This window comes from Halovulum sp. GXIMD14794 (assembly GCF_054457455.1).
Genome location: NZ_JBTLNF010000005.1, coordinates 280699 through 335783, shown reverse-complemented (window position 1 = coordinate 335783; position 55085 = coordinate 280699). Strand labels below are relative to the sequence as shown.

The following is a 55085-nucleotide window of genomic DNA, read 5'->3' as shown; positions in this document are numbered from 1 at the left end:
CAGGAAAACTGCGGCTGACCGGGCGATGCGTATTGATGAATATGCAGTCAGGCTCCTGACCGCCGGGGAACTCGCTGTAATGTTCGCGTATCAAGGTGCCGATTCTCAGCTTGTCGTCGATCGACAGCGCCTGCCAGCTTTCGGCCCATACCCTTGCCTTGACTGCTTTGCGCCCCTCGTCGGTGTAGACGAAATCCCAATACCACACGGGCGGTGCATTGATGACTTCGTCATCGCCTACACCATCGTCGTCCTCGGGTGCGGTCATACTGAATGCTTCACCTTCGCCGGAACCGCGGAAAGCAGAAACGCGAGCGCGAGGAGGGAGCGGAGAAATCGAAATCGCATGGGTCTATGGCTTGCCTGAAACATCCAGTCTGAAACGCTGCAAGCATAGGGCGAGCAAGCCTTCCGGTCATCCCCTTTGATGGGGCCGGAAAAGCCGTTAACACTCTATATAGAAACTGTTTCCCATTTAAATCATGGGCTTAAAGGGGGGTTTCACGATGAAATCCCCCTTTTTCATGCTGAAATCCGGTGTCCGAAGCGGCCTTTACAGCCGCACCAGCGCGTGGCGCTTCTTGCCTGCCGACAGTTTCACCGTGCCCGCTAGGCGGTCGGCATCGACCATCAGCCCGGCGTCGGTCACCGCCTCGTCGTCCAGCCGCGCGCCATTGTCCGCAATCAGCCGCTTGGCCTCTTTGCCCGAGCCTGCCAGCCCCGACTTGACCAGCAGTTGCACGATGGAAATGCCGCCCTCGGGCACGTCCCCGGCCTCCAGCGTCGTGGTCGGCAGCTCGCCCCCCACGCCGCCTTTCTCGAAGACCTCGCGCGCCGTCGCCTCGGCCGCCGCCGCCGCCTCGGCCCCGTGACAGAGCGTCGTGACCTCGTTCGCCAGCCGCACCTTGGCCTCGTTGATCCCGGCGCCTTCCAGCGCGCCCAGCCGCTCGCATTCGGCAACCGGAAGCTCGGTGTAAAGCTTCAGGAACTTGCCCACGTCGGCATCCAGCGTGTTGCGCCAGAACTGCCAGAACTCGTAGGGGCTCAGCATGTCGGCGTTCAGCCAGATCGCGCCGCCTGCCGTCTTGCCCATCTTGGTGCCGTCCGCCATCGTCAGCAGCGGCGAGGTCAGGCCGTAGACTTCGTTGCCCAGCATCCGCCGGGTCAGGTCGATCCCGTTCACGATGTTGCCCCACTGGTCGCTGCCGCCCATCTGCAACACGCACCCGTGCCGGCGGGTCAGTTCCATGAAGTCATAGGCCTGCAGGATCATGTAGTTGAACTCGAGGAAGCTGAGGCTCTGCTCCCGGTCGATGCGGCTTTTGACGCTCTCGAAGCTCAGCATCCGGTTCACGCTGAAATAGCGCCCGACCTCGCGCAGGAAGGTCAGGTAGTTCAGATTGTCCAGCCATTCGGCATTGTCGAGCATGATGGCGTCGGTCGCCGCCTCGCCGAAGTCGACGTATTTCGCGAAAACCTGCCCGATGCCCTTGATGTTCTGCGCGATCGCCGCCTCGTCCAGCAGCTTGCGCTCGTCGGCGCGGAAGCTGGGATCGCCAACCTTGGACGTCCCGCCGCCCATCAGCACGATCGGCTTGTTCCCGGTCTTCTGCAGCCAGCGCAGCATCATGATCTGGATCAGCGATCCGACATGCAGCGAGGTCGCCGTCGCGTCGAAGCCGATATACCCCGGCGCGACGCCGTCCAGCAGGCGCTCATCCAGGCCTTCGAGGTCGGTGCAGTCGGCGATGAAGCCGCGCTCCTGCATCACCTGCAGGAACTCGGATCGGGGTTTGTAGGTCATTGCGTCCGTCCGGTCGGGGTGGTTTGGTCAGGCCGCATCTATAGCGGAACGGGACGTGAAGGAAAGAGGCATGGCCGAGCAGGACGCGCCCATATGGGCGCTGGGGCTGATGAGCGGCACCTCGATGGACGGGGTCGACGCCGCCGCCCTGCTGACCGACGGGGTCGAGGTGCTGGGTTTCGGCCCGAAACGGTTCATCGCGTTTCCCGAAGGATTGCGCGCAGACCTGGCCGCGGCGCAGGGCCTCTGGCAGGACGACCGTGAGCGGCTGCCGGGGATCGAGGCCCGGCTGGGCGAGCTTTACGCCGAAGCGGTGCGCTTCTTTCCGACGACCGAGATCGTCGGCATGCACGGCCAGACCCTGTCGCACGACCCGGGGGCGTTCCGCACCCACCAGGCGGGCGACGGCGCGGCGCTCGCACGGGAGGCAGGCAAGCCCGTCGTCTGGGATTTCCGAACCGCCGACGTTCTGTCCGGCGGCGAGGGCGCGCCACTGGCCCCGTTCTTTCACCATGCGCTGGCCCGGATGCTGGGGCTGGAGCAGATCACCGCCTTCCTCAACATCGGCGGTGTCGCCAACGTGACCTGGGTGGATCCGGCGGTCGCCAAGCCTGAGCGGGCGGACGCGCTGGTCGCCTTCGACACCGGGCCCGGGAACGCGCTGATCGACGATCTCGTCGCGCGGCGCGGACAAGGAAGCTTCGACCGCGATGGCTCGCTGGCCGCCGGCGGACAGGTGGACGAGGCCATCGTGGCCGAGGTCCTGGCCGATCAATACCTGGCGCGGCCTGCGCCGAAGTCTCTGGATCGCAACCATTTCAACTGGCTGCAGGTGCGGGTTGAGAGCCTGGATACGGCGGATGCGGCGGCGACGTTGGCCGCGGTGACAGCCGCGACAATTGCGGATTCGGTACGGCACATGCCCGAACCGCCGGAGCGCTGGCTGGTCTGCGGCGGCGGACGACACAACAAGACGCTGATGGGAATGATCGCGGCGCGGACCAATGCCGAGGTCGCAGCGGTCGAGGCCGAGGCGCTGGACGGCGATTTCCTGGAGGCGCAGGCTTTCGCCTACCTTGCAGTGCGGGTGGCGCGGGGCATGCCGACCTCGGCGCCGTCGACAACCGGCGCGCGCCTGCCGGTCAGCGGCGGGCGGAGCAGCCTGCCGTAGTCACCAAAGGGGGGCTCCCGCCCGGTGGGGCGCGCCGCTTGCGCGGCGCTTCCACCCGTTGGGCCCGGCCCGCTTGCGCTGGTCCGGGCGCCTGCTTCAGCGGGTGTTCTCGGTCAGCCGCCGGCCGACATAGGAATTCACGAGGCCCATCAACTCGTCCATGCCGGGCTCGAAGAAGTGGCCGGCACCCTCGATCACCTCGTGGGTGATGGTGATGCCCTTCTGCTGCTTGAGCTTGTCCGACAGGGCGGTGATGTCCGCGGGCGGCACCACGCGGTCGGCCGAGCCGTTAACGATCAGCCCCGAGGACGGGCAGGGCGCAAGGAAGGTGAAGTCGTACATGTTCGCGGGTGGCGCGACTGAAACGAAACCCTGGATCTCGGGTCGGCGCATCAGAAGTTGCATGCCGATCCACGCCCCGAACGAGAAGCCCGCGACCCAGCAGCCCTTGGCGTTGGGGTTCAGGTTCTGCAGGTAGTCGAGCGCCGAGGCGGCATCCGACAATTCTCCCACGCCCTGGTCGTATTCGCCTTGGCTGCGACCGACGCCGCGGAAGTTGAAGCGGAGCACCGTGAAGCCCATGTCGTGGAAGGCATAGTGCAGGTTGTAGACGACCTTGTTGTTCATCGTGCCCCCGAACTGCGGGTGCGGGTGCAGGATGATGGCAATGGGTGCGTCCCGGTTGGGTTGGGGATGGTACCGGCCCTCGAGCCGGCCTTCGGGTCCCGGGAAGATCACCTCGGGCATGTATCACCTCTCTGGCGTTGCCGCGATTGGTTGACGGAATCGCTCGGGCAACATAGAAACATTCTAATTCGCGCCGGGGCATGTCCGCGGTCGCAGGTAAGTAAGCACTGCCACAAAGTGCGTCAACTGTGAACGCCGCCGGGCCCCTGACGGAGCAAGTCCATGAAACTGAGTACGAAAGGCCGCTATGCCATGATCGCGCTGACCGATCTTGCGCGCGAGGGCGGCTGCGGACCCGACGGAAAGCTTGTGGCGCTGTCCGAAATTGCCGAACGGCAGGACATCAGCCTTGCCTATCTTGAGCAGCTTTTCGTGAAGCTGCGCCGCGCGGAGATCGTCGAGAGCGTGCGCGGACCGGGCGGCGGCTATCGCCTGGCGCGGCCAGCGGAGAAGATCCGGATCTCGGAAGTGCTCGAGGCGGTGGACGAGACGATGAACGCGCTGAGCCGCGGGGCCGGGGCGTCGGGCGCGATGGGCGACACCGAGGCGGCGAACCTGACCGAACGGCTGTGGGAGCAGCTGTCGGCCTATGTCTATGTGTTCCTTCACCAGACCAGGCTGAGCGATATCGTGGCCGATACGCTGGCCCCCTGTCCGGCCGTGCCGGCCTTCGTTGAACTGGTGGACGAATGAACCGGACGGTGGCTCCTGTGGCGGGCGGCGGATGCCTCCGGCGGGGATATTTGGGGAAAGTGGAAGGGGGGCGCGCGTCTTGAGCCGGGTCTACCTTGACTGGAATGCGACCGCGCCGCTTCGCGAGGAGGCGCGGGCGGCGATGCTGGCGGCAATGGACGTCACCGGCAATCCGTCGAGCGTGCATTCCGAGGGCCGCGCCGCCAAGGGCATGATAGAACGCGCGCGGGCCCAGGTCGCGGAGGCCGTGGGCTGCAAACGCGACGAGGTGATCTTTACCAGTGGCGCGACCGAGGCGGCGATGGTGCTGGCGCACCGGCGGCCGGGTCATGCGGTCTGCGTGGACGAGCTGGCGCATGATGCGCTGTGGTCGCATCTCGATCTGACAGGGGCCGAGAATACCGAGGCGCCGGGGCACACGTTGGCCATGGGCGTCGCTTGCGGCGAGACTGGCCTGCTGCGCCCGGTGCCGGAACAGGTGGACGGGCGCTGGCCCTATGGCGCGGTCCGCTGCGACAGCCTGCTGCTCGATGCGACGCAGGCGATCGGGCGGGTCCCCTTCGCCTTCTCGTGGACCGGGGCGGACATGGCGGTGCTCTCGGCGCACAAGCTGGGCGGGCCCAAGGGTGTCGGTGCGCTCATCCTGCGCGAGGGGCTGGATATCGACGCGCTGGCCACCGGTGGCGGGCAGGAGATGGGCCGCCGCTCGGGGACCGAGAACGTGATCGGTATCGCGGGGTTCGGCGCTGCCGCCGAAGCCGCGTTGAAGGACCAGGCCGAGGGCGTTTGGGCGCGGGTTGAAAAGTTGAGAGATTTGCTCGAGAAGGCCCTGCAAGACGCGGCAGGCGACATTATCTGTATCGGGCAGGGGCAGCGGCGGCTGCCGAATACCAGTTGTTTCGCAGTTCCCGGCTGGAAGGGCGAAACGCAGGTGATGCAGATGGACCTGGCGGGCTATGCGATCAGCGCGGGCTCGGCCTGTTCCAGCGGCAAGGTGAAGGAAAGCCGTGTGCTGCGGGCATTGGGATTTGACGGCGTCACCGCCGCGAGCGCGATCCGCGTATCGCTGGGGCCAGTGACGACGGAAGAGGACGTGATGGGCTTCGCCGAGGCCTGGACGGCGCATTACCGGCGCTGGAAGGCCCGCGCGGCCTGAGAGGGAACAATCCGCCGGGCGCGTTCCGGCGTAGCAGACAGGACGGCCCCGGACAGGGGGGCGACAGGAGATGAGGATGGCAGGATTGGACGACGTTCAGATGAAGGAAGCCCAGGCGAAAGAGGTCCAGGTCAAGGAAGGCGTGGACCAGGAGACCGTCGACGCGGTCCGCTCGGTCGGGGAGCGCTACAAGTACGGCTGGGCGACCGATGTCGAGATGGAATACGCGCCCAAGGGCCTCAACGAGGACATCGTCCGGCTGATCAGCGAGAAGAACAACGAGCCGGAGTGGATGACCGAATGGCGCATGACCGCCTATCGCCGCTGGCTTGAGATGACCGAGCCGGAGTGGGCGATGGTCCACTATCCCAAGATCGACTACCAGGAGCAGTACTACTACGCCAAGCCGGCGAGCATGAAAGAGAAGCCGAAGTCGCTGGACGAGGTCGATCCCGAACTGCTGGCGACCTATGAGAAGCTGGGCATCCCGCTGAAGGAGCAGATGATCCTCGCGGGGGTCGAGGGCGCGGACGAGGCACCTGCCGACGGCCGCAAGGTTGCTGTGGACGCGGTCTTCGACTCGGTCTCGGTCGGTACTACGTTCAAGGCGGAACTGGCCAAGGCGGGCGTGATCTTCTGCTCGATCTCGGAGGCGATCCAGGAGCACCCCGAGCTGGTGAAGAAGTACCTGGGCTCGGTCGTGCCGCAGTCGGACAACTTCTTCGCGACGCTGAACTCGGCGGTCTTCTCGGACGGCTCGTTCGTCTACGTGCCGCCGGGCGTGCGCTGCCCGATGGAGCTGTCGACCTATTTCCGCATCAACGCCGAGAACACCGGCCAGTTCGAGCGGACGCTGATCATCGCCGACAAGGGATCCTACGTCAGCTACCTCGAAGGTTGCACCGCGCCGATGCGCGACGAGAACCAGTTGCACGCGGCGGTCGTCGAGATCGTCGTGCTGGAGGACGCCGAGGTGAAATACTCGACGGTCCAGAACTGGTACCCGGGCGACGAGAACGGCAAGGGCGGCATCTACAACTTCGTGACCAAGCGGGCTGACTGCCGCGAGGCGCGCGCCAAGGTGATGTGGACGCAGGTCGAGACCGGCAGTGCCGTGACCTGGAAGTACCCGTCCTGCATCCTGCGCGGCGATGAAAGCCAGGGCGAATTCTATTCCATCGCCATCGCCAACAACTACCAGCAGGCCGACACCGGCACCAAAATGATCCACCTGGGCAAGAACACGCGCAGCCGGATCGTCTCGAAAGGGATCAGCGCGGGCCACGCGCAGAACACCTATCGCGGGCTGGTCTCGATGCACCCGCGGGCCAAGAACAGCCGCAACTACACCCAGTGCGACAGCTTGCTGATCGGCGATCAGTGCGGCGCGCACACGGTCCCCTACATCGAGTGCAAGAACAACTCGAGCCGGGTGGAGCACGAGGCGACCACGTCGAAGGTGGACGACGACCAGCTGTTCTACTGCCGTGCCCGCGGCATGGACGAGGAAGAGGCCGTCGCCTTGGTGGTCAACGGGTTCTGCAAGGAAGTGCTTCAGGCACTGCCGATGGAGTTCGCCATGGAGGCGCAGAAGCTGGTGGCAATCAGCCTGGAAGGCTCGGTCGGGTAAGGCCGCGTAGTAGGCAGGGTAAACGATGTTCCGCGCGGAATATTTTCAGGCAGAGACATACATCGAGTTGACCACGCGTCTGCCTCGGCAGAAATCCCGCGTGGCGGCATCGATGTTCGTCCTGAGCGTGTTCGCCGCGCTCCTGAGCCTCTGCCTTCTGGTGCTGGGCGAATGGGGTGCTGCCGCGTTGGCTGTTGTTTGCGCCATAGCCTTCTATCAGTTCGAGCGCCTTGCCCGGCGTGCCGCCCGCGCAGAACTGTCGGCGGGGGCGGATCTCGCGGAGCGAAGCGCACAGCGGCGGGCAGAGCAGGAAGCCGCGCTTGATGCCCGGGTCGCCGAAGCCAAGGCCTCGGGCGCGTTCGACAGGTTCGGTCCTGACAACGGGAGTTCGACATGAACTTCTGGGGGCACGGAACCGGGATCGCGGATCGAGCGTCCTCGCGTGATATCACCCATCCGGCGCACACCGATGGTAGGCGCGAAGGTTACCTCGTGTCCGCTACCGTACTCCTCGTCGGGCTGATCGCGATCCTGACAACGCCTATGACCGCTGTGTGGAACTTCATCGCCTGTGTCGGGCTTGCCGTAGCGGTGGTCGCATCCCGTGTTGCCGCGATCAGGGTTTTCCGAGGGAAAGGGCATGAGCCCTGGGTGCAGGAACCAGATCCGTCGCTCCGCGAAAAGCGGGCGCAGAGGGCGCGTGAAATGTGGGCGACCGAGCAGGAACGCCGGATCGCGGAGGCCAAGGCTTCCGGCGCGTTCGACCGGTTCGGGCCGAGGGATTGACCGGACAGGACTTCAGGGGACAGCTGCGATGATCATGACGACCACCCCGAATATCGAGGGGCACCGGATCTCGGCCTACCACGGCGTCGTGGTGGGCGAGGCGATTCTGGGGGCCAATGTCGTGCGCGACCTGTTCGCGGGCGTGACGGACATCCTGGGAGGGCGGTCCTCGAGCTACGAGGCCAGCCTGCAGGAAGCCCGCGATGCCGCAATGAAGGAACTGGGCGACCGCGCAGCGGCGATCGGCGGAAATGCGGTGGTCGGGATCGACCTCGACTACGAGGTGGTGGGCAGCTCGATGCTGATGGTCTCGGCCTCGGGAACCTCGGTCACGGTGGAGGGCGTCTGATGCAGTTTCTCGGCGCGAGCATCATTGCGGGGCTGATCTATTTCGTCCTGAGCCTGCTCTCGGGCATGTACCTGAGCGGGCCAAACGTCACCAATGTCGCCGCGCTGGTGCAGGCGGTGGTCAAGACCGCCGTGTTCGTGACGCTGTTCCACTACGCGCATAACTGGATCGCGAGACTTCTGGGCTGGTACCGGGTCGACCGGCCCGAGGACAAGCACACGTTCGACCGGCACCCCGGCCTCGACCAGGTGCGTGAAGAGCGGGGGCAGTGACATGAGCCAGCCGCGCCGCTACGTCCCTGAATCGAAACAGATCGACGCCCGCGAGCCCGAACGGAGCAGCGTCGTGCTTCCCTTCGTGCTCGGCCTTCTGGGAGGGCTGGTGCTTGGCGGTGTACTGCTGGCCTATCCGGACGCGCTGGGGCGGGCCTCGGCGCAGATCGTGGGGCTCTCCGACCAGATCGACGAGGACCGCCGCCGCTGGGTCGTCTGGGCGCTCGGGCTTGGGCTGGTCTTCATCGTCTTCATGCTCCGCAACCAGATCCTGCGCAGCGGTGCGCTGCTGGGGATCGTGCTGGGCCTGTTCCTCTGGTTGCCCTTCGGGCGCCAGATCGTCGCCTACACCCCCGGGCTGGATCGGCAGGTGCCGACATTGGCCGGGGGCCTCGACCGTTTCGTCGCCCGCTCACCTGCCTATGGCACCGTGCGCGGCTGGGGCGAATCCGTGTTTCCCGTTCCCGGGCAAGGGCCCGCGGAGCGTATTGCAAATTCCGCGAATGAAGGATGAATGATGCTGGATATCAAGAACCTGCACGTGAAACTTGAGGAAGAGGACAAGCAGATCCTCAAGGGTGTGGACCTGCATGTTCCCGCCGGCAAGGTGCACGCGATCATGGGCCCCAACGGGTCCGGCAAGTCGACGCTGAGCTACGTGCTTGCGGGCCGTGACGGCTATGAAGTGACCGAAGGCGAAGCCTCACTCGAGGGCGAGGACATCCTGGAACTGGAGCCGGAAGAGCGCGCTGCCGCCGGCCTGTTCCTGGCCTTCCAGTACCCGGTCGAGATCCCGGGCGTCGGCAACATGACCTTCCTGCGCACCGCGCTGAACGGCCAGCGCAAGGCGCGCGGCGAGGAAGAGATCAACTCGGCCGACTTCCTGAAGATGGTGCGCGAGAAGGCGGCGACGCTGAAGATCACCAACGACATGCTCAAGCGCCCGGTCAACATGGGCTTCTCGGGCGGTGAGAAGAAGCGCAACGAGATCCTGCAGATGGCGGTGCTCGAGCCGCGCATGTGCATCCTGGACGAGACCGACTCGGGCCTCGACGTGGATGCGATGAAGCTGGTCGCCGACGGCGTGAACGCGTTGCGCTCCGAGGGCCGGTCGTTCCTGCTGATCACCCACTACCAGCGTCTGCTGGACCACATCCAGCCGGACGTGGTGCACATCATGGCGAACGGCCGCATCGTGAAGTCGGGCGGGCCCGAGCTGGCGCTGGAAGTCGAGCAAAACGGCTATGCCGAGTTCGAAGGCGAGGTGGCCTGATGGCGGTCGCGCAACCTAAACTCGACCTGGCCGAGGCGCTGCTGTCCCGCCACGCCGCGCCCGAAGCGGGCGCGCGCTGGGCGCAGGATGCCCGCGCCGCCGCCGCCGCGCGGCTGCGCGAGATGGGTGCCCCCGTCCGCCGCGACGAGTACTGGAAATACACCGACCCGAGCGCACTGACCTCGGACGCGCCGAAGTCCGCCGCTCCGCTGGAGCCGGAAAAGGAGGCGCTCTACGGTGATCGGGCGCAGGTGAAGCTGGTCTTCGTGGACGGCGTGCTGGATGAAGGCCTGTCGGACGCGCTGTCGCTGGAGGGCCTGACCATCGAGCCGCTGGCGCAGGCGCTGGCGACCGACATCCACTGGGCCAAGGATCTTTACGGCGTGCTGGAAACGCGCGGTCAGAACCCGGTGCCGCGCCCGTTGGCGGCGCTGAACACCGCCGTGGCGGGGCAGGGCGTGGCGATTCGCGTCTCGGGCACCGTCGCGACCCCGGTGACGATCGTGAACCGGCAGCTGTCGGACAGTTCGGACGTGGTCCTGCACCACGTCGTGAAGGTCGACGACGGCGCCGAGATGACGCTGCTGGAGGCCGGCCCCGCCGGGGCGCGCTACAACACCTGTCTCGAGGTCGACCTTGGGCATGGCGCGAAGTTCCACCACGTCCGCACCCAGGGCCGCGACAACGAGCGGCACGCCGTCACGCACAGCTTCGCGCGGCTGGCGGCCGAAGCCTCGTTCAAGGCGTTCACCCTGACCGTCAACGGTGTGCTGACGCGCAATGAAAGCGTGATCGAGTTCACCGGCGACGACGCGCAGGCGCATGTGGCCGGGGCGGCTGCCGGGGACGGCACCTTCCACCACGACGACACCGTCTTCGTGACCCATGACGGCGTGAACTGCGAAAGCCGCCAGGTCTTCAAGAAGGTTCTGCGCAACGGCGCGCAGGGCACGTTCCAGGGCAAGATCCTGGTCAAGCAGGGCGCGCAGAAGACTGACGGCTACCAGATCAGCCAGGGTTTGCTGCTGGACGACGACAGCCAGTTCCTCGCCAAGCCCGAGCTTGAGATCTACGCCGACGACGTGGCCTGTTCGCACGGTTCGACCGTGGGGGCGATCGACGAGGACGCCATGTTCTACCTGACCTCGCGCGGCGTGCAGAAGGCCGATGCGCAGGACATGATGGTGCTGGCCTTCCTCGACGAGGCGATCCAGGAGATCGAGGACGAGACCCTGGCCGACGACATGCGCGAACGGCTCTCGGGCTGGCTGTCGCGGCGGCGCTGAGCGTGACCGACGAACCGCACGGGCTGGTGGCGTCCATCGCCGCCAGCTGGAAAGACCTGCGCGGCGGTGTACGGCGCAGGCTCGACGCCCGGCCCCCCGAGGCCGGGCTTCTTGCCCATGCTTATCTGGCGGCAGCGCTGGCCTTCGTGGCGGGGCTGCCCTCGGCCATCGCGGATGCGCGTGCGCTCGAGGCGACGCAGCGCGATGCGCTGACGGGCGTGCTCGCCGGCCGGGCTTTCGCGGCGATCTTCCTGTTTCCGCTGCTGCTGTACCTTCTAGCCGCCCTGCAGCGGCTGGTCGCGCGGGCGTTCGGCGGGCAGGGCAGCTTTTATTCCGCGCGCGTCGCCCTTTTCTGGGCGGTCGTGGTGGCACTCCCCCTGGTACTGGCCGAAGGGCTGATCTCGGCGCTGGTGCCCGCGCTGCCGCCCGAAACAGGCGGAATAGTGGCGCAGGCCGCATCGGCGGCAGTCGGCCTGGGTTTCCTTTGGATATGGGCGGTTATGGCCGCCGAATCCGAGGGCTTTGCCCGCGCCGGCCATGTTCTGGCCGTATTTTTGGGGCTAACAATGGCGACGTTGTTGGCGATCCGCGTGATTCTGGCTCAAGGCTGAGCGGCGGGAAGCCATATGGTGGCAAGGCCGCGTTAAGGTCTTGTTCGTAACTCATTGCTTACCTGGTTCGCACAGTACGGTGCCCGAACGCGAGTATGGCGCGCAATAGTCGCGTCCCAACGGGAAGAGGTGAGTGCCATGATCGATCAGACCGCCGAAGCCATGCTTTTGCAGACTGGCGGGACTTTCGAGGAACGACGCGCGTCCCTTGGCGATCGCATCATCGACGCCTGGAAGGACATGCGTGCCTCGACCGCGCGCCTGATCGCCGAAAATCCCTCGGAACACCGCCTCCTGTTCTACGTGCTGCTGTCGGACATCATCTTCTTCCTGTCCTGGTCGCTGAAGACGGTGGTCGCGCCGGTCTCGGGCGTGAAGGAACAGGTTCCTCTGGAAATCGGCCTCTGGCTGATCGCCGCGCTGATGCTTCGCACCGCGTCGATGTACGCCTTCTCGGGCACCGTCACCGTGTTCGTGCGCCTCTTCGGCGGCACCGGCAGCTGGCGTGCCAACCGCGCCGGGATCTTCTGGGGGGCGCTGGTTGCGGCGCCATTCGGCTTCCTGATGGCAGCGGTCACGGTGTCGATGTCCTGGCTCGAGCCGTTTTTCCCCGTGCTGCGCGAGGACTGGATCGCGCTGCCGCCCTACTGGATCAGCCTGGTGCCGTTCCTGTGGTTCATCAGCCAGGGGATCGCGCAGGCCAACGGCTTCCGCAAGAACGCCATCGCCTTCCTGTCGATGTCGGTCGTGGCGCTGGTGATGATGCTGGGCGCGATGTACCTGCGGAAGATCGGCGTCCTGTGACATGGTGCCGCTCGCGCGGCAGCTGATACTCGAAAGCCTGGTTCATCCCCGCACGGCGGCGGGGCGGATCCTCAGGCTCGGCGCACCGCCCCCGGTATCGGTCTGCATCGGATTTCTCGCGATCATCCTGGCCACCCTCCTGGGGGTGGCCTCTCAGTTCGTGCTGCCCATTCCGCAGGAAGCGCTGGTGCGCAGCCTGATGGCTGCGCCCATGCTGACTGCCGGGCTTCAAGCCCTTGTTTTCCTTGCGATGAGCATGCTTGTCCTCTGGATCGGTCGCGCCTTCGGAGGCAATGGCACCTGGCCGGGCGCGCTGGCGCTGATGGCCTGGGTTCAGGCCATGTTGCTGGTCCTGCAACTGGCACAACTGGTCACCTACCTTGCGCTTCCGGCGCTCGGGACGATCGTCAGCCTCGGCTCTGTCGTGTGGTTCTTCTGGGCGACCGCCGCGTTCACCGCGACACTTCACGGTTTCCGTGACGTGTTGAAAGTCCTGGGCGGGGTCTTTATCTCGTTTCTGGCCATGCTGATTGCGGCGGTTCTGCTTGTGGAGCTGTTGCGGATACCTCTGCCAGGGACGGGCTGAACTCATGTACGACGTCGAAAAGGTGCGGGCCGATTTCCCGATCCTGTCGCGCACCGTGAACGGAAAGCCGCTGGTCTATCTGGACAATGGCGCCTCGGCGCAGAAGCCGCAGGTCGTCATCGACGCCGTGACCCGCGCTTACGCCGAGGAATATGCCAACGTTCACAGGGGCCTGCATTTCCTGTCGAACCTGGCGACCGAGAAGTACGAGGCCGTGCGCGGCAAGGTGAAGGCCTTCCTCGGCGCTGCGCACGAGGAAGAGATCATCTTCACCACCGGTTCGACCCAGGGCCTGAACCTGGTCAGCTACGGCTGGGGCGCGCCGAACCTCCAGGCGGGCGACGAGATCATTCTTTCGGTGATGGAGCATCACGCCAACATCGTGCCGTGGCATTTCCTGCGCGAGCGGCAGGGCGTGGTCTTGAAATGGGTCGACGTGAACCCGGACGGCAGCCTCGACGCGCAGGCGGTGATCGACGCCATCGGGCCGAAGACGAAGATGATCGCCATCACGCACATGTCGAACGTGCTGGGCACTGTCGTCGACGTGAAGACCATCGCCGCCGCTGCACGAGAGCAGGGGATCGTCACCGTGATCGACGGCAGCCAGGCTGCCGTTCACATGCCGGTCGATGTCGTGGATCTCGGCGTGGATTTCTACGCGATCACCGGCCACAAGCTCTATGGGCCCTCGGCCTCCGGCGCGCTCTATGTCCGCAAGGACATGTACAAGCAGATGCAGCCCTTCATCGGTGGCGGTGACATGATCCGTTCGGTCCGCAAGGACGCGATCGAGTGGAACGACCCGCCGCACAAGTTCGAGGCAGGTACCCCCGGCATCGTCCAGATGATCGGGCTGGGCGCGGCGCTTGACTACATGACTGGCCTGGGGATGGAGAACATCTCGGCCCATGAAGCGGACCTGCGCGATTATGCCATGTCCCGGTTCAAGGGCCTCAACTGGCTGAACCTTCAAGGCACTGCTCCGAACAAGGGGGCGATCTTCTCGTTCACCATCGAGGGTGCGGGCCATGCGCATGATATCTCGACTGTCGTGGACCAGAAGGGCGTCGCCGTTCGGGCTGGTCAGCACTGCGCCGAACCGCTGATGGAGCACATGGGCGTGCACGCGACATGCCGTGCATCGTTCGGGCTCTACAACACCCGTGGCGAAGTTGACGCGCTGGTCGAGGCATTGGAACTCTGTCACGAGCTTTTCGCCTGAAAAATCAGGCATTAAACCCCGGTTTAGCCTGAAAAGACCGGGGTTTATTGCCCGGATCGCCCTCTGAAAGAATTGTCGGCACTGACAGCCGACGCTTTCGGAGGACTCTCATATGAATGCGCGCCTTTTTGCGACCGCCGCTCTCAGCCTGACCCTTGGGGCCGGGCTTGCCGTCGTTCCCATCGTCGATTTCGTGGCAGGTCCGGATATGGCCTACGCGAAGGGCAAGGACGACAAGGGTAAGGATGACAAGGATCGCGGTCGCGACCGGGACGACAAGGATCGTGGGCGCGACCGGGACGACAAGGACCGCGGGCGCAGCGATACCCGGGGCAACTCCGGCAACAAGGGCAACGCTACCAATGCGGGCAACCGCGGTCAGTCCTCGACCAGCGGTGCTTCGACCACGGCCAGCCGAGGCTCGGGCAATGGCAGCAGCGGCACTTGGGTCCCGCCGGGGCAGGAGAAGAAGACCGAGGCAACGACGTCCGGTGCCTCGCGGCAGTCGACCACGACCGCGTCCTCGATATCCGGCGATGACCGCCGGGTACCTCCGGGGCAAGCCAAGAAAATGTCGGCGACCGAAACCGGAGCCTTGGCCGATAGCGTTGCCGTCGAAGAACTCGATCCGTCGGGCAAGAACATCCGCGCGCGGATGGGGGCGCTCAACGCCGCACACGCCTCCGAGAACGCGCTGGCGAATGCCTCGCCGAACTCGCGGGTCGGACGCATCGCCGCCTACCGTGACGAGGTGCTCTATACCCGCGAACTGGCCGACGACTATGTCGAGGCCCGCGACCTGCTGGAGACGCTGGACCCGCCCGAGCGCGAGATCGGCGAAATCGAGGACGATCTGGCCGAGAACCGCGAGGACATTCGGACCCTGCGCAGAGAGATCGCCGACCTGGAGGAGGATGTCGATAACGGCGACGCCGATCCTTCGGAACTTGAGGCCGCACGGGAGGATCTGCGTGATCTGCGGAACGAGCGCCGCGACTTGCGTGACGAACTGACCGACGCCGAAGACTATGGCGAGGCCGAGATGGCCGTGGAGGACCTCGCTGACGAGATCTTGCTGTCGGTCGAGACCTCGGACGAACTTCTGGACTATGCCGCCAACAAGCCTGTTACCCCGGATGTCGAAGACGAGGTACAGCGCTTGCTGGGTCTGGACGGCGATCCGCTGGCGGACGTGGTGGACGAGATTGTCGAGGACTCACTGCTCGAAGATCTGGATGACGACGATCCCGTGGTGATCGTGGTCGAGACCGACTGAGTTACCGCGGAGCCCGAAAGGGCTCCATCCCCCGAGCCCGCCTCCGACCTACCCCCGGGTCGGAGGCGGCTTCTTTTTTGGCTTCGGATTCGCCAGAATCCGAGTTTTGCACTACCATCCTAATATCTGAATATCTGTAAGTGGGGTTTGGCGCGGGGGCGCGCCTTCTGGCATTGGGGGGAACGATGCCGAAGTTCCAGTATTCCAGACACGCTCTGGCAGCGGTCCTCGGGGCCGCGCTCGCTTGGTCTCCGGTTGGCCTGACGACGATCGATGGCGACCTTGCTTTCGCAAAGGGGAAAGACAAGGGCGGGAAGGATCGAGATCGCGACCGGGACAGGGACCGAGGCAGAGACAAGGACAAGGACCGGGGGCGGGACAAGGATCGCGACAAGGGCGGCAAGGACCGCGACACCCGCGACCGGGACAGCAAGGCGGACAAGAAAGACAAGAAAGACAAGAAGGACCGGAAGGGTGGGGGCAGAGGAAGCCCGAGTCCGTCCGGCGGATCGACCGGCGGCACGCAAACCCCCTCAAATCCCCAGCCGGCGCCGCAACCCGTCTCTACGCCCGCCCCTCGGGAAGAACCGCGCCCGGCTCCTCAGCCCGATCCGACCCCGGCGCCGAGAGAAGTGCCACAACCTGCATCGCAGCCGGCTCCGGAGCCGGAGCCGCGTGAAGAGCCGCGCTCGTCTCCCCAACCTGAACCTACCCCGGAACCACGAGACGATCCCGCGCCGTCCACGCGGGAGGCCCGGACACCGGAACCCGAACCCGCGCGACCGGAGCGCACCGCGCGCACCCCCGCGCCGGAGCGGGATCGCCCCGCGGATGAACCGGAGCCGCGGCAGCGTACCGCCGCGGCAACCACGGCGGCGAACGTGGCAAGGGACTATGCGACCAGCGATAGCGAGGAGGACGCCATTCCGTTGTTGCTAAGGCGACCGGCATCCGAAACGGCAACTATGGTTGCTGTCCCCAATGCGCCTGTTCCGAACGCCGTGTCGGCTCCGCCAGCGGGCGCAGCGCAGGCGACGTCGGCAACCCCGTTGGTGGAGTTCCCGGCGCCCGACATCCCGGGCACGGTCCCTGGGCCGTTTGCGGGCAGCTTCGCGGCGCAGCAGCTGGATCCCTCTGGAATACTCGCCGTTCTGACAGGGGCGCTCGATGGTGACGATCTGGACGATCTCGATCTTGCCGAGTGGGCCCCGAACAGCTTCCTTGGCCGGATCGCCGCCTACCGAGACGCGATCCTCGAGGGCAGGGACATGGCGGAGGCTCTTGCCGAGGCGCGCGACCTGCTCGCCGCGCAGTATCCGCCCGAGCGTTCCATGGCTGCCATGCAGACTGACATGGACGCGATCCGGCACGAGATGGCTGGCATTCGCCGTAGCATCGCCGACGCCGATAGGCTGGTTTCGGCGGGCGAAGCCTTCCGGCTGGAGCCGATACTCGCAGACTTGCAGCGCTTGCGGCTCGAACGCGAGACACTGCGCGGTGACCTGCTGCGGGCCATGGATCATGCGCAGACCTTGTTCATGATCCGGGAACTCGAAGACGAGATCCGGCTGTCGATGGACGATGCCGCCCGGCAGTTGCGCGCAGCCTCGGGCGGCGTGGTGCCGCCGGAGGTCGAGGTCGAGGTGCAGCGCCTGCTCGAGATCGACAACGACCCGCGCGCGGCGCTGGTCGACGCGGTGATGCGCGGTCCCGGTGATACCCCGGGCGCGCGCCTGAATCGGACCGCGCTGCGCTAGTCCGCGCCGCGCGCCGCGCCCTGCGGCACCAGCCGTGTGACTCCGACCGCACCGCCGCGCGCGACGGCCGGATCGAGTGCCATCGAGATGTACTCGCCCCGGCGCCAGAGTAGCGCCAGATCGTCGTAGTGACGTGACAGGACGTGCCCGCTTTGTCCGGTGCTCAGTACGAAGACCGAGCTTTCGGGATCGGCGAAATCCACCACAGAGCGGAACACGCTGGCGTGGACATTGGTGTAGGGGGCCTCGCCGCGCGCCCGGATCTGGCCGCGCATCAGCGTGGTATCGCCGCCGGGTGTCTCTTGACGGATGTTGACCAGCCAGCCCAGCAGCGGCACGTCGCCCAGCACCTCGTGCTTGTGGAGCGCGACATGCGCCGCGCCCCAGCGCCAGCTGTCCACGCGGTTGCCATAGGTTTCGGCCAGTTCCAGCAGCGCCGCGTCCAGGGACAGTCGGGCCATTTCCTCGCAGGTCTCGACCGTGTCGGATTGCCGGATGTCGCACCACTCCGAGGCGCCGTCGACGTCGCGGAAGACGCGCTCCAGGAACAACGGGTCGGGGCGCGAGAACCGTTCGGCCAGCGGCCCCAGCTCGTCGATCACCAGCCGCCGCTGCAACTGCCGGACCCAGGCGGTGTAGACCAGCGGCTCGAAACTGTGCTGGCTCATTTCGCCGTTCCAGTTCGCCATCGCCTCCAGCGCGATCTGGCGCTGCCGCTCCACCGTGTCCTGCGCGGCCGGCTCGCCCTGGTACCAGAGGTTCTTGGCGATCAGCGGCAGCAGAACCCGCGCTGCCTGCGAGACGGTATCGTTCTGCACCTCGACGAAACTGTCGAACGTGTGGAACTCGCGGGTGTTCAGCAGGCGCTCGGCGCGCAGGATGCGGTGCGAGTCGCCCCAGTCGAAGCTCCAGTGGTTCGGAAACTCCGCGTCGGTCAGCCGGTTGTTGGTGTTGACGACGATCCCGCCCTCGGGGTCCTTGCTGATCGGGTTGTCGTCCAGATCCGCATAACCCTGCCAGTCATTCTTCGCGACCCATCCGGCGGCGGGCATCCGTCCCTGGCTGTCGTGTTCGGGCAGGCGCAGGGGGGCGCGGCCCATGGCGCGCAGGGCGACGGTCTCGGCGTCGGCGACAATGATGTTGTTGGACGGCGCATGGTAGAGATCAGTCAGCTCCAGCACCTCGTCCACGGATCCTGCACGCATGATGCCGAAGGCGGCCTCGATGGTCCGGTCGTCGGTCTCGAACCCGGTCCAGGCCAGTGACGCGACATGACCCGAAGGCGTGATCTGCGCTGCGCCGAAGTGCGGGGCGGGGATCACCGGCCCGTGCCGAGTCCAGCGCAGCTGGACCGTGCGCGGCGCGGCGCCGTCGATCTGGATCACGCTGTCGCGGGTGCGGAAGGGCTGCATCCCGTTCGGCGTCTCGTAGCGCGAGGGATCCTCTGGATCGAGCCGTTCGATGTAGATGTCCTGATCGTCGAGATAGCTGGTGGTCAGCCCCCAGGCGACATTCCGGTTCCGGCCGATCAGGATCGAGGGAATACCGGGGATCGTCGCGCCGATCACGCCACCTGCCTCGAGTTCCAGCCGGGCCAGGTACATCGGCCCCGGCGCGGTCAGCCCCAGGTGCGGATCGCTGGCCAGCAGTGACGCACCGGCGGCGGCGCGGTCCGGCATTGCGGCAAAGGCGTTCGACGCGCCCGCAAGACCGACGGGCTGCACCGGAGACAGCGGATCGGGCTCGGGCCAGGCCTCGGCCGACTGCCAGGGCATGACCGAGAGGCTTCCGGCGTATTCCGGAAGCGCGATCACCGCGTTCGGCGGCTCGGGCATCAGGTCCATGATCCGCTCGGGGTCAAGGCGCAACGAGGCGGCGGCCCTCAGCGCCTCCTTGCTGGCCTTGTCCGAAAGGCGTAGCGCCATGACTTTCATCACTGCAACGCTGTCGGTCGGGGTCCAGGGCGCGATTTGCGGCTCGAACAGGAAGAACTCGGGCGCACCGCGGCCCAGGGCCTCGCGCTGCACCAGGTCGATATAGGCGTTGATCCCGTCCGCATAGGCTTGCAGTTGCGTAGTCACCTCGGGGGATTGCTTCCGCGCCGTCTCGCGCGCCACGCCGTAGATGTCGAGCGCCCGCATCAGGTGGTCGACCTCGACAGTCCGCTCGCCGAACAGTTCCGACAGGCGACCCTGCGCGACGCGGCGGGTCAGCGTCAGTTGCCACAGTCGGTCCTGCGCATGGGCGAAGCCCAGCCCGTAGAGCACCGCTTCGTCCGTTTCACCGAAGATATGCGGCACGGCGTAGTTGTCGCGAACGATCTCGACCTCGCCGGGTGCGTCCTGCAGGCGGTGCGTGGCGTCGTAATCCGGTAGCGAGTGCGAGGCCAGGTACCAAGCCAGACCGGCGGCAAGCGCCGCCAGCAGCACGACCAGGCCCAGAGCCCTGAGCAGCCAGTTGAAAAGGGTTCGCGTCATGGCCAGACAGTGCCCAGAGGCCGCGCCGGGAGCAAGCCACGACCGGCCCCGTGCGCGCAGGTATATCGCCGTCCACGCGGGACGGCCGGGTTCAGCGGATCAAGCGGTTGTACTTGGCGCCTTCGAGGCTCGCGCCCAGCAGCAGTCCGCGCTGGCCGTAGACCAGTTCGTAGATCGGCTGGTTGACGGTGTTTGTCGTGACGCTCGCCGCGACCCCGTCCTCGAGCACGGTCGCTTCGGCATCAACGCCCAGCTGCCAGCCATCGGCGCGGCGGAAGGCGGCCAACGCCTCGGGCGAGACGAAGAACAGCGCCTGGCCGAAAGTCTGTACACCGGCCTGGAAACCCAGCGAACCGGCCGCGACCGAGATGTAGTCGACCACCGCGTCGCCCACCAGCAGCGCGCCCTCGCCGTAGGCGGCGCCGACGATCAGGCCGCCCTTGACGATCTCGGGGATGATCAGAACGCCCGCCGAGCGATCGGCCAGGCTCTGGAACTGCGGGTACTGGGCAAACAGCTGATCGCGGCTTGCGCGCACCTGCGCATCGATCTGGGATCCGTTGGCCACGGGGCCGCACGCCGCCAGAGCCGCCGCTCCCGACAGCATGAAACTGCGTCTTGTCACGGGCATCGTCTTTTCTGCTCCTATGTCCGCCTCTGAGCCGGTCTTGTGCCGGTTGTCCTAAGGGATACACCTTGTAGACGCCAGTGTCACCGTTGCTTGTCCGGCAACGAATGCGTCGGCCAAAGCGCACCAGCGCGGTTTTGACAATGCTCTGGCACGATATTAGCACGAACGAGCCGCCCGGCGCGGCGAGGGAGGCCCCATGATGACTGGCCGAAGCGCCTATTCCGTGCTGCGCGACCCGCTGTTCAGCCCGTTCCGCCTGATCGTCCTGCGCGAGGCGCGGTTGGCGCTGGTATTGAACCCGAAGGTCGCGACCACCTTCCTGCGTGATCTGTTGACCGAGGGGCTGCGGCAGGCGGGGAAACCCGATCCTTCGAACGGGCGTTACCCGTTCCTCAAGATGGCCCGGCGGATGCCCGTGGCGCGCCTGCGCGACTACCGGCATTTCCTCTCCGATCCCGGCGCATACGCGATCTATGCAATCGTACGCGATCCCTATGCCCGGGCGGTATCGGCCTGGCGCGACAAGTTCCTCGACGGTCACAACGCGACGCCCGACGGGGCGGATGCGGGCTACCCGAGGTCGATGCGCAAGGGAGAGCTTGCCAAGATGCGCGCCCACGCCCGCGCGCGCGGACTGCCTGGGGCCGAGCCCGGCACGCTGGTTCCCTTCGCGACCTTCGTCGACAGCATCGAGGCCGGCACCCCGGGCCGCCGCAACACCCATTGGGAGGAGCAGCGCCGCGTGATCCTATTCGACACGCTGCCCTACACTGGCACCTGGCGGATGGAGGACGGCCTGGGCGAGCCGCTGGCGCAAGCGTTCGCGCCGCTCGGCATCGACCCGGACTGGGTGCGCGAGAAGGCTGGCACGCCGCGCAATGCCAGCTCAAAGGGGGCGTCGGTGCTGGACGAAGACCTCTGCCAGCGGTTGCAGCGGATCTATGCCCGCGATTTCGAAGCCTTCGGCTACGACCCGGAAGGCTGGCGGCAGATGCTCAGATGACCTGCGCCAGTTCCGGCGCGAAATAGGTCAGCACCCCGTCGCAACCCGCGCGCTTGAAGGCGGTCAGGCTCTCCAGCACGATCCGCTCCCGGTCCACCCAGCCGTTCTGGGCAGCGGCGGCGATCATCGCATACTCGCCCGAGACCTGGTAGGCGAAGGTCGGCGCGCCGAACTCTCGCTTCACCCGCGTGCAGATGTCGAGATAGGGCATCCCGGGCTTGACCATCACCATGTCCGCGCCCTCGGCAAGGTCCGTGGCGACCTCGCGCAGCGCCTCGTCGCTGTTGCGCGGATCCATCTGGTAGGTCTTCTTGTCGCCTTTCAGCGCGCCCGATGCGCCGACCGCATCGCGGAACGGACCATAGAAGGCCGAGGCATACTTGGCCGCGTAGCTCATGATTGCCACGTCCTGGAAATCGTTCTGCTCCAGCGCCTGCCGGATCACCGCGATGCGCCCGTCCATCATGTCCGAGGGACCGAGAATGTCGGCACCGGCCTCGGCCTGCGCCAGCGCCTGCTTTTCCAGCGCCAGCAGCGTCTCGTCGTTGGCGACCACGCCATCGCGTACGATCCCGTCGTGCCCTTCGGAATTGTACGGATCGAGCGCCACGTCCAGCATCACACCCATGCCCGGCACCGCCGCCTTGATCGCGCGCGTCGCGGTGTTGACCAGGTTGTCCGGGTTCCACGCCTCTTCGGCCTCGGGCGTCTTCACGCTCGGGTCGGTATAGGGAAACAGCGCGATGCAGGGAATGCCGAGGTCCGCCGCCCCTCGCGCCGCCTCGACCGCCAGATCCACCGACAGCCGATCGACATCGGGCATCGAGGGCACCGGCTCGCGCCGGTTCTCGCCGCCGGTGATGAAGATCGGCCAGATCAGGTCGCCCGGGCTCAGCGCCACCTCGGCGACCATCTCGCGGATCCAGCCGGTACGGCGCAAGCGCCGGGGACGGGACATGGGGAAGGGGGCGGTGATCGGTGTCATGGCGTGCTCCTGGAACCTGCGGCTTTCCTGCCAGAGCGCGCGGCCATGGGCAACTGCAAGGACGGAAGTGATTGAAATTCGCCCACGATTGGGTAGGTCGATAGGGACCGACGCCCGCCGAGGACCTGCCCTTGAGTATCGTTCGCGAATACATGAGCCCCGACAGCTTCTGGACGCTGTGGTTCTGGATCGCGCATGTCGTCACCTGGTCGATGGCGTCGCATTTCGCCATGGGCGTACCCTACGACATGGTTGTCGAAGCCAACCGCGAGAAGGACGAGGACGGCCCCTGGTCCCGCGCAACCGAGGCGCTCATCCTCGCGCAAAGCTTCCGCTTCGCCAGCATGGCGCGCCGCTTCGGCACGGCGTTGGCAGCTGCCGTGGCCTTCCTGATCACCATGCTGCTGACCCTCGGCATCCGCTCGGACATCGAGTTCGCTCGCGCGGTCGCGACCATCGTGGTGCCGCTTACTCTCGTCTACGTGCTGACGGTCCGCATGGCATTCCGTATCGAGAACCGCGCCCTTCGCGGACAGGCGCTGCGCCTGATGATCCGGAACCTGCGGCTGCAGAACCAGCTGATCGGTTTGATGGCAATCTGCTCCGCCGTCGCCGTCGCGATCTGGGAAATCGCGCGAAACATCATAGCTATCTGACCGAACCCGCCCGAGCGTCCGCGACGCTCTTGCCGATACCCAGCGCAAGGAGTACCCCGCGCGCATGAAAGCCGAAGCTCCACTCACGCCCGGTCGCGCGACGATCGGCGGCGCGCCGGAAGGATTCGACGCGACGGTCCTCGCCGGTCTTGCCGCGCGCGGTTCCGCGCCGGTCCTGCACGTCGCCCGCGACGCCGCGCGGCTCGAGGCGATGCGCGCCGCGCTCGCCTTCTTCGCGCCGCAGCTGCCGGTGATGGCCTTCCCCGCGTGGGACTGTCTGCCATACGACCGCATCTCGCCGGCTGCCGAGATCTCGGCGGCGCGGATGTCGGTTCTGGCGGCGCTGGCCGACAAGCCCAAGGGGCCGATGGTGGTGCTGACCACGCTCGCCGCCGCGACCCAGAGGGTGCCGGCGCGGGCGACGATCCACGACGCGCGCTTCTCGGCCCGGGTGGGCGAGCAGATCGACGTGGACGCGCTGCGCAGCTTCCTCGTCCGCATGGGTTTCGCGCAAACTCCCACCGTCACCGAGCCCGGCGACTTCGCAGTGCGTGGCGGGCTGATCGACATCTTCCCGCCGGGCGTGCCGCAGCCCCTGAGGCTCGACCTCTTCGGTGACGTGCTCGACGGCATCCGCCGGTTCGATCCGGGCACCCAGCGCAGCGGCGCGTCCGAGAAGCGCATCGACCTCGCGCCCGCGTCGGAAGTGATCCTCGACGCCGACGCGATCCAGAGGTTCCGGCAGACTTACCGCGCCAGTTTCGGCGCAGCGGGCTCGGACGATCCGCTCTACGAGGCGGTCAGCGCAGGTCGCAAGCATCAGGGCATGGAGCATTGGGCGCCATTCTTCCATGATCGGATGGAGACGCTGTTCGACTACCTGCCCGGCGCGCCCGTGGTGCTGGACGACAAGCTGGAAGCCGCACGCGACGCGCGCTGGACCTCGATCGAGGACCAGTACCAGAACCGGGCCGAGGCGCTGAAATCCCGCGACAGGATGGAGACCGTCTACAAGCCGGTGCCGCCCGATCAGCTCTACCTGGATGGAGACGCCTGGGACGCGGCGCTTGATGATCATGCGGTCCGCCAGCTGTCAGTGCTGCCACAACCCACCGGTCTGGGCGTCACCGATGCGGGCGGCCGCGTCGGCCGCAACTTCGCGCCCGAACGCCAGCGCGAGGAGATCAGCCTTTTCGGTGCCCTCGCCGAGCATGTCCGCGAGCGGCGCGGCGAAAGCCACGTGATCCTCGCGACCTATTCCGAAGGTGCGCGGGAGCGGATGGGCACGCTGCTCGAAGACGCCGACCTGACCGGTGCGCAGGTGCTCGAGGATTTCCGAAAGCTGCCCGAGGGCAAGGGCGGGCTGTTCCTCGCCGTTCTGGGCATCGAGAGCGGTTTCACCACGCCGGGCCTGACGGTCATCACCGAGCAGGACATTCTCGGCGACCGCCTTATCCGCGCGCCGCGCCGCCGTCGTCGGGCCGAGAACTTCCTGACCGAGGCGACCAGCCTGCACCCGGGCGATCTGGTCGTGCACCTCGAACACGGCGTCGGGCGCTACACGGGGCTCGAGACACTGACCGCCGCGGGCGCGCCGCACGAGTGCATCGCGCTGGAGTACGCGGGTGGCGACCGGCTCTACCTGCCGGTCGAGAACGTCGAACTGCTGTCCCGTTTCGGGCACGAGGAAGGGCTTCTGGACCGGCTTGGCGGTGGCGCCTGGCAGGCCAAGAAGGCCAAGCTGAAGGAACGTATCAAGGAGATGGCGGATCAGCTGATCCGCATCGCCGCCGAGCGCGCCCTGCGCACCGCCCCCGAATTCACCCCGCCGGACGGGCTCTGGGACGAGTTCTGCGCGAGGTTCCCGTATCAAGAGACCGACGATCAGCTGAACGCGATTTCGGACGTGCTGGAGGACCTGGGCTCGGGCCGCCCGATGGACCGGCTGGTCTGCGGCGACGTCGGCTTCGGCAAGACCGAGGTGGCGTTGCGCGCGGCTTTCGTCGCCGCCATGTCGGGCCACCAGGTCGCGGTGATCGCGCCGACGACGCTGCTGGCCCGGCAGCACGCAAAGGCCTTTGCCGAGCGGTTCCGGGGGATGCCGGTGAAGGTCCGGCAACTCTCGCGCTTCGTGGGTCAGAAAGAGGCCGGCGAGACCCGCGAGGGCCTGCAGAAGGGCACCGTCGACATCGTCGTCGGCACCCATGCGCTGCTCGCGAAGTCCGTGAAGTTCGCGCAGCTGGGCCTCGTCATCGTCGACGAAGAGCAGAAATTCGGCGTCACCCACAAGGAGCGGCTGAAGCAGCTGCGCTCGGAAGTGCACGTCCTGACGATGACCGCGACGCCGATCCCGCGCACCCTGCAACTGGCGTTGACCGGTGTGCGGGACCTGTCGCTGATCGCGACCCCGCCGGTCGACCGGCTCGCGATCCGAACCTATGTCAGCGAGTTCGACGGCGTGACCATCCGCGAGGCTCTGCTGCGCGAGCATTATCGCGGCGGGCAGAGCTTCTTCGTCGTGCCGCGCGTCTCGGACATTGCAGAGATCGAGGAATTCCTGCGCGAGCAGGTACCCGAGGTGAAGGTGCTGGTCGCGCACGGCCAGATGGCGGCGGGCGATCTCGATAGCCGGATGAACGCCTTCTACGACGGCCAGTACGACGTGCTTCTGGCGACGACGATCGTGGAGTCTGGCCTCGACATCCCGGCGGCGAACACGCTGGTCGTGCATCGCGCAGACATGTTCGGGCTGGCGCAACTTTACCAGATCCGGGGCAGGGTGGGACGTTCCAAGCTGCGGGCCTATGCCTATTTCACTACCAAGCCGCGGGCCAAGCTGACACCAGCTGCGGACCGACGGCTGCGGGTGCTGGGCTCGCTGGATTCGCTTGGCGCCGGTTTCACGCTGGCCAGCCAGGATCTGGATATTCGCGGGGCCGGCAACCTGCTGGGCGACGAGCAGTCAGGCCATGTCCGCGAGGTGGGCTACGAGCTTTACCAGGACATGCTGGAAGAGGCGATCGCCAAGATGAAGTCCGGCGAGATGGAGGGTCTTTCCGAGACCGACTCCGGCTGGGCGCCGCAGATCAACCTCGGGGTGCCGGTGCTGATACCGGATGACTACGTGCCGGATCTGGACGTGCGCCTCGGCCTGTATCGCCGCCTGTCCAGCCTGACCACCAAGGTCGAGATGGAAGGGTTCGCGGCGGAACTGATCGACCGGTTCGGCAAGTTGCCCAAAGAGGTCAACACGCTGATGAACGTCGTGCGGATCAAGGCCATGTGCAAACGGGCCGGGATCGCCAAGCTGGACGGCGGCCCGAAGGGCGCGACGATCCAGTTCCACAACGACAAGTATGCGAACCCCGCCGGGCTGGTGCAGTTCCTCGAGGCGCAGAAGGGCCTCGCCAAGGTGCGCGAGAACAAGATCGTCGTGCGGCGCGACTGGAAGCGCGACTCGGACAAGATCAAGGGCGCCTACGCGATCGCGCAGGACCTGGCGAAACTGGCGTCAGCCTGACAGCTAGCGGCGGCCTCAGAAGAAGGCCGCTGCCACACCGCCCATGAACGCGCGTCCGATGCTGCTGCGGGTGTGCAGGCCAGAGCGGGTTTCGATGTCATTGTCGACAAGCTGTGCGCAGCCGGGCTGAGTGCTGTCGCAGGCCACCCGGGTCGCCGATGCCGGCGCGGTGTCGGCCTTGCCAACCTGTTCCTGCGGGATGTCACCGCACGCAGACAATCCCAGCGCGAGAAGCGGCACGAAGAGAGCGGATTTCATGTCCAAGTCCTGTTTGTTTTTCGTTCAGGTACTCGCGCACTCTGCAAGGCAAACGGTTCTCAACCGGTAAACACGCAAGAATCATACGCAGCATTTCTGTCACAATAAAGATGAGCGAAAAACAAACAGCCCCATTGTCGCCATCTTGTTGCTGACGTGGCGGCAGTCGGTGGCAGGCCTCAGCCTTCTCCTCCCTGAAGGGACTGCCGAAGTTCCTCCGTCTTTTCAATGAGCTCGTCGATGATGCTCAACCACGTCTCGGTGGGCTGGGCGCCCGAAACCGCGTACTTGCCGCCAATGATGAACATGGGCACTCCGGTCACACCCATCTCGCGCGCGCGGGTGTCGAGGCCCGAAACCTCCTCAAGATCCGCGTCGCCCTCCAGCAGCCGGGCGGTCACGTCCGCGTCCATCCCGGCGCTGCGCGCGACGTCTGTCAGCACTTCGGCGTCGCCGATGTCCTGGCCTTTCAGGAAGTAGCGGTGGAACAGCTGGTTAGCGACAAGGGTCTGCCGCCCCTCGATCCCCGCCCAATGGATCAGCCGGTGCGCGTCCAGCGTGTTGGGCGTGCGGCGGATCGCACCGAAGTCGATCTCCAGCCCCGAGGACAGCGCCTCCTGCTCGATGTGGGAATAGACCTGAACCGCCCGGTCGCGACCGCCGAACTTGGTCTCCAGGTACTCGGCCCGGTCCATGCCCTCGCGCGGCATGTCGGGGTTCAGCTGAAACGGCAGCCAGCGGACCTCGAACGGATGGTTCGGACGCTGTTCCAGCGCCCGGTCCAGCCGCACCTTGCCGATGAAGCACCAGGGGCAGATCGGGTCCGAGATGATGTCGAGCGTGGTGGTCATGGCTGTCCTTTCCGGCCGCTGCCGGTTGTCTTTGCCGTCAGTTCCGGCCTATTGAAGCCTTCTAACGCGCCTGCCGGGGGGATTGAACCCGTGCCGGCGGCCATCCAGGAGGCCCCCTTGGGAGACGAGCGCAAGATCCCCTCGCTGCTGAGCGTCGCGCGCGGCGAAGGCAATGCCGAGCCGGTCGAATCGCTCGAACTGGGAAAGCGCGTGCGCGAGCTGCGCAAGGCGCGCAACTGGACACTGGAACAGGCCGCCCGCAAGGCCGGGCTCGCACGCTCAACGCTCTCTAAGATCGAGAACGACCAGATGTCGCCGACTTTCGAGGCGGTGCAGAAACTGGCGCAGGGGCTCGACATCTCGATCCCGCAGCTGTTTACGCCGCCCAAGACCGACAAGGTGATGGGGCGCCGCGCGGTGACGCTGTCGGGGCAGGGGCAGCCGCATCCGACCAAGACCTACGAGCACGAGATCCTTGCGACCGACCTGCGCTCCAAGCAGATGCTGCCCTACAGGACCATCGTCCGCGCACGCAGCTTCGACGATTTCGAGGGATGGGTCCGCCACGACGGCGAGGAATTCCTCTACGTGCTGTCGGGCATCGTCGAATTCTACACCGAGTTCTACGCCCCCGTGCGCCTGCGCCGGGGCGACAGCGCCTATTACGACGCCGCGATGGGGCACAACGTGATCTCGGTCAGCGAGGACGATGCGACGATCCTCTGGGTGACCTCGGTCGAGCCCTGAGGCTTCAGCCGAACATCTCGCGCAGATCGACGGTACTGCGCTGGGTCAGATCGGCCCTGTGATCGCGCAGGAAAGCGTCCATCCGCGAGCGCCCCGCCGCCTTGAGATGCAGAAGGAACGACCGGTTCGGAGTGATCTTGGTGGCGACGCCTAGACTGCTCATCAACTCGTCGTCCATGATCGAGTGGATCAGCACGTCCTTCATCGTCCCGCTTCGTACCTGTCCATCCTCGATCAGCCGCCGCACGAAATCGATGGCCCGCAACTCCCGCAGCAGCGATGAGTTGAAGCTGATCTCGTTGATCCGGTTCATGATCTGCATGGCCGAACGCGGCACCTCGTCCCGGTAGGTCGGATTGATGTGCACGATCAGCACGTCGCGGCTCTCGGTCTCGTAGAACAGCGGGAAGAGAGCCGGGTTGCCCATGTAGCCGCCGTCCCAATAGGCCTCCACACGGCCCGTCGCGGGGTCCTCGATTTCGACGGCCTGGTAGAGCGTCGGCAGGCAGGCCGAGGCCAGAAGGCTGTCGACGCTGATCTCGTCGCCCGAGAACACCTTGATCTTGCCGGTGCGCACATTGGTGGCCGAGACGAACAGCTTCGGCCCGCCCAGTGCGCAGACCTTGTCGAAATCCAGCATCTTCTCGACCACCGGGCGCAGCGGGTGGATGCCCAGCGGATTGATCTCGTAGGGCGAGAACATCCGCGTGGCGATGTCCATCGCCGCGTAAGCCGCGCTGCGTTCGACCAGTTTCGAAAACTGCGCCGGGTCCGGCATCAGCGGCGCCAGCCAGGTGTTGATCATGCAGTTCGGCATCACGGTGTGTGCCGAGATCTCTTCCCAGAACGCGTTGAGCTTGGCCCGCGCGCCTTCGTGTCCGCCGAGCATCCAGCCGTATTTCAGCGCAGCCGCGTTCATCGCCCCGGCGGAGGTCGCAGTAATGCCCTCGACCTCGATGTCCTCTTCCTCGAGAAGCCGGTCGAGCACGCCCCAGGTGAAGGCGCCATGCGCGCCTCCGCCCTGAAGCGCAAGGTTGATGCGGATCGTGTTGCTCATCGGCCCGGGATCAAAGCGCGGTCCAGCCGCCGTCGACCGAGATCGTCGTGCCGGTGATCTGCTCGGCCGCGTCCGAGCACAGGAAGACGGTCGTGCCGCCCAGTTGCTCGATCGAGGCGAACTGCTTCGACGGCTGCCGCTCCAGCAGCACATCGCGTTCGACCTGCTCGCGGGTCATGTCGTATTTCTTCATCGTGTCGGGGATCTGCGCCTCGACCAGCGGGGTCAGCACGTAACCGGGGCAGATCGCGTTGCAGGTGATGGGCTCTTCGGCGGTTTCCAGCGCCGTCACCTTGGTCAGCCCGACGACGCCATGTTTCGCGGTGACATAAGCCGACTTGAAGGGCGAGGCGGTCAGCCCGTGCGCCGAGGCGATGTTGACGACGCGGCCCCAGCCGGCTTCGCGCATCTGGGGCAGGGCAGCGGCGGTGGTGTGGAAGGCCGAGGACATGTTGATCGCGATGATCGCATCCCATTTCTCGGCCGGAAATTCGGGAATCGCGGCGACGTGCTGGATACCGGCGTTGTTCACCAGGATCTGCACCGGGCCGAACAGTTCGGCGGCTTTCTCGACCAGCGCGCGGCACTGATCGCCCTTGGACATGTCCGCCTGAACATAAGCCACCTTCGCGCCGGTTTCCTCGGCAAGGTCGGCGGCGAGCTTGTGATCCTCTTCCCGGTCGGTGAACGAGTTCAGCACGACGTTCGCGCCCTGTTCGGCCAGCGCCCGCGCCACGCCCAGGCCGATGCCCGAGTTCGACCCTGTGACGACCGCCGTCTTTCCGCTGATGCTCATGTCCGATGCTCCCTCTCGCGCCGATTCCACGGATACCCGGACTGTATGTTGCGCCTGCGAAAAGGCAAACTGCGCTTGGTCACGAAGGGGCGAGAGCATAAAAAAACGCCGGCACGAAGCCGGCGTTAAGTTATTGAGGCAGGTTTCATACAGGCAAGAAACCTATCGAGCAGTGCCCTCTTTATACGGAAAACTCGCGCCGCGTCCAAGATAAAAATTCAAGCAGTGGTTCAGCTTGGATATGATCCTTAAAAAAGCAGGCCAAGACAGCAGCAGGAGACAGGCGGAATGGATTTGAATCGGAGACTGATCGCGGCGGCCGCCGGGCTGACCGCGCTGGCCTCGGTCGCATGGGCCGAGCCGCAGCATGGCATAGCCATGTATGGCGAGCCCGCGCTGCCACAGGATTTTGTGTCACTGCCCTATGCGAACCCGGATGCGCCCAAAGGCGGGAAGATCGTCTTCGGCGAGCGTGGCGGCTTCGATGCGCTCAACCCGTACATCCTCAAGGGGCGTTCGCCCTATGGTCTGCGCGTGCACGTGTTCGAGTCGCTCATGGGGCGAAGCTGGGACGAACCGTTCACGCTTTACGGTCTTCTGGCCGAATCGGTCGAGACCGGGCCGAACCGCGAATGGGTTGAATTTCACCTAAGGGAGGAGGCGAAATTCTCGGACGGAACGCCCGTGACCGTCGACGACGTGATCTGGTCCTACGAGACTCTCGCCGAAAGCGGCCTGCCAACCTATGCCAACGCCTGGAACAAGGTCGGCTCGGTCGAGAAGGTCGGTGAGCGGGGTGTGCGATTCACCTTCTCGGAGCAGGACAACGAGCTGCCGCTGATCCTCGGCCTGCGCCCGATTCTGAACCCGCGCGACTGGGACGGGCGGGATTTCGCCGAAAGCACACTCGACGTTCCGACCGCCACCGGCCCCTACACTGTCGGCGATTTCGAGCCCGGCCGCTTCATCGAGTTCGTGCGCAATCCCGACTACTGGGGCAAGGACCTGCCGTTCAACGCAGGCCAGCACAACGTGGACACCATCCGGTACGAGTATTTCGCCGACGGCGACGTGATCGCCGAGGCGTTCCGCGCAGGGGAGCTTTCGACCTATCGCGAATCGAGCCCCGGCAAATGGGCACGGGACTACGACTTCCCGGCGGTCCGCGACGGGCGCATCGAGAAATCCGAGATCCCGCACCAGCGCCCCTCGGGGATGGAGGGCTTCGTCTTCAACACCCGCCGCGACCTCTTCGAGGACTGGCGCGTGCGCGAGGCGCTGATCCAGGCGTTCAACTTCGATTTCGTGAACCGGACGCTGAATGACGGCGCCTACAAGCGGATGAGCAGCTACTACGCCAACTCTCCGCTGGCGATGCAGCCCGGTGCCGCCGAAGGGCAGGTGGCCGAGCTGCTGGCGCCTTTCGCTGATGATCTGCCGCCGGGCGCGATCGACGGCTATGCGCTGCCCGAGAACGCCGCCGGGGGCCGTGACCGCGCCGCGATCCGCCGCGCCTCGGGTCTGCTCGAGGAAGCCGGCTGGACCGTGCAGGACGGCGTTCTGCGCAATTCCGAGGGCAATTCGTTCAGCTTCACCATCTCGCTCGACAGTTCCGCCCGGCTGATCTCGCTGACCCCTTCCGAGCAGGAGGCGGTGGCCAACATCTGGCGCGACAACCTGGCCCGGCTGGGCATCTCGGCCGAGATCGCGCTGGTCGACAGCGCCCAGTTCGCCGAGCGCAAGGAGATCTACGACTACGACGTGATCATCAACCGCTGGGGCCTCAGCCTCAGCCCCGGCAACGAGCAGTATCTCTACTGGGGGTCGAACGGCGTCGAGGAGCCGGGCACGCGCAACTACATGGGCATGAACAGCCCGGCGGCCGAGGCGATGATCGAGGCGATGCTGACCGCCGATGACCAGGACGGGTTCACCGCCGCCGTGCGCGCGCTGGACCGCGTGCTGATGGCGGGCCGGTATGTCGTGCCCTTCTGGTACTCGGACCGCACGCTGATGGCGCACAAATCCTCGCTGCACTTCCCCGAGATGCTGCCGCTCTACGGCGACTGGATCGGCTTCCTGCCAGACGTCTGGTGGTCCGAGGAATGAGCCTCAGGCGCTGGCGAGCAGCCCTGCCGCCAGCGCCCACATGACAAGCGCGATCCCCGCGTCGAGCCACCGCCAGGCCCGCGGGGAGCGCATCACCAGTGCCAGGAACCGCGCGCCGTAACCCAGCCCGAAGAAGAAGACGAAGGACGATGTGACCGCGCCTGCGCCGAAGGCGACGCGGCCCGCGCCCTCGTATTGTGTCGAGATCGCGCCCAGCAGCGCCAGCGTGTCCAGGTAGACATGCGGGTTCAGCCAGGTGAAGGCGAGGCAGGTCAGAATGGCACCGCGCAGGCTCTGCGTGCTCTCGGTCCCGTTGATCGCGTGCCCGCCGACCAAGGCCGCGCGGGCGCGCAGCGCGCCATAGACGATCAGGAAGGCGGCCCCGGCCAGCGCCATTGCGCGCGGCAACCAGGGCGCGGCCTCGACCAGCACGCCGAAACCCGCGACGCCTGCGACGATCAGCACGGCGTCGCTCACCGCGCAGACGAGGCAGACCCAGAACACATGCGCCTGCATCAGCCCTTGCCGCAGGACAAAAGCGTTTTGCGCACCGATGGCCAGGATCAGCGAAAAAGCGGTCGCGAAGCCGACCAGAAACGGGGCAGTCATTCAGGCGTAGTCCGGTGAAGGGAAAGTCAGCGCCCGGCGGAAACCTTGCGCGGCGGGGTCTTGGCGGGCGGCTTGCTGCCGTTCCGCGGCGGCGGGGCAGGTCGGCGCCCGGAGGCGATTTCCTCGGCCGTGGGTGGTACCACCAGACCGGCCGAGATCACCAGCTTGGCGGCATCCTCGACGCTCATGTCCAGCATCACGACATCGGCGCGCGGCACGAACAGCAGGAAGCCCGAGGTCGGGTTGGGCGTGGTGGGCAGGAACACGCTCAGCATGTCAGACCGCCCGGCCTTGATCGGCACTTCGCCCAGAGCCTCGGTCGAGACGAAGGCCACGGCCCAGATGCCGCGGCGCGGGTACTCGACAAGGCAGGCATGCTGGAATGTCGCGCCGGACTGGTTCAGGACCGTCTCGACGATCTGTTTCACCGCATTGTAGATCGAGCGGACGATCGGCGTGCGGTCGAACAGGCCTTCGCCCCATCGGACCAGCTGACGGCCGAACAGGCCCTTGGTCGCGGCACCGACACCTGCGGTGAACAGCAGGAAGATGACCACGCCGAACCCGGCGATATTCTTCCCGAGGTAGGTTGCCGGATTGTAGACGTCCGGAACGAAGGGCACGACCCGCGCGTCGATGAAGTTGATCGCGGTCCAGATCACCCAGATCGTCAGCGTCACCGGGGCGACGATGACCAGCCCGGTCAGGAAGTTCGAGCGTGTTCGCTGCCACAGGCTCGGCTTGTTCAGCCGCTTGCGGCGCTTCTGGGAAGTCGGTTTTGCCATTTCGTTCCGTTGTCCGGGACGCACAATACCTAGTGCGCCGCACCCGCCGCCGCAATGTTCGGCGTCGCCAAAGCAGTGGCGATCCCGGCGGCAAGCCGCGCATTGTTCAGAACGAGGGCAATGTTCGCTTCGAGTGAGCGTCCCTCGGTCAGCTCGAGGATGCGCTGCAGCAGGAAGGGTGTGACCTCCTTGGCCGAGATCCCCTTGGCGCGCGCCTCGTCCAGCGCGGCGTCGATATGCGGGGTCAGCTCCTCAGACGGGATCTCGGCCTCCAGCGGGATCGGGTTGGCGACCAGCTGGCCACCGGGCAGACCCAGGCGGCGGCGCATGGCGAAGGCGTCGGCGATGGACTGCGCATCGTCCAGCCGCGCCGGGGCCGGGCAGCCGCTGTCACGCGACCAGAACGCAGGCAGCGTGTCCTGGCCGACGGCGATCACCGGCACGCCGCGGGTCTCCAGAACCTCCAACGTGCGCGGGATGTCCAGGATCGCCTTCGGCCCGGCGGCGACGACGACGACGGGCGTTTCGGCCAGTTCGGTCAGGTCCGCCGAGATGTCGAAGGTTTCCTCGGCGCCCCGGTGCACGCCGCCGATCCCGCCGGTAGCGAAAACCTCGATTCCGGCGGCATGGGCGGCGATCATCGTCGCGGCCACGGTGGTCGCGCCGGCCCGCTTCTGCGCCAGCGCCACGCCCAGATCGGCGCGCGACAGTTTCCACACGTCCTTGGCCTGCGCCAGCGCGGCCAGCCCAGCATCGTCCAGCCCGACATTGATCCGGCCGTCCTGCACCGCGATGGTGGCCGGGACCGCGCCGCCCTTGCGCACCTCGGCCTCGACCGCGCGGGCGGTCTCGAGGTTGCGCGGGAATGGCATTCCGTGGGTGATGATCGTGCTTTCAAGCGCGACAATCGGGCGGCCATGGGCGCGCGCGGCAGCAACTTCGGGCGAGAATGTCAGCGGCGCGCTCATGACGCCTCCTTGCAGATATGGGCCGCGGCGGCGTCTATGGCGGTTTCGAGCGCGGCTTCGGCGCTCTCTCCGCGGCGGGTTGCGTGTAGGTGCGCGGCGAGAAAGGCATCGCCCGCGCCGGTGGTGGTGCGCGCGGGCACCCTGGGCGGCGTGCGGCTGACCACGCGCCCCCTCTGGGCTGAGGCGGCGGCGCGCGCCCCGTCGGTCACGACCGCCTGCGCCGCGCCCAGCTCCAGCAGGGCCTCGGCCGCTTCGGCGGCATCGCCGAAGTCGCGGTCGGCGAGGATCTCGGCCTCGATCTTGTTGACGTAGAGCGTGCTGTCCTTGTGCCGCATCGCCTGCATCAGCCGCCCGGCCTTGCCGGGGCTCGCCGGAACCAGCGCAAGATGCAGCGCCGAGAACGCGGGATCGTCGGGCAGGGCGTCCAGCATGGCCTGCGGGAAATTGCCGTCGATCACCGCGATGCCGCGCCACGGCACGCGCCCGCTGCCAAGCCGCCCGTCGCGCAAGGGGGCCAGCACCGCGTCGCCGTGCAGCTCCAGCGCGGCACAGTCGGCGACGGCCGCGAAGACCTCGCCCGCCGGGTCCTCGATCGCCAGATAGGCGTCGGTCGGCGCGTCGGTCTGGGCGACATGGGCGCAGTGAATGCCCGCGGTCTCGGCCAGCGCGATCAATGCGGCGCCGTCGGCGTCACGGCCGACATGGCTCAGCAACGCCACGGGGGCCTTGCGCGCGGCCAGCGCCAGCGCCACGTTCAGCGCCACGCCGCCCGGCTGGCGCGCGATGCGGCCGGGCACGTCGAAACCGGGGCGCATCCGTCGCCCGGTCCGGGCGATGATGTCCCACAGCGCCGAGCCCGCGCAGAGGATTGGAGGTTCGCTGTCCATTGAACCGACCAATGGCCGCAAACCGCGGGCGGGTCAATTCCGGGCCGCGCTCCAAGGCAGGATGACGCAGCGCCTGCGGGGGTTGCGCAATCGGGTGATTGGGTCTATTAGCGCGCCACGCAATCCACAGGCGGGGTTCGCGGCCTGCGGGGGAGACATCCCCGTCGGTCCACCGGTTGGGGCGTATCTTACGTCTCTTCTCCCCGCTGAGGCCAAACCGGAAAGGAAACGGACGCATGGCTCTTCCCGAGTTCACTCTGCGCCAGCTTCTCGAAGCTGGTGTTCACTTCGGCCACCAGACGCACCGCTGGAATCCTCGCATGGGCGAGTACATCTATGGCGCGCGCAACGGCATCCACATTCTCGACCTGACCCAGACCGTGCCGCTGCTCGACGCAGCGCTGCACGCGGTTCAGCAGACCGTCGCCAAGGGCGGCCGGATCCTGTTCGTCGGCACCAAACGCCAGGCTCAGCGCCCCGTCGCCGATGCCGCCGAGCGCTGCGCCCAGTACTACATGAACCACCGCTGGCTGGGCGGCACGCTGACCAACTGGAAGACCGTCTCGGCCTCGATCTCGCGTCTGAAGAACATCGACGAGCAGATGGAAGGCGGCGCCGAGGGCCTGACCAAGAAAGAGCGCCTGAACATGGAGCGCGAGCAGGCCAAACTGCAGGCCTCGCTGGGCGGCATCCGTGAAATGGGCGGCCTGCCGGACCTGCTGTTCGTCGTCGACGTGAACAAGGAAGCCCTGGCCATCACCGAGGCCCGCAAGCTGGGCATCCCGGTCGTCGCGATCCTCGACACCAACTCCTCGCCCGAGGGCATCGACTTCCCGATCCCGGGCAACGACGACGCCGCCCGCGCCATCGCGCTCTACTGCGACCTGGTGTCGGCCGCCGCGCTGGACGGCATGGCCGCGCAGCTGGGCTCGGAAGGCATCGATCTCGGCGAGATGGAAGAGGTCATGGGCGAAGAGGCCCTGGCCGAGGAAGCCCCGGCCGAAGGCTGAGGGCGGCGAGCCGTCACGTATCTGTCGCACTAGGGCGCTATCGCCCGCGACAGGCCGATCCTGTACCGGCCGGGGGCACGGGTCCCCGGTCGAAGACCAAATCCTAAGGAGAGCACCGATGGCGATCACCGCTGCGATGGTGAAGGAACTGCGCGAGATGTCCGGCGCAGGCATGATGGATGCCAAGAAAGCGCTGACCGAGAACGACGGCAACATGGAAGCCGCGATCGACTGGCTGCGCACCAAGGGCCTGGCGAAGGCCGCGAAGAAATCGGGCCGCACCGCGGCCGAGGGCCTGGTGGCCGTGAAGGTCGACGGCGGCACCGGCGTCGCGGTCGAGATCAACTCGGAAACCGACTTCGTTGCCAAGAACTCGGAATTCCAGGCGATGGTCGCCAGCTTCGCCGACGCCGCGCTCGGCGTTGACGATATCGACGGCCTGAAGGCCGCCACGATCGACGGTAAGTCGGTCGAGGACGTCCTGACCTCGAAGATCGCCACCATCGGCGAGAACATGACCCTGCGCCGGATGGCCAAGATCTCGGGCGATGCGGTTGCCGCCTACGTGCACAACGCCGCCACCGACGGCATGGGCAAGATCGGCGTGCTGGTCGCGCTGAAGGGTGCCGACAACGGCATCGGCAAGCAGATCGCCATGCACGTCGCCGCGACCAACCCGGCCTCGCTGAGCGAAGCCGACCTGGATCAGGCCCTCGTTGAGCGCGAGAAGCAGGTCCTGACCGAGCAGGCCCGCGAAAGCGGCAAGCCCGAGCAGGTCATCGAGAAGATGATCGAAGGCCGCATGAAGAAGTTCTTCGAGGAAGTCACCCTCGTGAACCAGAAATTCGTCATGAACCCCGACGTGACCGTCGGCGACGCGGCCAAGGAAGCCGGCGTCGAGGTCCTCGGCTATGTCCGCCTTGCGGTGGGCGAGGGGATCGAGAAGGAAGAAGAGGATTTCGCGGCCGAGGTCGCCAAGATGGGCGCCTGATCGCCCCGCGATCGGACCGGAATTCGGAAAAGGGCCGCGGATCACCGCGGCCCTTTTTCTTTCGGTTGACCCCGTCTATCCCCGAGATTGCCGCGCAGGATCGTTGCGGCCCGACGTGGGATTGCGCCGAACAAGGGAAAAGTGACATGCCGGACACGATCAGGCTGCGCATCGAGAGGGCCGAAGACCGAGCGTCGGTCCATGCGCTGCACGACGCGGCATTCGGGGCGGATGCCGCGATCCCGGATCTTGTCGACGATCTGCGCCGGCTCGATGCGCCGCTGCCGACCGTCTCGCTGGTGGCTGCGGACCCGGCGACTGGTCCGCTTGGCCATGTCATGCTCAGTCACGCTTGGCTGGATACTTGGCAGCGGTTGATCGACGTCATGGTCTTGTCCCCGCTTGGGGTCAGGCCGGATGCGCAGCGCCAACAGATCGGGACGCTGCTGGTGAAGGCTGCGCTGGCCGAAGCGGAGCGGCTGGGGGCACCTATGGTGTTTCTCGAAGGCAGCCCTGACTACTACGGTGTGCGCGGTTTCGAACCCGCTGGCGCGCGCGATATTCGACGTCCCTCGCTCAGGATCCCCGAACGGGCGTTCCAGGTCTGCCGGCTGCAAGGCTGGACCCCGGAAATGACCGGCACGTTCGTCTACCGTGATGTTCATTGGAAACATGGTGTGGGCCTGTATAGAAATGCCTGACCGTGGCCCCGTCTGATTTGTCCCGCAAACGATCTTGTGCTTCCGGAAGGATACCCGATGCCTCAGCCCGCTCCGACATTGCACATGACCTGCGGCAAGGCCGGTTCCGGAAAGTCGACACTGGCCCGCACGCTGGCCGGGCAGGGCGGCACCGTGTTGATTGCCGAGGATGCCTGGCTATCGGCGCTCTATTCAGACCAGATGTCCACCATTCAGGACTACGTTCGGTGCAGCGCGAAACTGCGCGGCGTCATGGGCCCGCATGTGTCGGCACTTCTCAATGCGGGCGTCTCGGTCGTGCTCGATTACCCGGCGAACACCGTCGAGACCCGCGCCTGGATGCGCGGAATCCTTGCCGGGACCAACGCCGCGCACGTCCTGCACGTCCTCGACCTGCCCGACGAGGTCTGCCTGGCCCGGGTGAATGCCCGCAACGCCGAGGGCGAGCATCCGTTCACGCTGAGCGAAGAGCAGTTCCGCAAGCTCTCGCAGCACCATGTTGCACCGACGCTGGACGAGGGGTTCACGCTTCGCCTTCACGATGCCCCGGCCTAGGGCACTTTGGAAAACCGGTCCCCGCCGATGATCGCAAGCTACAGATTGCCCGAAGAGCTTCGGACCCGGCGGCTGGTCCTGCGCAGAACCCGCGTCGCCGATGCCGAGGCAATCTTCCGCGCCTATGCGACCGACCCCGAGGTGACGCGCTACCTTGGCTGGCGCCCGCATGACGACGTCTCGCAGACCGAGACGTTCCTACAGGCGATCTCCGGTGACTGGGATGCCGGTGAATCCTTCCCGCTGGTTGCTATCGAGACCAAGGCGGATGGGCGGCTGCTGGGCATGATCCACCCGAAGCTGCGCGGGGCGACGGTCAACTACGGCTATGTCCTGCGCCGCGACAGCTGGGGGCAGGGCTATGCCAGCGAGATGCTGCGCCATCTCGTGGACCATGCGCTCGCGAGCCCCGGCGTCTACCGGACCGAGGCGTTCTGCGATCTTGAGAACCGCGCCTCGGCACGGGTTATGGAGAAGGCAGGGATGCGTTTCGAAGGAGTGCTGCGGCGGTATTTCGTGCATCCGAATGTCTCGCCCGAGCCGCGCGATTGCGCCATGTACGCACGGATGAAAGCTGGCGCGACAGGCCACTTCTAGGGCGGTGTTTTTGCCGTTTACGAAGTTTTCACGAACTTTTCACGTTGTAAATCATATGATTAAGGGGGTTTTCACGATGAAATCCTCCATTTTCATGCTGAAAGCGGCCGTTCAGCCTCGCACCCAGATCTCCACCCGCCGGTTCCGCAGCGCGGTGTCCGCATCGCCGCAAGCCACCGGCGAGAGCGCGCCCATGCCGACGGTCCGCAGGATCGTGCTGCCCAATGCGCCTTGGGTGTCGATCTGGTTCATCGCCTGACGGACCCGGCGTGCGGCGAGCCGGCTGACCTCCCGGTCCTTCACCGCATCACCGCTGCTTTCCGCGTGACCGACCAGGAACAGCTCCGGCAAGCCGTTCTTGGCGGCATGCGCGATGGCCTGCTGCAAAGCCTGTTCGGCACCCGGCAGCAGCCTGTTGCTGCCCGGTTCGAAGCCGATCACCATCGGCAGCTGCCGCGAAACCTCGATGTTCCGGAGCGCCGCCGAAAGTGTGCGCCGCACCTCGGGCTCCGATGCTGAGGAACGCATGGCACGCTGCAACTGCTGACGCTGCGCGTCGAGCGGTCCCGGGGCCATACCGGGTGCGATCAGCGTGGTGTCGGCAATGGCAGAGGGCAGGGCGGCGATGACCGCTTCGGCCGTCTCGCCGCGCGGCGCCGCGGTCGCGGTGATCGAGAAACCTAGGGGGTAGCGCCCGGTTTTCACCGTGGTCGCATCGGGCAGCGTGGCGACCCCGCAGGTCGTTCCGAGCGGCAACGCCCGCGCCGGTGCAGCCATTGAAAGCGTCGTGATCCCGATCGACCGGCTGGCCGCCGCGACCTCTTCCGCCAGTGCAGCAGTTGTCTCGACCATGACGGTCGGTGCTGCGGGCTTCTTCCCGGACGAGGACATCAGCAGCGTGTCCCGAAGGGCTGTGACCGGGTGACCGGTAGGCAGGCCGACCAGCCGGATCTCGCCGCCGGGGCCGCCAAGCTCCGCCCAGTCGGTGATTTCGCCCGAGAGAATCCCCGCAAGCTGCTCTCGCGTCAGGCTGTCCGTCGCATTGCCGGGGGCCACCACGGCAACGAGCGCGTCATGGGCGACCACCGCCTCGGCTTGCCGGTCTATCATCGGTACGGCCCAGAGCATCGCGTCTGCCGCGCCGTCGCCAAGCAGCGCCTGTGCTGCCGAGCCGGTGTCGGCGGGTTGGAGCACCAGCCGCAGGCGTGCGCCGTCGTCTAGCGGCTCCATCGTCACCTCGGTGCTGCCATCGACCTCTGCCAGTTCTCCCGGCTCGAGCCCCTCGGCCTCGGCGACCGCCCCCGAGAGCGGTCCGGCCAGCGCTGCCAGAACGTGATCCGGTCCCGTCAGGACCACGACGTCCAACGGCGGTTCGGGTTCCGGCGCGGGCGTCGGTTCCGGTTCGGTTTCCTGAACGGTTTCGATCTCCGGTTCGGCTTCGGAAGCGGGCTCTGCCTCGGGCGTCTCGGCGACCGGGGCAGAGGTTTCGGGTGTGGCGGACGGGGTTGCGGCGGGTGGCTGCGCGGCGGCATCCTCGGGCGTGCCGAGCGGCATGGCCTCGGTTTCCGGCATCTGCGGCATGGTCATCGCCGGTCCCGGTTCGCCCGGAGCCATCGGTTGTGCAGGGGCCTGCGCCAGCAGAGGCGACTCGGGCGCCGATTGGGCGTCGCCGCGAATGCCGCTAAGGTCCGGCGGACAACCGGGCCCCTCGCAGCGGGCCTGATCGACCGCAACCCGCATGTCGCCAATCGCGGTGCGCACCGTGAAGACCGATCCGTCATAGTCGGTCAGCACGCCTTCGAGGCTCACTGCGCCCCCGGCACTCGTCAGGACTACGGCGCGATCATCCGATTCGGACTCTGGGGCGGCCTCGGGCGCGGACGCTGTTTCCGGCTCTGTGGCGCCAGTATCGGCCCCACCGACGACCGGGCATCCCGCGCCCTCGCAGATCACGCCGGCATCGCTGACGGTCATCTCGCCCATCTCGGTCGACAGCGTGTAGACCCCGCCGGTATGGCTTTTCAGCGTCCCGGCGATCACCACGCCGCCGTCCGGCAATGTCAGCTGGACGGCATCCTCCTGCGCCGAAACGCCGGAGGCCGTGAGCAACAGGGCCAGGCAGGACAGCGCGGGACGTACAGGACGTGATCCGCCGCGCAGGCGCGCTCCGTTATCAGCCATCCCCGTTCCCCTTGTCGTTGTGCTCTTCGATGTCGATTAACGATAAGCCGCGACTCGCTACACGGGTAAAAGAAATCGCAGGTTCCCGTGTCGGATCAAGCATCATCGGGCATTTTGCGCGATTAGTGGCCCGCTATTCCGGGTTCGGGTTCGGTTTGGCCGTTGAACCGCCGGTGGTTTTCCGACATTTTAGCGGCGCTAACGAAAAACGGGCGGAGCAGGGGAAACATGACAGACGCGGTCGAGGCGCCGGATCCGCAGTTCGAGCGGGTGATGCTCAAGATTTCGGGCGAGGCGCTGATGGGCCCCCAGGGCTTCGGTCTGCACCCGCCCACGGTCGAGCGTATCGCGCTCGAGGTGAAGAAGCTTCACGACCTTGGTGTCGAGATCTGCCTGGTGATCGGCGGCGGCAACATCTTCCGTGGTCTGCAGGGCAGCGCGCAGGGGATGGAGCGGACGACCGCCGACTACATGGGGATGCTCGCCACGGTGATGAACGCGCTGGCGATGCAGTCGGCGCTGGAGACGCTGGGCGTCTTCACCCGCGTCGTCTCGGCGATCCCGATGGACCAAGTCTGCGAGCCCTACATCCGCCGTCGCGCCGTGCGGCACCTGGAAAAGAAGCGGGTGGTGATCTTCGCCGCCGGGACCGGAAACCCGTTTTTCACGACCGATACCGCCGCGACGTTGCGTGCGTCCGAGATGCGCTGCAAGGCGATCTTCAAGGGGACGCAGGTCGACGGGGTCTACGACAGCGATCCGAAGACCAACCCGGACGCCAAGTTCTATGCCCGGATCACCTATGACGAGGTTCTGGCCAAGAACCTGCGCGTCATGGATGCTGCGGCCATCGCGCTGGCGCGCGAGAACCGACTGCCTATTGTCGTGTTCTCGCTGAACGCGCCGGACGGGCTGGCGGGCGTCGTGCTCGGCAAGGGAAAATACACGATCGTCGGGCCGAAGGAGCCCGAGGCGGCGGTCGCCTGAGCGGCCGCTTGAAGGAGCAGCAAGCATGAACGACAACGATACCGAAATCGATCTCGACGCGCTGGAGAAGCGCATGGACGGAGCGCTGGTCGCCCTGCGGCACGAATTTTCGTCGCTGCGCACGGGTCGCGCCTCGGCGTCGATGCTGGACCCGGTCCAGGTCGATGCCTACGGCTCGATGATGCCGCTGAACCAGGTCGCGACGATCAACGTCCCCGAGCCGCGCATGGTCACCGTGAACGTCTGGGACAAGTCGATGGTGAACGCGGTCGACAAGGCGATCCGCAACTCGGGCCTCGGCATCAACCCGGTGATGGACGGTACCACACTGCGCCTTCCGATCCCCGAACTGAACGAAGAGCGCCGCCGCGAACTGGCAAAGCTGGCCGGTCAGTACGCCGAGCAGGGCCGCGTCGCCGTGCGCAACGTGCGCCGCGACGGCATGGACCAGGTCAAGAAGCTGAAGAACGAGATCGCCGAGGACGAGGCCAAGCTTTACGAGGACGAGATCCAGCAGCTGACCGACGCGGCGATCAAGAAGATCGACGCCGCGCTCGAGAGCAAGCAGGAAGAGATCATGCAGGTCTGACCTGCACGTCCGTTTCATGCCAAACACCCGAGCCCTTCACCGCCGCCCGCACCCGAAACACGTTGCCATCATCATGGACGGCAACGGCCGCTGGGCGCTGCGCCGCGGCATGCCCCGCCTTGCCGGTCATGCCCGCGGGGTGGAGCGGGTGCGCGACATCCTCAAGGCGTGCCCGGACCTCGGGATCACGCATGTGACGCTCTATGCGTTCTCGACCGAGAACTGGCGCCGCTCCTCCGAGGAGGTCTCGGGCCTGATGCGCCTGTTCCGGCGCTACATCCGCAAGGAAAGCGTCAAGCTGATCGAGGCAGGCGTCCGCGTCCGCTTCATCGGCAACCGGCATCGGCTGGACGACGACCTGCAGCGCCTGATGGCCTGGCTCGAGAACGAGACCGCGCATTTCACCGAACTGCACGCCACCGTCGCCATCGATTACGGCGGGCGGGACGAGATCGCCCGCGCCGCGCGCCGCGCCGCCGAGGCGGTCGCCCGTGGCGAACTGGATCCTGCCGCTCTGGACGAGGCGGCGTTGGAGCGGTTCATGGACACCGCCGGACTGCCGGACCCGGACCTGGTACTGCGCACATCGGGCGAAGTACGTGTCTCCAATTTCCTGCTGTGGCAGGCGGCCTATGCCGAATACGAATTCCTCGACGTGTGCTGGCCGGACTTTACGCCCGAGATGCTGGCCGGCTGCGTCGAGCGCTATGGGCGTCGCGACCGGCGCTACGGCGCCGTGGCTGAATGACGGAACAGGATCCAGACCCCTCCAGCGGCGGTCAGCCTTCCGGTTCGGTGCCGCCTCGTCCGATCCGGGCCTTTCCAGACCTCGGCGTGCGCGTGGTATCGGCGGTGGTGCTGGTCACCATCGCGCTGGTTGATTTCTGGCAGGGCGGCATCTGGGTCACGCTGCTGGTGACCCTGGGCACCTGCCTGATGATCTGGGAACTCCGCCGCATGCTCACGCCGACGCTGAGCCTCAAGGACCCGGCGTTGTGGTGCGCGGTGGTCGCCGGCGGCGCCTGTGTGATGATGACCGGTCTACACACCTTCTGGAGCGGGTTGATCCTGCTTCCGGCTGCCGTGGTGCCGGTGCTTCTGGTGCGACGGGGACACACGGCATGGATGGCGGCAGGGATCGTCTATATCTCGGTCGCAATGGCGCTGCTGGTGCAGATGCGCGCGCACCCCGAGTTCGGCTTCCCGCTGGTGCTGTGGCTGGTCTCGGTTGTGATCGCCGCCGATGTCGGTGCCTATTTCGCGGGCCGGACAATCGGCGGACCCAAGCTCTGGCCCTCTGTCAGCCCGAACAAGACCTGGGCCGGGGCGATCGGCGGGCTGGTGTCGGCGCTGATCGTGGGTGTCGGCTTCTACTTTGGCGGGCACGTGACCTTGCCGTGGCTGATCATGCTGTCGGTCATCCTGGCGCTGGCGAGCCAGGCGGGGGACCTGTTGGAAAGCTGGATCAAGCGGCGGTTCGGCGTGAAGGACAGCAGCAGCATCATTCCCGGTCATGGCGGCCTTCTGGACCGGTTCGACGGATTGATGGGTGCGCTCTGGGCGTATCTGCTGCTGTCGTTCACCAGTTTCGTGTCGATCTAGGCCATGCGGCGCCGCGTCTCGATCTTCGGGAGCACCGGCTCCATCGGCCAGAACACGGTCGATCTGCTGCTGCGGCAGGGCGGGTCCGAGGCCTATGACGTCGTCGCGCTGACGGGTTCGAGCAACATCGCGCTGCTGGCCGAGCAGGCGAAGACGTTAAGGGCGCAGATCGCCGTGACCGCCGATGCCGAGCGGGGCGCGGATCTGGCCGCAGCGCTCGCCGGAACCGGGATCGAGACCGCAGCCGGGCCGGAGGCGCTGCTGGAGGCTGCGCGGCGGCCCGCCGATTGGGTGATGTCCGCCATCGTTGGTGCGGCGGGCCTCGCGCCTGGACTCGAAGCCGCGCGGCATTGCCAGACGCTGGCGCTTGCGAATAAAGAGAGCCTGGTTTGCGCCGGGCGGCTGCTGTTGGATGCCTGCGCCGAGCACGGCACCCGCCTGTTGCCGGTGGACAGCGAACACAGCGCGATCTTCCAGGCCGTGCAGGGCGAGGATCCCGACCGGATCGAGCGGCTGCTGCTCACCGCCTCAGGTGGTCCTTTCCGGAACCGCAGCCTTACCGAGATGGAGCATGTGACCCCCGAGGAAGCCTGTGCACACCCGACCTGGGACATGGGGCTGCGGATCTCGATCGACAGTGCGACCATGTTCAACAAGGCGCTGGAAATGATTGAGGCCCAAGTGCTTTTCGGCATCGACCCGGACAAGATCGAGGTCGTCGTGCACCCGCAGTCGATCATTCATTCGATGGTCGGCTACACCGACGGGTCGATCATGGCGCAGCTTGGCCCCTCGGACATGCGGGGCGCGATCGGCTACGCGCTGAACTTCCCGGCGCGCAGCCACCTGCCAGTGGAACGACTGGACTTCGCCCGCCTGTCGCGTCTCGATTTCGAGCCCGAAGACCCCGAACGGTTTCCCGCGCTGAGCCTTGCGCGGCAGGTCATGGCAGCGGGCGGCCTGACGGGTGCGGTGTTCAACGCCGCCAAGGAAGCCTCGCTCGACGCGTTCCTCGCGCGGCAGATCGGGTTTCTCGACATGAGCCGGTTGGTCGCTGCGGCGCTCGACACGCTCGGGCCGGATGCGGCGGAAGAAACCGAAAACATTTCATTAATCGACGTCATGCGCTATGACCGGAACACGCGGGAATTCGGCCGCAGTTGGGTCGAGGGCCATGCCCGCAAGCCGGCGTCGTAGGTACAGGGCAGTTCATGGAATTCATATCGGATCTTCCGGTCGTCGGCGGCTTTCTCTCGGCAGCGATCAGTTTCATCGTCGTGCTGGGGGTCGTCGTCTTCGTCCATGAATATGGACACTACATCGTCGGCCGCTGGTGCGGCATCAAGGCGGACGTGTTCTCGATGGGCTTCGGGCCGAGGCTTGGCAGCTGGGTCGACAAGCGCGGCACGCGCTGGCAGATCTCGGCGCTGCCGCTGGGCGGTTTCGTGCGCTTCGTGGGCGACGCGGACGGCTCCTCCCGTGCGGATCCCGACCGTATCGCCGCGCTGAGCGACGAGGAACGCGCGCACAGTTTCCACGGCGCCGCGCTCTGGAAACGCGCGGCGACCGTCGCCGCCGGGCCGGTCGCCAATTTCATCTTGTCGATCGTGGTCTTCGCCGGCATCGCCATGTGGGTCGGCACCGCCACCGAAACGCCCCGCGTGGGCGAGGTCACGACGCTGCCGGGGCAGGCGGCGCCGGATCTTCAGAAGGGCGACGTGATCCTTGCCGTCAACGGTGAGGAAATCGCCAGCTTCGCGGACATCTACGCCGTCGCCAACGAGATGGAGAACGCCGCCCCGGTGGTCGTGACCGTCGACCGCGAGGGTCAAACCCTCGACGTGACGATCCCGTTCCCGCTTCCGCCGCTGGTGCAGGGCGTCGAGCCGCTGTCCGCCGCCGCGAACGCCGGTCTGAAACCGGGCGATTTCATCCGTGCGGTCAATGGGACCGAGCTGCACTCCTTCGGCGACCTGCGCGATGCGGTGATGGGCTCCGACGGGGCGGAGCTGGAGCTTGAAGTGGTGCGCGGCGACACGCTGCTGACCATGCCGATCCGCCCGCGCGAGGTCGAGCGGGTGAATCCGGATGGCACTGTCGAGACACGGGTGATGATCGGTGTTGGCGGCGACGTGCTGCTCTACCCGCTCACCGAAACCCCGGCGCCGTGGACAGCGCTGGCGATCGGCGCCGAGCGGGTCTGGGAAGTGATCACCATGTCGCTGACCGGCATCGGCCACATCATCGCAGGCAATCTCGGGGCCGATAACCTTCAGGGGCCCTTGGGGATCGCGCAGATCTCGGGTGCGAGCGCGGCTCAGGGCGCGTCTAACCTAATCACGCTGATCGCGGTGATTTCGACCGCCGTGGGGATGCTGAACCTGTTTCCGATCCCGGTTCTCGACGGCGGGCACCTTCTGATGTTCGGATACGAGGCCGTTGCGGGCCGTCCTCCGGCGGAATCGGTTCTTCGTGTCGCGATGTCGCTGGGACTAGCTATGGTGCTATTGCTCATGGCGTTCGCAACATATAACGATCTCCTGAGACTGGTAACGAGCTGAACCGGTACTGAGGCAAGACGGCAGGGGCACAAAATGATCGGGCGGGCACTCCGGAACAAACCGTTTGCGCGGATCGCGATACTGGTGGCAGGTGCAATGCTGCTGCTGGGCGTGGTCGCACAGCAGGCCACGGCGCAGGTCACCGTGAACAGTATCCAGGTCGAGGGAAACCGGCGCGTCGCGACGGAGACCATCCAGGTCTTTTCGGGGCTCCAGCGGGGGCAGGTGGCCGATACCGGGGATCTGAACACCGCATTCCAGCGCCTGTTCGACACTGGCCTCTTCGAGGAAGTCTCGGTCACCCCGGCCAGCGGCGGCGTGCTGATCCGCGTGGTCGAGAACCCGACGATCAACTTCATCAACATCGAGGGCAACCAGCGTCTCGACGACGAAGTCATTCAGGAAGTTATCGAACTGCGGCAGCGGCAGCCGTTCTCGCGCGCCGCCGCCGAGGCCGACGCACAGCGGATTCAGGAGCTCTATGCCGCATCGGGCCGGATCAACGCCACCGTCCAGCCGCAGATCATCCGCCTCGAAGACAACCGCGTGAACCTCGTCTATCAGATCAGCGAGGCGCCGGTGACCGAGGTGCAGCGCATCAGCTTTACCGGAAACCGCGTCTATTCCGACCGCCGGCTGCGCCGCGTTATCGAGACCGGGCAGGCGGGTCTGTTCAGCTTCTTCTTCCGCAACGACACCTATAACCAGGACCGCCTGGAGCTTGATAAGCAGCAGCTGCGCGAGTTCTACCTGAACCGCGGTTACATCGACTTTGACATCCAGGCCGCGTCGGCCGAGTTCGCCCGTGAGCGCAACGCCTTCTTCCTGAACTTCCGCGTGTTCGAGGGCGAGCAGTGGTCCTATGGGAACATGTCGGTGACGACATTTGCACGCGGCCTGCCTGCGGCGGACTTCGAGGCGCTGATCGACGTGAGACCGGGGCAGGTCTACTCGGCCAAGCGGATCGACCGGATCATCGAGCGGATGAATTTCCAGGCTGGCCAGCAGGGCTTCGCCTTCGTTGAGATCGTCCCGCAAGTCACCCGCGACGTCGCCAACCGCCGCGTGAACATCAACTTCGAACTGATCGAGGGGCCCCGCGTCTTCATCGAGCGCATCGACATCCGCGGCAACGTCGAGACTGTTGATAGGGTGATCCGCCGCGAGTTCCGCGTGGTCGAGGGCGACGCGTTCAACTCCCGCGAACTGCAGGATGCCGAGAACCGGCTACTGGCGCTCGGTTTCTTCGAGTCCGTCGATGTCCGCGTGCGCGAGGGCTCGTCTCCGGGCCGCGCGATCATCACCGTCGACGTGGTCGAACAGCCCACGGGCTCGCTGACCTTCGGTGCCGCCTACGGCTCGTCCGAGGGTCTGACCGGCACGATCTCGCTGACCGAGCGGAACTTCCTCGGCCGCGGCCAGACTGTCGCGATCGACCTTGCCGGGGGCTCCGAGACTTCGGTGCTGTCGTTCAGTTTCACCGAACCCCGGATCTTCGATCAGGATCTGTCGGGCGGGTTCTCGATCTACTGGCGCGAGTTCGATTACGACGAATCGTCGGTCAACACCCGCCGGGCCGCGTTCCAGCCCTTCCTCGGCTTCCCGCTGACCGACGACTCGCGTCTGCGCCTGCGTGCCCGCATCGGTCAGGACGAGATCGAGATTCAGGACAGCAACATCTCGCCGATCCTCGAGCGCGAGGCAGGAGACGAGTTCTCGACCGCTATCGGCGCGACCTACACGCTGGACAAGCGGAACTCGCCGGTCGACCCGACCGCCGGTTTCATCTTCACGCTCGATCAGGAATTCTCGCTGATCGGCAGCGGCTCGCGCTACTCCAAGACCGTGGCAACGGCCCGTACATACACCAGCCTCTTCGACGAGGAAGTGATCCTCAGTGCGGAAGTCGAGGGTGGTGCGCTGATCGCTTTCAACGACGAGACCCGCTTCATCAACCGCTTCAATCTTGGCGGCGACAGCTTCCGCGGCTTCGAGCGGGGCGGTATCGGCCCTCGCGACATCTGCGACAACTGCGGCGGTCCGGACGGTGACGAGGATGTCGACGACGCGCTCGGCGGCAACATGTTCGGCGTTGCGCGGCTCGAGGCGACGTTCCCGTTGGGTCTGCCGTCAGACTACGGGATTTACGGCGGTGTCTTCACCGACGTCGGTTCGGTCTGGTCGCTCTACGACACCGACGGCGCCATGGGTGAAGTGGACGACGGCTTCAAGCTGCGTGCCTCGGCAGGTGTGTCGCTGTTCTGGCGGACCGCGATCGGCCCGCTGCGGTTCAACTTCGCGACGCCCTACGTCAAGGAAGAGTTCGACGAGCCGGAGTACTTCCGCATCACCATCGACACCCGGTTCTGATGCTCCGGCGGCGGCTCGTTTCGCTGGCCCTCGCGCTGCTGCTCCCGCTCGGGCCGGTTGCAGCGCAAACCCCGGGCAGCCTCTTGCCCGCACAAGCCTCGCCGCCGCCGTTTCTGATTCTAGATCAGGACCGTCTCTTCGCGAACTCGGCCCTCGGGAAGGCGGTGATCGCCACCAACGAGGAAGAAACCGATGCCCTGCGCCGCGAGGGCGAAGCGCTGGACCTGCAGTTCGAGGCGGAAGAACGCGAGTTGACCGAGCGGCGCAAGGAACTGGAACCGGTCGAGTTCCGCCGCCTCGCTGACGCATTCGACGAAAAGGTGGTCGCCACCCGTCGTGAGCAGGAGGAGAAGGCCGCGCAGCTTCAGCAGCGCATCGACCGCCGTCGCCGCGATTTCTTTCGCGAGGCCGGGCCGGTGCTGCTGGGCATCCTGGAAGAGACGGGCGCGGTGGCAATCGTCGAGCAGCGCTCCATCCTGATCGGAAAACAGGATTTGAACATCACCGAAGAGGCGATTAAACGCTTGGACGCAGCCTTCGCGGCCCAACAGCAGCAAGACCTGGACGGAACGGCCCCGGACGATACGGGCAACGCGCCGCCGGGCGACGAGGAGTAGGGAAGAACATGGGCTTCACCGCAGTTGACCCGGAACTTGGCCAGGCCGACATTCACCAGATCAAGCGCTTGATCCCGCATCGCTACCCGTTCCTCTACATCGACCGGGTGATCAACATGGTGAACTCGGAAAGCGCCGTGGGGATCAAGAACGTCACGGCGAACGAGCCGTTCTTTCCAGGCCACTTCCCCTCGAAGCCGGTTCTGCCGGGTGTCATCATCATCGAGGCGATGGCCCAGTCGGCGACGGCGCTTGTGTCCTGGTCGACGGATCTCGATGACAGCGGCGCGCTGGTCTACTTCATGGGCATCGACAAGGCGCGCTTCCGCCGCATCGTCGAGCCGGGAGACCAGCTGGAACTACATGTGCAGGTGATCCGCAAGGGTGCCAAGGTCTGGAAATTCGGCGGGGTCGCCCGCGTGGGCGAGGAAGTCGCTGCCGAGGCGGAATTCATGGCGATGATCCAGAAACCCGAAACCCCGGCGGAGAGTTGAGGCCATGCCCATCGATCCCAGCGCGCAGGTACATGCCACGGCCGTCGTCGACGACCGCGCCGAGATCGGCGCGAATGTCGTCATCGGCCCGTTCTGTGTGATCGGCCACGATGTAACCATCGGTGAAGGGACCGAACTCAAGGCCCATGTCGTCGTCGACGGACACACGGTGATCGGCAAGCGCAACCGGATCTTCCCGTTCGCATCGCTGGGGCAGGAACCTCAGGACCTGAAGTACAAGGGCGAGCGCACGCTGCTCGAGGTCGGTGACGAGAACACGATCCGCGAATACGTCACCATGAACACCGGGACCGTAGGCGGCGGCGGCGTGACCCGCGTCGGCTCGGGCAACCTGTTCATGAACTATGTCCACATCGGCCATGACTGCATCGTGGGCGACGGCGCGATCTTCGCGAACTGTGCCACGTTGGGCGGCCACGTGACCGTCGGCGACCGCGCGGTGATCGGTGGTCTGGCCGCCGTCCACCAACACTGCCGTATCGGGGCGGGCGCGATGATCGGCGGCCTCGCCGGTATCGCCGCCGACGTGATCCCCTATGGTACGGCACTTGGTGAGCGGGCCCATCTTTCGGGGTTGAACCTGGTCGGGCTCAAGCGGCGCGGTGCTGGAAAGTCCGATATCAACGGCCTGCGCGCCGCCTACGGTCTGCTGTTCGATGGTGAGGGCACGCTCACCGAACGCGCCGAGCGTGTCGCTGCCAGCCATGGCGACAACCCGCTCGTTGCCGAGGTTCTGGCCTTCATCACCGAGGGCTCCTCGCGCCACCTGACGACACCGTCCTGATGCCTGCCGGAATGCAGGCTCAGCCCGGCTCTGCCGGCGCGCTGGCCATTGTCGCCGGCACTGGTGCCTTGCCGAAGATGCTGGCCGAAGAGTGTCAGCGCCGGAAGCGCCCCTATCAGGTGATCGTCTACGAAGGCATCCGTCTTGACTGGACCGAGAACCATCCGGTGATCCCGGCGGTCTTCGAGAAACCGGGCAAGCTGTTCTCGGCGCTGCGCCGCGCGGGCTGCACGCAGGTCACCTTCGCGGGCGGCGTGCGGCGGCCCAAGCTCAGCCCGATGCGTTTCGATCTCAAGGCGATCCGATTGGCGCCGATGCTGTTCCGGGCGCTGCGCTCTGGCGACGATGCGGCTTTGCGTATCGTGACCGAGATCTTCGAGGACGAGGGGCTGACCATCGTCGGCGCGCACAAGCTGCTTTCGCACCTGATTGCGCGCCCCGGCGTGAGAACCGCGGTGCAGCCCTCCGAGGCCGACCGGCAGGATGCGGCCCGCGCCGCGGTGATCGTTGAGGCACTTGGCCAGGTCGACGTGGGGCAGGGCGCCGTGGTCGCGCAGGGCATATGCCTTGCGACCGAGAGCATCCAGGGCACCGACGCGATGCTGGAGTTCGTCGCCCGCACCGGCGCCCCGTTCCGGCCGGACCCTGAAGGCGCGAGGGGCGTGCTGCTGAAAGCGCCGAAACCCGGCCAGGACTGGCGCACGGATCTGCCCGCGATCGGCCCGCAAACCGTCGAGAAAGCGCACGAAGCGGGTCTTGCCGGTGTCGTCGTCCAGGCCGGCGGCGTGCTGATCCTCGGCGAGGCCGAGACCATTGCCCGTGCCGATCAGTTGGGTCTGTTCCTCTGGGCACGCGAGCCGTGAGCGCCCCGCACCTGTTTATCATCGCGGGCGAGCCCTCCGGCGACCGGCTGGGCGCCGCGCTGATGGCGGGGCTGAAGGCCGAGACCGATGGGCAGGTGCGTTTTTCGGGAATCGGTGGCCCGCTGATGGAGGGCGAGGGGCTGCAAAGCCTGTTCCCGATGGACCGCCTGTCCGTCATGGGGCTGACCGAGGTGCTTCCGCGCCTGCCGGAACTGCTGAGGCTGATCCGCCAGACCGGCGATGCGGTTGGGCAGGCGTCACCGGATGCGCTTATCACCATCGACAGCCCGGATTTCTGCCTTCGCGTGGCGAAACGCGCCCGCGCGGCGCGGCCGGACCTGCGGACGATCCACTATGTGGCGCCCTCGGTCTGGGCCTGGCGGCCCGGGCGCGCGGATAAGATGGCCAAGGTCATCGACCACGTGCTGGCCCTGCTGCCGTTCGAGCCGCCCTACATGACCGCCGCCGGGATGAGCTGCGACTTCGTCGGTCATCCGGTGATCGAGACCCCTCCGGTCACGGATGCCGAGGCCGCCGCTTTCCGTGATGCTCACGGGATCGCCGGGGATGCGCCGCTGCTTTGCGTGTTGCCCGGCTCCCGCGCGGGTGAGGTCTCGCGGCACGGGGCGCTGTTCCGCGAAGTGCTCGATCGGCTGTCCGCTGCGCGTCCCGGCCTGCGGGCGGTCATCCCAACGGTTTCGACCCGCGCAGAGGCGGTGCGAGAGCTGTTCGCCGGCGCACCCTCCGATCCGGTGATCCTCGATCCTTCGCGCCTGCCGGGGGCCGAGGCCGAGACCCGCAAGCGATACGCCTTCGCCGCCTCGACCGCCGCACTGGCGGTGTCGGGGACGATCTCACTGGAACTGGCCTTCGCACGCACACCGATGATCGTGGCCTATCGCGCCAGTCCAATCAGCGCCTATCTTGCGAAGCGACTGGTGAAGGTGCGCTATGCCTCGCTGGTCAACATCCTCGAGGATCGGGCGATTATTCCGGAATACCTGTTCGAGCAGGCCACGGCGGGGGCGCTGACCGAAGCCACGGGCGCGCTGCTGGACGATCATGAAGCGCGCGCCACACAGGTCGCGGGCTTTGGCGACGCCATGCACGCGCTGGGGCAGGGCGGCGATCCGCCGGGCCTGAGGGCGGCCCGGTCGGTGCTTTCTGTCATTCGGTGAAGTCGGCCTCGACCGCACCGGTTGCGCCCTTCAGAACCTGCGGTTCGATCTCGAACACATGGTGCGGCGTGCCTGCGGCGGCCCAGACGGCCGCGTAGGTCAGCACCTTCGGATCCAACCAGGTCCGCAGCACAGTCTTATGGCCGAAGGGCGAGACGCCGCCGATCGCGAAACCTGTCACCATGCGGATACTGGCCGCGTCGGCCTTTTCCAGCGCCATGTCAGCCACTTGCGCGGCCTTCTCCATGCTGACGCGGTTGCCGCCGGCGGTCAGGAACAGCACATGCTCGCCACTTTCCGGGTTCCGCAGCACGATGGATTTCACGATCTGATCGGGCGTGGTGCCGACGGCATCGGCGGCGGCCTGCGCTGTCAGCGTGCCCTCGTCCAGCCGCACGGCTTCAATGCTCAGGCCGCGCGCCTCGGCATCGGCCAGCACGCGTTTCAATGACTTGCTCATGATGAAAAAAGGGGCCGGCGCTAGGGCCGGCCCACCTGTCTCAGCGGTTCTTCACGTCCACGTAGTCACGCTGCGGCGCGCCCGTGTAAAGCTGGCGCGGACGGCCGATCTTCTGGCTGGGATCGGCAATCATCTCTTTCCACTGCGAGATCCAGCCGGCGGTGCGGGCCAGCGCGAAGATCGGCGTGAACATCGAGGTCGGGAAGCCCATCGCGTCGAGGATGATGCCCGAGTAGAAGTCCACGTTCGGGTAGAGCTTCTTCTCGACGAAGTACTCGTCGGTCAGCGCGATGCGCTCCAGCTCCTGCGCGACCTGCAAGGTCGGGTTGTTCTCGACGCCCAGAAGTTCCAACACTTCCTTGGCGCTTTCCTGCATGACCTTCGCACGCGGATCGTAGTTCTTGTAGACCCGGTGGCCGAAGCCCATCAGGCGGAACGGATCGTTCTTGTCTTTCGCGCGCTCGATATACTCAGGGATGCGATCAACGCTGCCGATCTCGCGCAGCATTTCGAGGCAGGCCTGGTTGGCGCCGCCGTGTGCCGGGCCCCAGAGACAGGCGACACCGGCCGCGATGCAGGCGAACGGGTTGGCCTGCGACGAGCCGGCCAGACGTACGGTCGAGGTCGAGGCGTTCTGCTCGTGATCGGCGTGCAGGGTGAAGATCCGGTCCATGGCCTTCGCCAGCGCCGGCTCGACCTTGTACTCCTCGCACGGGACCGAGAAGCACATGTGCAGGAAGTTCTCGGCGTAGCTTAGGTCGTTGCGCGGGTACACGAACGGCTGGCCGACGTGGTACTTGTAGGCCCAAGCGCAGATCG

The 55085-nt window shown here is 66.2% G+C and carries 56 protein-coding genes (2 of these 56 only partly in view); 39 read left to right on the top strand and 17 right to left on the bottom strand.

What is annotated here, in order from left to right:
• Positions 1–268: the 5' portion of a hypothetical protein gene (locus tag ACW9UR_RS13395; protein ID WP_458917496.1), read on the bottom strand. 479 nt of this gene lie to the left of the window's left edge; 268 of the gene's 747 nt are visible here — the first part of the coding sequence; it begins with the start codon at positions 266–268; the stop codon falls past the left edge of the window.
• Positions 269–553: 285 nt separating this feature from the next.
• Positions 554–1804, bottom strand: a complete 1251-nt coding sequence (gene tyrS / locus ACW9UR_RS13390; RefSeq protein ID WP_458917495.1) for a tyrosine--tRNA ligase — start codon at positions 1802–1804, stop codon at positions 554–556.
• Between the two features lie 70 nt (positions 1805–1874).
• Between tyrS and ACW9UR_RS13385 the strand changes: the two genes are divergently transcribed.
• Positions 1875–2975 carry an anhydro-N-acetylmuramic acid kinase gene (locus ACW9UR_RS13385; RefSeq protein WP_458917494.1) on the top strand — a complete coding sequence of 367 codons (1101 nt, stop codon included), beginning with the start codon at positions 1875–1877 and terminating at the stop codon, positions 2973–2975.
• A gap of 96 nt (positions 2976–3071) precedes the next feature.
• On the opposite strand, the gene ACW9UR_RS13380 is transcribed toward ACW9UR_RS13385, so the two are convergent.
• On the bottom strand, positions 3072–3722 hold the full coding sequence (locus ACW9UR_RS13380) for an alpha/beta hydrolase (RefSeq protein WP_458917493.1): 651 nt from the start codon (positions 3720–3722) through the stop codon (positions 3072–3074).
• Positions 3723–3884: 162 nt separating this feature from the next.
• On the opposite strand from ACW9UR_RS13380, the gene ACW9UR_RS13375 reads away from it, so the two are divergent.
• From ACW9UR_RS13375 to ACW9UR_RS13300, 16 genes are all read left to right on the top strand, one after another.
• Positions 3885–4355 (top strand): Rrf2 family transcriptional regulator, encoded by a 471-nt coding sequence (locus tag ACW9UR_RS13375; protein ID WP_458917492.1) that lies wholly within the window; start codon positions 3885–3887, stop codon positions 4353–4355.
• Between the two features lie 79 nt (positions 4356–4434).
• Entirely contained in the window at positions 4435–5511 is a 1077-nt protein-coding gene (locus ACW9UR_RS13370; protein WP_458917491.1) for a cysteine desulfurase family protein, read from the top strand.
• Positions 5512–5587: 76 nt separating this feature from the next.
• The gene (gene sufB, locus ACW9UR_RS13365; protein ID WP_458917490.1) at positions 5588–7141 is read left to right on the top strand and encodes a Fe-S cluster assembly protein SufB; all 1554 of its coding nucleotides are present in this window, start codon (positions 5588–5590) and stop codon (positions 7139–7141) included.
• A 25-nt stretch (positions 7142–7166) separates the two neighbouring features.
• Positions 7167–7538, top strand: coding sequence for a hypothetical protein (locus tag ACW9UR_RS13360; protein ID WP_458917489.1), 372 nt, complete (start codon positions 7167–7169; stop codon positions 7536–7538).
• Complete coding sequence (locus ACW9UR_RS13355) at positions 7535–7927, top strand: hypothetical protein (RefSeq protein WP_458917488.1); 393 nt, start codon at positions 7535–7537, stop codon at positions 7925–7927. The genes ACW9UR_RS13360 and ACW9UR_RS13355 overlap by 4 nt, the downstream gene beginning before the upstream one ends.
• Before the next feature lie 28 nt (positions 7928–7955).
• Positions 7956–8276, top strand: coding sequence for a heavy metal-binding domain-containing protein (locus ACW9UR_RS13350; protein WP_458917487.1), 321 nt, complete (start codon positions 7956–7958; stop codon positions 8274–8276).
• Positions 8276–8548, top strand: a complete 273-nt coding sequence (locus ACW9UR_RS13345; protein WP_458917486.1) for a hypothetical protein — start codon at positions 8276–8278, stop codon at positions 8546–8548. Before ACW9UR_RS13350 ends, ACW9UR_RS13345 begins: the two co-directional genes overlap by 1 nt.
• A gap of 1 nt (position 8549) precedes the next feature.
• A complete protein-coding gene (locus ACW9UR_RS13340) occupies positions 8550–9062 on the top strand; it encodes a hypothetical protein (RefSeq protein WP_458917485.1) in 513 nt (170 codons plus the stop codon).
• Between the two features lie 3 nt (positions 9063–9065).
• Positions 9066–9821: a Fe-S cluster assembly ATPase SufC gene (sufC, locus tag ACW9UR_RS13335; RefSeq protein ID WP_458917484.1), complete on the top strand. Its 756-nt coding sequence runs from the start codon at positions 9066–9068 to the stop codon at positions 9819–9821.
• A complete protein-coding gene (sufD, locus tag ACW9UR_RS13330; RefSeq protein WP_458917483.1) occupies positions 9821–11107 on the top strand; it encodes a Fe-S cluster assembly protein SufD in 1287 nt (428 codons plus the stop codon). Before sufC ends, sufD begins: the two co-directional genes overlap by 1 nt.
• A gap of 2 nt (positions 11108–11109) precedes the next feature.
• On the top strand, positions 11110–11718 hold the full coding sequence (locus tag ACW9UR_RS13325; RefSeq protein WP_458917482.1) for a YIP1 family protein: 609 nt from the start codon (positions 11110–11112) through the stop codon (positions 11716–11718).
• 138 nt (positions 11719–11856) lie between these two features.
• A complete protein-coding gene (locus tag ACW9UR_RS13320; RefSeq protein ID WP_458917481.1) occupies positions 11857–12522 on the top strand; it encodes a hypothetical protein in 666 nt (221 codons plus the stop codon).
• A gap of 1 nt (position 12523) precedes the next feature.
• Positions 12524–13108 (top strand): Yip1 family protein, encoded by a 585-nt coding sequence (locus ACW9UR_RS13315; protein ID WP_458917480.1) that lies wholly within the window; start codon positions 12524–12526, stop codon positions 13106–13108.
• A 4-nt stretch (positions 13109–13112) separates the two neighbouring features.
• Entirely contained in the window at positions 13113–14333 is a 1221-nt protein-coding gene (locus ACW9UR_RS13310; RefSeq protein ID WP_458917479.1) for a cysteine desulfurase, read from the top strand.
• A gap of 112 nt (positions 14334–14445) precedes the next feature.
• Entirely contained in the window at positions 14446–15609 is a 1164-nt protein-coding gene (locus tag ACW9UR_RS13305; RefSeq protein WP_458917478.1) for a hypothetical protein, read from the top strand.
• Between the two features lie 1049 nt (positions 15610–16658).
• On the top strand, positions 16659–17366 hold the full coding sequence (locus ACW9UR_RS13300; RefSeq protein WP_458917477.1) for a hypothetical protein: 708 nt from the start codon (positions 16659–16661) through the stop codon (positions 17364–17366).
• On the opposite strand, the gene ACW9UR_RS13295 is transcribed toward ACW9UR_RS13300, so the two are convergent.
• On the bottom strand, positions 17363–19843 hold the full coding sequence (locus tag ACW9UR_RS13295; RefSeq protein ID WP_458917476.1) for a penicillin acylase family protein: 2481 nt from the start codon (positions 19841–19843) through the stop codon (positions 17363–17365). The genes ACW9UR_RS13300 and ACW9UR_RS13295 overlap by 4 nt on opposite strands.
• 91 nt (positions 19844–19934) lie before the next feature.
• Positions 19935–20474 (bottom strand): lipid-binding SYLF domain-containing protein, encoded by a 540-nt coding sequence (locus tag ACW9UR_RS13290; RefSeq protein WP_458917475.1) that lies wholly within the window; start codon positions 20472–20474, stop codon positions 19935–19937.
• Positions 20475–20673: 199 nt separating this feature from the next.
• Here ACW9UR_RS13290 and ACW9UR_RS13285 point away from each other — a divergent pair, with 199 nt between their 5' ends.
• Positions 20674–21477: a sulfotransferase family 2 domain-containing protein gene (locus tag ACW9UR_RS13285; RefSeq protein WP_458917474.1), complete on the top strand. Its 804-nt coding sequence runs from the start codon at positions 20674–20676 to the stop codon at positions 21475–21477.
• Here ACW9UR_RS13285 and hemB read toward each other — a convergent pair.
• A complete protein-coding gene (hemB, locus tag ACW9UR_RS13280) occupies positions 21470–22462 on the bottom strand; it encodes a porphobilinogen synthase (RefSeq protein ID WP_458917473.1) in 993 nt (330 codons plus the stop codon). The two genes, ACW9UR_RS13285 and hemB, sit on opposite strands and share 8 nt — an antisense overlap.
• Before the next feature lie 131 nt (positions 22463–22593).
• Between hemB and ACW9UR_RS13275 the strand changes: the two genes are divergently transcribed.
• Together ACW9UR_RS13275 and mfd are read left to right on the top strand one after the other, a co-directional pair.
• Complete coding sequence (locus ACW9UR_RS13275) at positions 22594–23118, top strand: hypothetical protein (protein WP_458917472.1); 525 nt, start codon at positions 22594–22596, stop codon at positions 23116–23118.
• Between the two features lie 64 nt (positions 23119–23182).
• The gene (mfd, locus tag ACW9UR_RS13270) at positions 23183–26638 is read left to right on the top strand and encodes a transcription-repair coupling factor (protein ID WP_458917471.1); all 3456 of its coding nucleotides are present in this window, start codon (positions 23183–23185) and stop codon (positions 26636–26638) included.
• Between the two features lie 15 nt (positions 26639–26653).
• On the opposite strand, the gene ACW9UR_RS13265 is transcribed toward mfd, so the two are convergent.
• Together ACW9UR_RS13265 and ACW9UR_RS13260 are read right to left on the bottom strand one after the other, a co-directional pair.
• On the bottom strand, positions 26654–26896 hold the full coding sequence (locus ACW9UR_RS13265; RefSeq protein ID WP_458917470.1) for a hypothetical protein: 243 nt from the start codon (positions 26894–26896) through the stop codon (positions 26654–26656).
• 179 nt (positions 26897–27075) lie between these two features.
• The gene (locus ACW9UR_RS13260; protein ID WP_458917469.1) at positions 27076–27747 is read right to left on the bottom strand and encodes a DsbA family oxidoreductase; all 672 of its coding nucleotides are present in this window, start codon (positions 27745–27747) and stop codon (positions 27076–27078) included.
• 117 nt (positions 27748–27864) lie between these two features.
• Between ACW9UR_RS13260 and ACW9UR_RS13255 the strand changes: the two genes are divergently transcribed.
• Positions 27865–28494 carry a helix-turn-helix domain-containing protein gene (locus ACW9UR_RS13255; RefSeq protein ID WP_458917468.1) on the top strand — a complete coding sequence of 210 codons (630 nt, stop codon included), beginning with the start codon at positions 27865–27867 and terminating at the stop codon, positions 28492–28494.
• A gap of 4 nt (positions 28495–28498) precedes the next feature.
• Here ACW9UR_RS13255 and ACW9UR_RS13250 read toward each other — a convergent pair whose 3' ends face one another.
• Together ACW9UR_RS13250 and ACW9UR_RS13245 are read right to left on the bottom strand one after the other, a co-directional pair.
• A complete protein-coding gene (locus ACW9UR_RS13250) occupies positions 28499–29551 on the bottom strand; it encodes a patatin-like phospholipase family protein (RefSeq protein WP_458917467.1) in 1053 nt (350 codons plus the stop codon).
• 10 nt (positions 29552–29561) lie between these two features.
• Positions 29562–30347: a 3-hydroxybutyrate dehydrogenase gene (locus tag ACW9UR_RS13245; protein ID WP_458917466.1), complete on the bottom strand. Its 786-nt coding sequence runs from the start codon at positions 30345–30347 to the stop codon at positions 29562–29564.
• Between the two features lie 288 nt (positions 30348–30635).
• Here ACW9UR_RS13245 and ACW9UR_RS13240 point away from each other — a divergent pair, with 288 nt between their 5' ends.
• On the top strand, positions 30636–32456 hold the full coding sequence (locus ACW9UR_RS13240) for an extracellular solute-binding protein (protein ID WP_458917465.1): 1821 nt from the start codon (positions 30636–30638) through the stop codon (positions 32454–32456).
• A 3-nt stretch (positions 32457–32459) separates the two neighbouring features.
• Here the strand turns inward: ACW9UR_RS13240 and ACW9UR_RS13235 are convergent, their stop codons facing one another.
• The 4 genes from ACW9UR_RS13235 to ACW9UR_RS13220 are packed head-to-tail and all read right to left on the bottom strand — an operon-like array spanning position 32460 to position 35705.
• On the bottom strand, positions 32460–33065 hold the full coding sequence (locus ACW9UR_RS13235; RefSeq protein WP_458917464.1) for a LysE/ArgO family amino acid transporter: 606 nt from the start codon (positions 33063–33065) through the stop codon (positions 32460–32462).
• A 26-nt stretch (positions 33066–33091) separates the two neighbouring features.
• The gene (locus ACW9UR_RS13230; protein ID WP_458917463.1) at positions 33092–33850 is read right to left on the bottom strand and encodes a DUF502 domain-containing protein; all 759 of its coding nucleotides are present in this window, start codon (positions 33848–33850) and stop codon (positions 33092–33094) included.
• 29 nt (positions 33851–33879) lie between these two features.
• On the bottom strand, positions 33880–34818 hold the full coding sequence (locus ACW9UR_RS13225) for a pseudouridine-5'-phosphate glycosidase (protein WP_458917462.1): 939 nt from the start codon (positions 34816–34818) through the stop codon (positions 33880–33882).
• Positions 34815–35705 carry a PfkB family carbohydrate kinase gene (locus ACW9UR_RS13220; protein ID WP_458917461.1) on the bottom strand — a complete coding sequence of 297 codons (891 nt, stop codon included), beginning with the start codon at positions 35703–35705 and terminating at the stop codon, positions 34815–34817. The genes ACW9UR_RS13225 and ACW9UR_RS13220 overlap by 4 nt, the downstream gene beginning before the upstream one ends.
• 236 nt (positions 35706–35941) lie before the next feature.
• Here ACW9UR_RS13220 and rpsB point away from each other — a divergent pair, with 236 nt between their 5' ends.
• The 5 genes from rpsB (at position 35942) to ACW9UR_RS13195 (ending at position 39559) form a co-directional block, all read left to right on the top strand.
• Entirely contained in the window at positions 35942–36715 is a 774-nt protein-coding gene (rpsB, locus tag ACW9UR_RS13215) for a 30S ribosomal protein S2 (protein ID WP_458917460.1), read from the top strand.
• Positions 36716–36833: 118 nt separating this feature from the next.
• The gene (gene tsf, locus ACW9UR_RS13210) at positions 36834–37706 is read left to right on the top strand and encodes a translation elongation factor Ts (RefSeq protein ID WP_458917459.1); all 873 of its coding nucleotides are present in this window, start codon (positions 36834–36836) and stop codon (positions 37704–37706) included.
• Between the two features lie 146 nt (positions 37707–37852).
• Positions 37853–38407, top strand: coding sequence for a GNAT family N-acetyltransferase (locus ACW9UR_RS13205; RefSeq protein ID WP_458917458.1), 555 nt, complete (start codon positions 37853–37855; stop codon positions 38405–38407).
• Between the two features lie 57 nt (positions 38408–38464).
• A complete protein-coding gene (locus ACW9UR_RS13200; protein ID WP_458917457.1) occupies positions 38465–38962 on the top strand; it encodes an AAA family ATPase in 498 nt (165 codons plus the stop codon).
• A 27-nt stretch (positions 38963–38989) separates the two neighbouring features.
• Complete coding sequence (locus tag ACW9UR_RS13195; protein WP_458917456.1) at positions 38990–39559, top strand: GNAT family N-acetyltransferase; 570 nt, start codon at positions 38990–38992, stop codon at positions 39557–39559.
• A gap of 111 nt (positions 39560–39670) precedes the next feature.
• On the opposite strand, the gene ACW9UR_RS13190 is transcribed toward ACW9UR_RS13195, so the two are convergent.
• Complete coding sequence (locus ACW9UR_RS13190) at positions 39671–41740, bottom strand: substrate-binding domain-containing protein (RefSeq protein WP_458917455.1); 2070 nt, start codon at positions 41738–41740, stop codon at positions 39671–39673.
• A gap of 228 nt (positions 41741–41968) precedes the next feature.
• Between ACW9UR_RS13190 and pyrH the strand changes: the two genes are divergently transcribed.
• From pyrH to lpxB, 12 genes are all read left to right on the top strand, one after another.
• A complete protein-coding gene (pyrH, locus tag ACW9UR_RS13185; protein WP_458917454.1) occupies positions 41969–42727 on the top strand; it encodes a UMP kinase in 759 nt (252 codons plus the stop codon).
• A 25-nt stretch (positions 42728–42752) separates the two neighbouring features.
• The gene (frr, locus tag ACW9UR_RS13180) at positions 42753–43316 is read left to right on the top strand and encodes a ribosome recycling factor (protein WP_458917453.1); all 564 of its coding nucleotides are present in this window, start codon (positions 42753–42755) and stop codon (positions 43314–43316) included.
• A gap of 16 nt (positions 43317–43332) precedes the next feature.
• Entirely contained in the window at positions 43333–44064 is a 732-nt protein-coding gene (gene uppS, locus ACW9UR_RS13175; protein WP_458917452.1) for a polyprenyl diphosphate synthase, read from the top strand.
• Positions 44061–44918, top strand: coding sequence for a phosphatidate cytidylyltransferase (locus ACW9UR_RS13170; RefSeq protein WP_458917451.1), 858 nt, complete (start codon positions 44061–44063; stop codon positions 44916–44918). Before uppS ends, ACW9UR_RS13170 begins: the two co-directional genes overlap by 4 nt.
• A 3-nt stretch (positions 44919–44921) precedes the next feature.
• A complete protein-coding gene (gene dxr, locus ACW9UR_RS13165) occupies positions 44922–46115 on the top strand; it encodes a 1-deoxy-D-xylulose-5-phosphate reductoisomerase (RefSeq protein ID WP_458917450.1) in 1194 nt (397 codons plus the stop codon).
• A gap of 14 nt (positions 46116–46129) precedes the next feature.
• Entirely contained in the window at positions 46130–47479 is a 1350-nt protein-coding gene (gene rseP / locus ACW9UR_RS13160; protein WP_458917449.1) for an RIP metalloprotease RseP, read from the top strand.
• 84 nt (positions 47480–47563) lie between these two features.
• On the top strand, positions 47564–49849 hold the full coding sequence (gene bamA / locus ACW9UR_RS13155; protein ID WP_458917448.1) for an outer membrane protein assembly factor BamA: 2286 nt from the start codon (positions 47564–47566) through the stop codon (positions 49847–49849).
• A complete protein-coding gene (locus ACW9UR_RS13150) occupies positions 49849–50466 on the top strand; it encodes an OmpH/Skp family outer membrane protein (RefSeq protein ID WP_458917447.1) in 618 nt (205 codons plus the stop codon). The genes bamA and ACW9UR_RS13150 overlap by 1 nt, the downstream gene beginning before the upstream one ends.
• Before the next feature lie 8 nt (positions 50467–50474).
• A complete protein-coding gene (fabZ, locus tag ACW9UR_RS13145; RefSeq protein WP_458917446.1) occupies positions 50475–50960 on the top strand; it encodes a 3-hydroxyacyl-ACP dehydratase FabZ in 486 nt (161 codons plus the stop codon).
• A gap of 4 nt (positions 50961–50964) precedes the next feature.
• The gene (lpxA, locus tag ACW9UR_RS13140; protein ID WP_458917445.1) at positions 50965–51765 is read left to right on the top strand and encodes an acyl-ACP--UDP-N-acetylglucosamine O-acyltransferase; all 801 of its coding nucleotides are present in this window, start codon (positions 50965–50967) and stop codon (positions 51763–51765) included.
• Entirely contained in the window at positions 51765–52628 is an 864-nt protein-coding gene (locus tag ACW9UR_RS13135) for an LpxI family protein (protein WP_458917444.1), read from the top strand. Before lpxA ends, ACW9UR_RS13135 begins: the two co-directional genes overlap by 1 nt.
• Positions 52625–53806, top strand: coding sequence for a lipid-A-disaccharide synthase (gene lpxB, locus ACW9UR_RS13130; protein ID WP_458917443.1), 1182 nt, complete (start codon positions 52625–52627; stop codon positions 53804–53806). The genes ACW9UR_RS13135 and lpxB overlap by 4 nt, the downstream gene beginning before the upstream one ends.
• Here the strand turns inward: lpxB and ACW9UR_RS13125 are convergent.
• Positions 53796–54266, bottom strand: a complete 471-nt coding sequence (locus tag ACW9UR_RS13125) for a YbaK/EbsC family protein (protein ID WP_458917442.1) — start codon at positions 54264–54266, stop codon at positions 53796–53798. The two genes, lpxB and ACW9UR_RS13125, sit on opposite strands and share 11 nt — an antisense overlap.
• 40 nt (positions 54267–54306) lie before the next feature.
• Positions 54307–55085, bottom strand: partial view of a citrate synthase gene (gene gltA / locus ACW9UR_RS13120; RefSeq protein ID WP_458917441.1) — the 3' portion only. Its footprint extends 520 nt past the window's final position; only the last 779 of its 1299 coding nucleotides appear in the window; the start codon falls outside the window, past its right edge; it ends in the stop codon at positions 54307–54309.

What these genes read in the sequence shown, in the direction of transcription:
- tyrS (WP_458917495.1), bottom strand. Translation starts at nt 1,804, where the DNA reads ATGACCTACAAACCCCGATCCGAGTTCCTGCAGGTGATGCAGGAGCGC.
- ACW9UR_RS13385 (WP_458917494.1), top strand. Translation starts at nt 1,875, where the DNA reads ATGGCCGAGCAGGACGCGCCCATATGGGCGCTGGGGCTGATGAGCGGC.
- ACW9UR_RS13380 (WP_458917493.1), bottom strand. Translation starts at nt 3,722, where the DNA reads ATGCCCGAGGTGATCTTCCCGGGACCCGAAGGCCGGCTCGAGGGCCGG.
- ACW9UR_RS13375 (WP_458917492.1), top strand. Translation starts at nt 3,885, where the DNA reads ATGAAACTGAGTACGAAAGGCCGCTATGCCATGATCGCGCTGACCGAT.
- sufB (WP_458917490.1), top strand. Translation starts at nt 5,588, where the DNA reads ATGGCAGGATTGGACGACGTTCAGATGAAGGAAGCCCAGGCGAAAGAG.
- ACW9UR_RS13360 (WP_458917489.1), top strand. Translation starts at nt 7,167, where the DNA reads ATGTTCCGCGCGGAATATTTTCAGGCAGAGACATACATCGAGTTGACC.
- ACW9UR_RS13355 (WP_458917488.1), top strand. Translation starts at nt 7,535, where the DNA reads ATGAACTTCTGGGGGCACGGAACCGGGATCGCGGATCGAGCGTCCTCG.
- ACW9UR_RS13350 (WP_458917487.1), top strand. Translation starts at nt 7,956, where the DNA reads ATGATCATGACGACCACCCCGAATATCGAGGGGCACCGGATCTCGGCC.
- ACW9UR_RS13345 (WP_458917486.1), top strand. Translation starts at nt 8,276, where the DNA reads ATGCAGTTTCTCGGCGCGAGCATCATTGCGGGGCTGATCTATTTCGTC.
- ACW9UR_RS13340 (WP_458917485.1), top strand. Translation starts at nt 8,550, where the DNA reads ATGAGCCAGCCGCGCCGCTACGTCCCTGAATCGAAACAGATCGACGCC.
- sufC (WP_458917484.1), top strand. Translation starts at nt 9,066, where the DNA reads ATGCTGGATATCAAGAACCTGCACGTGAAACTTGAGGAAGAGGACAAG.
- sufD (WP_458917483.1), top strand. Translation starts at nt 9,821, where the DNA reads ATGGCGGTCGCGCAACCTAAACTCGACCTGGCCGAGGCGCTGCTGTCC.
- ACW9UR_RS13320 (WP_458917481.1), top strand. Translation starts at nt 11,857, where the DNA reads ATGATCGATCAGACCGCCGAAGCCATGCTTTTGCAGACTGGCGGGACT.
- ACW9UR_RS13315 (WP_458917480.1), top strand. Translation starts at nt 12,524, where the DNA reads ATGGTGCCGCTCGCGCGGCAGCTGATACTCGAAAGCCTGGTTCATCCC.
- ACW9UR_RS13310 (WP_458917479.1), top strand. Translation starts at nt 13,113, where the DNA reads ATGTACGACGTCGAAAAGGTGCGGGCCGATTTCCCGATCCTGTCGCGC.
- ACW9UR_RS13305 (WP_458917478.1), top strand. Translation starts at nt 14,446, where the DNA reads ATGAATGCGCGCCTTTTTGCGACCGCCGCTCTCAGCCTGACCCTTGGG.
- ACW9UR_RS13295 (WP_458917476.1), bottom strand. Translation starts at nt 19,843, where the DNA reads ATGACGCGAACCCTTTTCAACTGGCTGCTCAGGGCTCTGGGCCTGGTC.
- ACW9UR_RS13290 (WP_458917475.1), bottom strand. Translation starts at nt 20,474, where the DNA reads ATGCCCGTGACAAGACGCAGTTTCATGCTGTCGGGAGCGGCGGCTCTG.
- ACW9UR_RS13285 (WP_458917474.1), top strand. Translation starts at nt 20,674, where the DNA reads ATGACTGGCCGAAGCGCCTATTCCGTGCTGCGCGACCCGCTGTTCAGC.
- hemB (WP_458917473.1), bottom strand. Translation starts at nt 22,462, where the DNA reads ATGACACCGATCACCGCCCCCTTCCCCATGTCCCGTCCCCGGCGCTTG.
- mfd (WP_458917471.1), top strand. Translation starts at nt 23,183, where the DNA reads ATGAAAGCCGAAGCTCCACTCACGCCCGGTCGCGCGACGATCGGCGGC.
- ACW9UR_RS13265 (WP_458917470.1), bottom strand. Translation starts at nt 26,896, where the DNA reads ATGAAATCCGCTCTCTTCGTGCCGCTTCTCGCGCTGGGATTGTCTGCG.
- ACW9UR_RS13260 (WP_458917469.1), bottom strand. Translation starts at nt 27,747, where the DNA reads ATGACCACCACGCTCGACATCATCTCGGACCCGATCTGCCCCTGGTGC.
- ACW9UR_RS13250 (WP_458917467.1), bottom strand. Translation starts at nt 29,551, where the DNA reads ATGAGCAACACGATCCGCATCAACCTTGCGCTTCAGGGCGGAGGCGCG.
- ACW9UR_RS13245 (WP_458917466.1), bottom strand. Translation starts at nt 30,347, where the DNA reads ATGAGCATCAGCGGAAAGACGGCGGTCGTCACAGGGTCGAACTCGGGC.
- ACW9UR_RS13240 (WP_458917465.1), top strand. Translation starts at nt 30,636, where the DNA reads ATGGATTTGAATCGGAGACTGATCGCGGCGGCCGCCGGGCTGACCGCG.
- ACW9UR_RS13235 (WP_458917464.1), bottom strand. Translation starts at nt 33,065, where the DNA reads ATGACTGCCCCGTTTCTGGTCGGCTTCGCGACCGCTTTTTCGCTGATC.
- ACW9UR_RS13230 (WP_458917463.1), bottom strand. Translation starts at nt 33,850, where the DNA reads ATGGCAAAACCGACTTCCCAGAAGCGCCGCAAGCGGCTGAACAAGCCG.
- ACW9UR_RS13225 (WP_458917462.1), bottom strand. Translation starts at nt 34,818, where the DNA reads ATGAGCGCGCCGCTGACATTCTCGCCCGAAGTTGCTGCCGCGCGCGCC.
- ACW9UR_RS13220 (WP_458917461.1), bottom strand. Translation starts at nt 35,705, where the DNA reads ATGGACAGCGAACCTCCAATCCTCTGCGCGGGCTCGGCGCTGTGGGAC.
- rpsB (WP_458917460.1), top strand. Translation starts at nt 35,942, where the DNA reads ATGGCTCTTCCCGAGTTCACTCTGCGCCAGCTTCTCGAAGCTGGTGTT.
- tsf (WP_458917459.1), top strand. Translation starts at nt 36,834, where the DNA reads ATGGCGATCACCGCTGCGATGGTGAAGGAACTGCGCGAGATGTCCGGC.
- ACW9UR_RS13205 (WP_458917458.1), top strand. Translation starts at nt 37,853, where the DNA reads ATGCCGGACACGATCAGGCTGCGCATCGAGAGGGCCGAAGACCGAGCG.
- ACW9UR_RS13200 (WP_458917457.1), top strand. Translation starts at nt 38,465, where the DNA reads ATGCCTCAGCCCGCTCCGACATTGCACATGACCTGCGGCAAGGCCGGT.
- ACW9UR_RS13195 (WP_458917456.1), top strand. Translation starts at nt 38,990, where the DNA reads ATGATCGCAAGCTACAGATTGCCCGAAGAGCTTCGGACCCGGCGGCTG.
- ACW9UR_RS13190 (WP_458917455.1), bottom strand. Translation starts at nt 41,740, where the DNA reads ATGGCTGATAACGGAGCGCGCCTGCGCGGCGGATCACGTCCTGTACGT.
- pyrH (WP_458917454.1), top strand. Translation starts at nt 41,969, where the DNA reads ATGACAGACGCGGTCGAGGCGCCGGATCCGCAGTTCGAGCGGGTGATG.
- frr (WP_458917453.1), top strand. Translation starts at nt 42,753, where the DNA reads ATGAACGACAACGATACCGAAATCGATCTCGACGCGCTGGAGAAGCGC.
- uppS (WP_458917452.1), top strand. Translation starts at nt 43,333, where the DNA reads ATGCCAAACACCCGAGCCCTTCACCGCCGCCCGCACCCGAAACACGTT.
- ACW9UR_RS13170 (WP_458917451.1), top strand. Translation starts at nt 44,061, where the DNA reads ATGACGGAACAGGATCCAGACCCCTCCAGCGGCGGTCAGCCTTCCGGT.
- dxr (WP_458917450.1), top strand. Translation starts at nt 44,922, where the DNA reads ATGCGGCGCCGCGTCTCGATCTTCGGGAGCACCGGCTCCATCGGCCAG.
- rseP (WP_458917449.1), top strand. Translation starts at nt 46,130, where the DNA reads ATGGAATTCATATCGGATCTTCCGGTCGTCGGCGGCTTTCTCTCGGCA.
- ACW9UR_RS13150 (WP_458917447.1), top strand. Translation starts at nt 49,849, where the DNA reads ATGCTCCGGCGGCGGCTCGTTTCGCTGGCCCTCGCGCTGCTGCTCCCG.
- fabZ (WP_458917446.1), top strand. Translation starts at nt 50,475, where the DNA reads ATGGGCTTCACCGCAGTTGACCCGGAACTTGGCCAGGCCGACATTCAC.
- lpxA (WP_458917445.1), top strand. Translation starts at nt 50,965, where the DNA reads ATGCCCATCGATCCCAGCGCGCAGGTACATGCCACGGCCGTCGTCGAC.
- ACW9UR_RS13135 (WP_458917444.1), top strand. Translation starts at nt 51,765, where the DNA reads ATGCCTGCCGGAATGCAGGCTCAGCCCGGCTCTGCCGGCGCGCTGGCC.
- ACW9UR_RS13125 (WP_458917442.1), bottom strand. Translation starts at nt 54,266, where the DNA reads ATGAGCAAGTCATTGAAACGCGTGCTGGCCGATGCCGAGGCGCGCGGC.